Source organism: Vulcanisaeta sp. JCM 16161, from assembly GCF_001316285.1.
Window position 1 is genome coordinate 1 of sequence record NZ_BBDO01000001.1, and the last position, 56,163, is coordinate 56,163.

Annotated in this window: 58 protein-coding genes, 2 tRNA genes and 18 pseudogenes (1 of these 78 only partly in view); 33 read left to right on the plus strand and 45 right to left on the minus strand. The window is 46.3% G+C overall.

The window, feature by feature from the left end; translation table 11 throughout:
* A pseudogene (locus JCM16161_RS00005) lies at positions 1–319 on the plus strand (hypothetical protein); the annotation flags it as partial.
* On the opposite strand, the gene JCM16161_RS00010 reads toward JCM16161_RS00005, so the two are convergent.
* The 6 genes and pseudogenes from JCM16161_RS00010 to JCM16161_RS13395 form a co-directional block, all read right to left on the minus strand.
* Positions 316–672: a hypothetical protein gene (locus JCM16161_RS00010; RefSeq protein ID WP_054854861.1), complete on the minus strand. Its 357-nt coding sequence runs from the start codon at positions 670–672 to the stop codon at positions 316–318. The pseudogene JCM16161_RS00005 and the gene JCM16161_RS00010 sit on opposite strands and share 4 nt — an antisense overlap.
* Before the next feature lie 19 nt (positions 673–691).
* On the minus strand, positions 692–1,639 hold the full coding sequence (porB, locus tag JCM16161_RS00015) for a pyruvate synthase subunit PorB (protein ID WP_054854618.1): 948 nt from the start codon (positions 1,637–1,639) through the stop codon (positions 692–694).
* A pseudogene (locus JCM16161_RS00020) lies at positions 1,636–2,866 on the minus strand (ferredoxin oxidoreductase). Before JCM16161_RS00020 ends, porB begins: the two are co-directional and overlap by 4 nt.
* Positions 2,866–3,186: a 4Fe-4S binding protein gene (locus JCM16161_RS00025; RefSeq protein WP_054854619.1), complete on the minus strand. Its 321-nt coding sequence runs from the start codon at positions 3,184–3,186 to the stop codon at positions 2,866–2,868. The pseudogene JCM16161_RS00020 and the gene JCM16161_RS00025 overlap by 1 nt, the downstream one beginning before the upstream one ends.
* Positions 3,183–3,542, minus strand: coding sequence for a 2-oxoacid:acceptor oxidoreductase family protein (locus JCM16161_RS13390; protein WP_243668668.1), 360 nt, complete (start codon positions 3,540–3,542; stop codon positions 3,183–3,185). The genes JCM16161_RS00025 and JCM16161_RS13390 overlap by 4 nt, the downstream gene beginning before the upstream one ends.
* Positions 3,497–3,742 carry a 2-oxoacid:acceptor oxidoreductase family protein gene (locus tag JCM16161_RS13395; RefSeq protein WP_243668245.1) on the minus strand — a complete coding sequence of 82 codons (246 nt, stop codon included), beginning with the start codon at positions 3,740–3,742 and terminating at the stop codon, positions 3,497–3,499. Before JCM16161_RS13395 ends, JCM16161_RS13390 begins: the two co-directional genes overlap by 46 nt.
* 324 nt (positions 3,743–4,066) lie before the next feature.
* On the opposite strand from JCM16161_RS13395, the gene JCM16161_RS00035 reads away from it, so the two are divergent.
* The 4 genes and pseudogenes from JCM16161_RS00035 (at position 4,067) to JCM16161_RS00050 (ending at position 7,632) form a co-directional block, all read left to right on the plus strand.
* Positions 4,067–4,459 (plus strand): hypothetical protein, encoded by a 393-nt coding sequence (locus JCM16161_RS00035; protein WP_054854862.1) that lies wholly within the window; start codon positions 4,067–4,069, stop codon positions 4,457–4,459.
* Positions 4,460–4,541: 82 nt separating this feature from the next.
* A pseudogene (locus JCM16161_RS00040) lies at positions 4,542–5,351 on the plus strand (arginase family protein).
* A gap of 73 nt (positions 5,352–5,424) precedes the next feature.
* A pseudogene (gene glyS / locus JCM16161_RS00045) lies at positions 5,425–7,159 on the plus strand (glycine--tRNA ligase).
* A gap of 40 nt (positions 7,160–7,199) precedes the next feature.
* Positions 7,200–7,632 (plus strand): annotated as a pseudogene (locus JCM16161_RS00050) (50S ribosomal protein L14).
* A 25-nt stretch (positions 7,633–7,657) separates the two neighbouring features.
* Here the strand turns inward: JCM16161_RS00050 and JCM16161_RS00055 are convergent.
* From JCM16161_RS00055 to JCM16161_RS00070, 5 genes are all read right to left on the minus strand, one after another.
* Positions 7,658–8,104 (minus strand): hypothetical protein, encoded by a 447-nt coding sequence (locus JCM16161_RS00055; RefSeq protein WP_243668246.1) that lies wholly within the window; start codon positions 8,102–8,104, stop codon positions 7,658–7,660.
* A 35-nt stretch (positions 8,105–8,139) separates the two neighbouring features.
* A complete protein-coding gene (locus JCM16161_RS13400) occupies positions 8,140–8,325 on the minus strand; it encodes a hypothetical protein (protein ID WP_243668247.1) in 186 nt (61 codons plus the stop codon).
* Positions 8,326–8,403: 78 nt separating this feature from the next.
* Positions 8,404–10,068 (minus strand): ABC transporter permease subunit, encoded by a 1,665-nt coding sequence (locus JCM16161_RS00060; protein ID WP_054854863.1) that lies wholly within the window; start codon positions 10,066–10,068, stop codon positions 8,404–8,406.
* A gap of 9 nt (positions 10,069–10,077) precedes the next feature.
* On the minus strand, positions 10,078–10,860 hold the full coding sequence (locus JCM16161_RS00065) for an ABC transporter ATP-binding protein (RefSeq protein ID WP_243668670.1): 783 nt from the start codon (positions 10,858–10,860) through the stop codon (positions 10,078–10,080).
* Positions 10,861–10,962: 102 nt separating this feature from the next.
* On the minus strand, positions 10,963–11,634 hold the full coding sequence (locus JCM16161_RS00070; RefSeq protein WP_243668248.1) for a hypothetical protein: 672 nt from the start codon (positions 11,632–11,634) through the stop codon (positions 10,963–10,965).
* Positions 11,635–11,928: 294 nt separating this feature from the next.
* On the opposite strand from JCM16161_RS00070, the pseudogene JCM16161_RS00075 reads away from it, so the two are divergent.
* The 3 genes and pseudogenes from JCM16161_RS00075 (at position 11,929) to JCM16161_RS13410 (ending at position 13,649) form a co-directional block, all read left to right on the plus strand.
* Positions 11,929–12,835 (plus strand): annotated as a pseudogene (locus JCM16161_RS00075) (substrate-binding domain-containing protein).
* 5 nt (positions 12,836–12,840) lie between these two features.
* Entirely contained in the window at positions 12,841–13,113 is a 273-nt protein-coding gene (locus JCM16161_RS13405) for a hypothetical protein (protein WP_243668249.1), read from the plus strand.
* A gap of 29 nt (positions 13,114–13,142) precedes the next feature.
* Positions 13,143–13,649 (plus strand): ABC transporter permease subunit, encoded by a 507-nt coding sequence (locus tag JCM16161_RS13410; RefSeq protein ID WP_243668673.1) that lies wholly within the window; start codon positions 13,143–13,145, stop codon positions 13,647–13,649.
* Here the strand turns inward: JCM16161_RS13410 and JCM16161_RS00085 are convergent.
* Both JCM16161_RS00085 and prpB read right to left on the minus strand, forming a co-directional pair.
* A pseudogene (locus tag JCM16161_RS00085) lies at positions 13,650–15,637 on the minus strand (3-hydroxyacyl-CoA dehydrogenase/enoyl-CoA hydratase family protein).
* Between the two features lie 57 nt (positions 15,638–15,694).
* Positions 15,695–16,639: a methylisocitrate lyase gene (gene prpB, locus JCM16161_RS00090; RefSeq protein ID WP_054854622.1), complete on the minus strand. Its 945-nt coding sequence runs from the start codon at positions 16,637–16,639 to the stop codon at positions 15,695–15,697.
* Between the two features lie 93 nt (positions 16,640–16,732).
* Here prpB and JCM16161_RS00095 point away from each other — a divergent pair, with 93 nt between their 5' ends.
* The 3 genes from JCM16161_RS00095 to JCM16161_RS00105 are packed head-to-tail and all read left to right on the plus strand — an operon-like array spanning position 16,733 to position 19,558.
* Positions 16,733–17,551 (plus strand): hypothetical protein, encoded by an 819-nt coding sequence (locus JCM16161_RS00095; RefSeq protein WP_243668250.1) that lies wholly within the window; start codon positions 16,733–16,735, stop codon positions 17,549–17,551.
* A 10-nt stretch (positions 17,552–17,561) separates the two neighbouring features.
* The gene (locus JCM16161_RS00100; RefSeq protein ID WP_054854623.1) at positions 17,562–18,320 is read left to right on the plus strand and encodes an SDR family oxidoreductase; all 759 of its coding nucleotides are present in this window, start codon (positions 17,562–17,564) and stop codon (positions 18,318–18,320) included.
* A 38-nt stretch (positions 18,321–18,358) separates the two neighbouring features.
* Positions 18,359–19,558, plus strand: a complete 1,200-nt coding sequence (locus JCM16161_RS00105) for an MFS transporter (protein WP_054854624.1) — start codon at positions 18,359–18,361, stop codon at positions 19,556–19,558.
* A gap of 4 nt (positions 19,559–19,562) precedes the next feature.
* Here JCM16161_RS00105 and JCM16161_RS00110 read toward each other — a convergent pair whose 3' ends face one another.
* From JCM16161_RS00110 to JCM16161_RS13420, 3 genes and pseudogenes are all read right to left on the minus strand, one after another.
* Positions 19,563–20,360: an ABC transporter permease gene (locus JCM16161_RS00110; protein WP_054854625.1), complete on the minus strand. Its 798-nt coding sequence runs from the start codon at positions 20,358–20,360 to the stop codon at positions 19,563–19,565.
* The gene (locus JCM16161_RS13415; RefSeq protein WP_243668251.1) at positions 20,360–20,803 is read right to left on the minus strand and encodes a hypothetical protein; all 444 of its coding nucleotides are present in this window, start codon (positions 20,801–20,803) and stop codon (positions 20,360–20,362) included. Before JCM16161_RS13415 ends, JCM16161_RS00110 begins: the two co-directional genes overlap by 1 nt.
* Positions 20,803–21,156 (minus strand): annotated as a pseudogene (locus JCM16161_RS13420) (ABC transporter ATP-binding protein); the annotation flags it as partial. The gene JCM16161_RS13415 and the pseudogene JCM16161_RS13420, both read right to left, overlap by 1 nt.
* Positions 21,157–21,387: 231 nt before the next feature.
* Between JCM16161_RS13420 and JCM16161_RS00120 the strand changes: the two are divergent.
* From JCM16161_RS00120 to JCM16161_RS00135, 4 genes are all read left to right on the plus strand, one after another.
* Positions 21,388–21,591, plus strand: a complete 204-nt coding sequence (locus JCM16161_RS00120) for a hypothetical protein (RefSeq protein ID WP_243668252.1) — start codon at positions 21,388–21,390, stop codon at positions 21,589–21,591.
* Positions 21,569–22,027, plus strand: a complete 459-nt coding sequence (locus JCM16161_RS00125; protein WP_054854627.1) for a hypothetical protein — start codon at positions 21,569–21,571, stop codon at positions 22,025–22,027. The genes JCM16161_RS00120 and JCM16161_RS00125 overlap by 23 nt, the downstream gene beginning before the upstream one ends.
* Entirely contained in the window at positions 22,027–22,911 is an 885-nt protein-coding gene (locus tag JCM16161_RS00130; protein ID WP_054854628.1) for a hypothetical protein, read from the plus strand. The genes JCM16161_RS00125 and JCM16161_RS00130 overlap by 1 nt, the downstream gene beginning before the upstream one ends.
* A gap of 26 nt (positions 22,912–22,937) precedes the next feature.
* Positions 22,938–23,044 (plus strand) — tRNA-Leu (locus JCM16161_RS00135).
* Between the two features lie 51 nt (positions 23,045–23,095).
* On the opposite strand, the gene JCM16161_RS00140 is transcribed toward JCM16161_RS00135, so the two are convergent.
* The 3 genes and pseudogenes from JCM16161_RS00140 to JCM16161_RS00150 all read right to left on the minus strand — a co-directional run bounded on the left by JCM16161_RS00140 (position 23,096) and on the right by JCM16161_RS00150 (position 25,767).
* A complete protein-coding gene (locus JCM16161_RS00140) occupies positions 23,096–23,899 on the minus strand; it encodes a GNAT family N-acetyltransferase (RefSeq protein WP_054854629.1) in 804 nt (267 codons plus the stop codon).
* Between the two features lie 22 nt (positions 23,900–23,921).
* Positions 23,922–24,557 (minus strand): SPASM domain-containing protein, encoded by a 636-nt coding sequence (locus JCM16161_RS00145; protein WP_243668253.1) that lies wholly within the window; start codon positions 24,555–24,557, stop codon positions 23,922–23,924.
* Positions 24,558–24,710: 153 nt separating this feature from the next.
* Positions 24,711–25,767, minus strand: a pseudogene (locus tag JCM16161_RS00150) (RNA-guided pseudouridylation complex pseudouridine synthase subunit Cbf5).
* Between the two features lie 85 nt (positions 25,768–25,852).
* Here JCM16161_RS00150 and JCM16161_RS00155 point away from each other — a divergent pair.
* Genes JCM16161_RS00155 through JCM16161_RS00160 form a run of 3 tightly spaced genes read left to right on the plus strand, consistent with a single transcriptional unit; the run spans position 25,853 to position 26,951 of the window.
* Positions 25,853–26,323 carry a hypothetical protein gene (locus JCM16161_RS00155; protein WP_243668254.1) on the plus strand — a complete coding sequence of 157 codons (471 nt, stop codon included), beginning with the start codon at positions 25,853–25,855 and terminating at the stop codon, positions 26,321–26,323.
* On the plus strand, positions 26,320–26,535 hold the full coding sequence (locus JCM16161_RS13425; RefSeq protein ID WP_243668255.1) for a hypothetical protein: 216 nt from the start codon (positions 26,320–26,322) through the stop codon (positions 26,533–26,535). The genes JCM16161_RS00155 and JCM16161_RS13425 overlap by 4 nt, the downstream gene beginning before the upstream one ends.
* Positions 26,529–26,951, plus strand: a complete 423-nt coding sequence (locus JCM16161_RS00160) for a DUF123 domain-containing protein (RefSeq protein ID WP_054854630.1) — start codon at positions 26,529–26,531, stop codon at positions 26,949–26,951. Before JCM16161_RS13425 ends, JCM16161_RS00160 begins: the two co-directional genes overlap by 7 nt.
* 91 nt (positions 26,952–27,042) lie before the next feature.
* Here the strand turns inward: JCM16161_RS00160 and JCM16161_RS00165 are convergent.
* Positions 27,043–28,661: pseudogene (locus JCM16161_RS00165) on the minus strand (DNA topoisomerase VI subunit B).
* A 150-nt stretch (positions 28,662–28,811) separates the two neighbouring features.
* Positions 28,812–29,966, minus strand: coding sequence for a zinc ribbon domain-containing protein (locus JCM16161_RS00170; protein ID WP_054854631.1), 1,155 nt, complete (start codon positions 29,964–29,966; stop codon positions 28,812–28,814).
* 78 nt (positions 29,967–30,044) lie between these two features.
* Here JCM16161_RS00170 and JCM16161_RS13430 point away from each other — a divergent pair, with 78 nt between their 5' ends.
* Entirely contained in the window at positions 30,045–30,191 is a 147-nt protein-coding gene (locus JCM16161_RS13430; protein ID WP_243668256.1) for a hypothetical protein, read from the plus strand.
* A 146-nt stretch (positions 30,192–30,337) separates the two neighbouring features.
* On the opposite strand, the pseudogene JCM16161_RS00175 reads toward JCM16161_RS13430, so the two are convergent.
* A pseudogene (locus JCM16161_RS00175) lies at positions 30,338–31,717 on the minus strand (MmgE/PrpD family protein).
* 94 nt (positions 31,718–31,811) lie between these two features.
* On the opposite strand from JCM16161_RS00175, the pseudogene JCM16161_RS13435 reads away from it, so the two are divergent.
* Positions 31,812–32,516, plus strand: a pseudogene (locus JCM16161_RS13435) (7-cyano-7-deazaguanine synthase).
* Here the strand turns inward: JCM16161_RS13435 and JCM16161_RS13440 are convergent.
* From JCM16161_RS13440 to JCM16161_RS00220, 9 genes and pseudogenes are all read right to left on the minus strand, one after another.
* Positions 32,506–33,255 (minus strand): aminotransferase class V-fold PLP-dependent enzyme, encoded by a 750-nt coding sequence (locus JCM16161_RS13440; protein ID WP_243668257.1) that lies wholly within the window; start codon positions 33,253–33,255, stop codon positions 32,506–32,508. The pseudogene JCM16161_RS13435 and the gene JCM16161_RS13440 overlap by 11 nt on opposite strands.
* A 14-nt stretch (positions 33,256–33,269) precedes the next feature.
* Positions 33,270–33,686: an aminotransferase class V-fold PLP-dependent enzyme gene (locus JCM16161_RS13445; protein ID WP_243668258.1), complete on the minus strand. Its 417-nt coding sequence runs from the start codon at positions 33,684–33,686 to the stop codon at positions 33,270–33,272.
* A 276-nt stretch (positions 33,687–33,962) separates the two neighbouring features.
* Positions 33,963–35,798: pseudogene (locus JCM16161_RS00195) on the minus strand (phosphoadenosine phosphosulfate reductase family protein).
* Between the two features lie 361 nt (positions 35,799–36,159).
* A complete protein-coding gene (locus JCM16161_RS00200; RefSeq protein ID WP_054854634.1) occupies positions 36,160–36,423 on the minus strand; it encodes a zinc ribbon domain-containing protein in 264 nt (87 codons plus the stop codon).
* 48 nt (positions 36,424–36,471) lie between these two features.
* On the minus strand, positions 36,472–37,128 hold the full coding sequence (locus JCM16161_RS00205) for a hypothetical protein (protein WP_054854635.1): 657 nt from the start codon (positions 37,126–37,128) through the stop codon (positions 36,472–36,474).
* Between the two features lie 144 nt (positions 37,129–37,272).
* A complete protein-coding gene (locus JCM16161_RS13450) occupies positions 37,273–37,428 on the minus strand; it encodes a hypothetical protein (protein WP_243668259.1) in 156 nt (51 codons plus the stop codon).
* 255 nt (positions 37,429–37,683) lie between these two features.
* Positions 37,684–37,887: a hypothetical protein gene (locus JCM16161_RS00210; protein WP_243668260.1), complete on the minus strand. Its 204-nt coding sequence runs from the start codon at positions 37,885–37,887 to the stop codon at positions 37,684–37,686.
* Positions 37,888–38,053: 166 nt separating this feature from the next.
* Positions 38,054–38,359: a hypothetical protein gene (locus tag JCM16161_RS13455; protein WP_243668261.1), complete on the minus strand. Its 306-nt coding sequence runs from the start codon at positions 38,357–38,359 to the stop codon at positions 38,054–38,056.
* A gap of 197 nt (positions 38,360–38,556) precedes the next feature.
* Positions 38,557–39,456, minus strand: a complete 900-nt coding sequence (locus JCM16161_RS00220; protein ID WP_054854636.1) for a molybdopterin-dependent oxidoreductase — start codon at positions 39,454–39,456, stop codon at positions 38,557–38,559.
* A 248-nt stretch (positions 39,457–39,704) separates the two neighbouring features.
* On the opposite strand from JCM16161_RS00220, the gene JCM16161_RS00225 reads away from it, so the two are divergent.
* The 6 genes from JCM16161_RS00225 to JCM16161_RS13465 all read left to right on the plus strand — a co-directional run bounded on the left by JCM16161_RS00225 (position 39,705) and on the right by JCM16161_RS13465 (position 42,178).
* Positions 39,705–39,781 (plus strand) — tRNA-Ala (locus JCM16161_RS00225).
* Positions 39,782–40,044: 263 nt separating this feature from the next.
* Positions 40,045–40,395 carry a pyridoxal-phosphate dependent enzyme gene (locus tag JCM16161_RS00230; protein WP_054854637.1) on the plus strand — a complete coding sequence of 117 codons (351 nt, stop codon included), beginning with the start codon at positions 40,045–40,047 and terminating at the stop codon, positions 40,393–40,395.
* 117 nt (positions 40,396–40,512) lie between these two features.
* Positions 40,513–40,695 carry a hypothetical protein gene (locus tag JCM16161_RS00235; protein WP_054854638.1) on the plus strand — a complete coding sequence of 61 codons (183 nt, stop codon included), beginning with the start codon at positions 40,513–40,515 and terminating at the stop codon, positions 40,693–40,695.
* 34 nt (positions 40,696–40,729) lie between these two features.
* Positions 40,730–40,996, plus strand: coding sequence for a pyridoxal-phosphate dependent enzyme (locus JCM16161_RS00240; protein ID WP_054854639.1), 267 nt, complete (start codon positions 40,730–40,732; stop codon positions 40,994–40,996).
* 4 nt (positions 40,997–41,000) lie between these two features.
* A complete protein-coding gene (locus JCM16161_RS13460) occupies positions 41,001–41,270 on the plus strand; it encodes a hypothetical protein (protein WP_243668262.1) in 270 nt (89 codons plus the stop codon).
* Positions 41,271–41,455: 185 nt separating this feature from the next.
* Positions 41,456–42,178: a hypothetical protein gene (locus JCM16161_RS13465; protein WP_243668263.1), complete on the plus strand. Its 723-nt coding sequence runs from the start codon at positions 41,456–41,458 to the stop codon at positions 42,176–42,178.
* Position 42,179: 1 nt separating this feature from the next.
* Here JCM16161_RS13465 and dcd read toward each other — a convergent pair.
* From dcd to JCM16161_RS00265, 5 genes and pseudogenes are all read right to left on the minus strand, one after another.
* Positions 42,180–42,717 (minus strand): annotated as a pseudogene (dcd, locus tag JCM16161_RS00250) (dCTP deaminase).
* A 65-nt stretch (positions 42,718–42,782) separates the two neighbouring features.
* Positions 42,783–43,235, minus strand: coding sequence for a class I tRNA ligase family protein (locus JCM16161_RS13470; RefSeq protein WP_243668264.1), 453 nt, complete (start codon positions 43,233–43,235; stop codon positions 42,783–42,785).
* A 44-nt stretch (positions 43,236–43,279) separates the two neighbouring features.
* Positions 43,280–44,544, minus strand: a pseudogene (gene metG, locus JCM16161_RS00255) (methionine--tRNA ligase); the annotation flags it as partial.
* 44 nt (positions 44,545–44,588) lie between these two features.
* Positions 44,589–45,126: pseudogene (locus JCM16161_RS00260) on the minus strand (Hsp20/alpha crystallin family protein).
* A 34-nt stretch (positions 45,127–45,160) separates the two neighbouring features.
* Positions 45,161–45,391, minus strand: coding sequence for a 30S ribosomal protein S17e (locus JCM16161_RS00265; protein WP_054854640.1), 231 nt, complete (start codon positions 45,389–45,391; stop codon positions 45,161–45,163).
* 169 nt (positions 45,392–45,560) lie between these two features.
* On the opposite strand from JCM16161_RS00265, the pseudogene JCM16161_RS00270 reads away from it, so the two are divergent.
* A pseudogene (locus JCM16161_RS00270) lies at positions 45,561–46,210 on the plus strand (PAC2 family protein).
* On the opposite strand, the gene JCM16161_RS13475 reads toward JCM16161_RS00270, so the two are convergent.
* The 3 genes from JCM16161_RS13475 to JCM16161_RS00280 form a co-directional block, all read right to left on the minus strand.
* On the minus strand, positions 46,201–46,641 hold the full coding sequence (locus JCM16161_RS13475; protein ID WP_243668265.1) for a hypothetical protein: 441 nt from the start codon (positions 46,639–46,641) through the stop codon (positions 46,201–46,203). The pseudogene JCM16161_RS00270 and the gene JCM16161_RS13475 overlap by 10 nt on opposite strands.
* 89 nt (positions 46,642–46,730) lie before the next feature.
* Positions 46,731–47,846 carry a tRNA guanosine(15) transglycosylase TgtA gene (gene tgtA / locus JCM16161_RS00275; RefSeq protein WP_243668266.1) on the minus strand — a complete coding sequence of 372 codons (1,116 nt, stop codon included), beginning with the start codon at positions 47,844–47,846 and terminating at the stop codon, positions 46,731–46,733.
* Positions 47,847–47,916: 70 nt separating this feature from the next.
* Positions 47,917–48,339: an Lsm family RNA-binding protein gene (locus tag JCM16161_RS00280; protein ID WP_054854641.1), complete on the minus strand. Its 423-nt coding sequence runs from the start codon at positions 48,337–48,339 to the stop codon at positions 47,917–47,919.
* A 58-nt stretch (positions 48,340–48,397) separates the two neighbouring features.
* Between JCM16161_RS00280 and JCM16161_RS00285 the strand changes: the two genes are divergently transcribed.
* The 5 genes from JCM16161_RS00285 to JCM16161_RS00305 all read left to right on the plus strand — a co-directional run bounded on the left by JCM16161_RS00285 (position 48,398) and on the right by JCM16161_RS00305 (position 52,044).
* Positions 48,398–48,748: a hypothetical protein gene (locus JCM16161_RS00285; protein ID WP_054854642.1), complete on the plus strand. Its 351-nt coding sequence runs from the start codon at positions 48,398–48,400 to the stop codon at positions 48,746–48,748.
* A gap of 108 nt (positions 48,749–48,856) precedes the next feature.
* Positions 48,857–49,684: a transcription initiation factor IIB family protein gene (locus JCM16161_RS00290; RefSeq protein WP_054854643.1), complete on the plus strand. Its 828-nt coding sequence runs from the start codon at positions 48,857–48,859 to the stop codon at positions 49,682–49,684.
* 27 nt (positions 49,685–49,711) lie between these two features.
* Entirely contained in the window at positions 49,712–50,314 is a 603-nt protein-coding gene (locus tag JCM16161_RS00295; protein WP_054854644.1) for a hypothetical protein, read from the plus strand.
* Positions 50,315–50,354: 40 nt separating this feature from the next.
* On the plus strand, positions 50,355–51,290 hold the full coding sequence (gene tadA, locus JCM16161_RS00300; RefSeq protein WP_054854645.1) for a type II/IV secretion system ATPase subunit: 936 nt from the start codon (positions 50,355–50,357) through the stop codon (positions 51,288–51,290).
* Positions 51,277–52,044 (plus strand): hypothetical protein, encoded by a 768-nt coding sequence (locus tag JCM16161_RS00305; protein ID WP_054854865.1) that lies wholly within the window; start codon positions 51,277–51,279, stop codon positions 52,042–52,044. Before tadA ends, JCM16161_RS00305 begins: the two co-directional genes overlap by 14 nt.
* On the opposite strand, the pseudogene JCM16161_RS00310 reads toward JCM16161_RS00305, so the two are convergent.
* The 4 genes and pseudogenes from JCM16161_RS00310 to JCM16161_RS00320 all read right to left on the minus strand — a co-directional run bounded on the left by JCM16161_RS00310 (position 52,033) and on the right by JCM16161_RS00320 (position 55,300).
* A pseudogene (locus JCM16161_RS00310) lies at positions 52,033–53,723 on the minus strand (TCP-1/cpn60 chaperonin family protein). The gene JCM16161_RS00305 and the pseudogene JCM16161_RS00310 sit on opposite strands and share 12 nt — an antisense overlap.
* 61 nt (positions 53,724–53,784) lie before the next feature.
* Positions 53,785–54,594, minus strand: coding sequence for a diphthamide synthesis protein (locus tag JCM16161_RS00315; protein WP_243668267.1), 810 nt, complete (start codon positions 54,592–54,594; stop codon positions 53,785–53,787).
* 38 nt (positions 54,595–54,632) lie between these two features.
* Positions 54,633–54,818, minus strand: a complete 186-nt coding sequence (locus JCM16161_RS13480) for a hypothetical protein (protein WP_243668268.1) — start codon at positions 54,816–54,818, stop codon at positions 54,633–54,635.
* A gap of 17 nt (positions 54,819–54,835) precedes the next feature.
* Positions 54,836–55,300, minus strand: a complete 465-nt coding sequence (locus tag JCM16161_RS00320) for a hypothetical protein (RefSeq protein ID WP_054854646.1) — start codon at positions 55,298–55,300, stop codon at positions 54,836–54,838.
* A gap of 69 nt (positions 55,301–55,369) precedes the next feature.
* Between JCM16161_RS00320 and speD the strand changes: the two genes are divergently transcribed.
* Positions 55,370–55,762 carry an adenosylmethionine decarboxylase gene (gene speD, locus JCM16161_RS00325; protein WP_054854647.1) on the plus strand — a complete coding sequence of 131 codons (393 nt, stop codon included), beginning with the start codon at positions 55,370–55,372 and terminating at the stop codon, positions 55,760–55,762.
* 53 nt (positions 55,763–55,815) lie between these two features.
* Here speD and JCM16161_RS00330 read toward each other — a convergent pair whose 3' ends face one another.
* Positions 55,816–56,046 carry a histone family protein gene (locus JCM16161_RS00330; protein ID WP_013336951.1) on the minus strand — a complete coding sequence of 77 codons (231 nt, stop codon included), beginning with the start codon at positions 56,044–56,046 and terminating at the stop codon, positions 55,816–55,818.
* Positions 56,047–56,116: 70 nt separating this feature from the next.
* Positions 56,117–56,163: the 3' end of a hypothetical protein gene (locus JCM16161_RS00335; RefSeq protein WP_054854648.1), read on the minus strand. The gene runs 142 nt beyond the window's last position; the window shows 47 of its 189 coding nt (coding positions 143–189); its start codon lies beyond the right edge, outside the window; it ends in the stop codon at positions 56,117–56,119.

Below are 56,163 nucleotides of genomic sequence, written 5' to 3' on the forward strand. Positions count from 1 at the left end.
GAGGATGAACGTCCACGTGAATAACAACGGCACTGTTGAGCTTAGGACTAAACGTAAGGGGCTTGAGGATGCAGTGGCAATTTTGGAGGGACTCAAGAGGGCCGGCTACGACGCTGGGTTGAGGCCCAGCGGCGGCGACTTCGAGATCTACATGGGCATGCGCGAAATAAAGAAAGACCCCGAGCTAGTGACTAAGGTCTGCGAGGTGTTGAGGAGGATGCATGAGGAGGCAACAAACAAAGGGAGGGAAAGGAGGGTAAAGGCAATAGCGAGGGCGATGGCGAGACTGAGCTGCCCCGCCCAGGGCCCACGGACCTAAAACAAACAACAAAACACAGTCATTATCTCCAACGTTATTGCCCCTGGGAATGTTGTTGGATTTTCTACTTCAAGTATGAGTATCCTTCTCCTTGACCTTAGGTACCTGGTTACTACGTACTCAATGTTGTCCCTGGGCATGCTACCGCACCTATTGTTTAATATATCCATTAACTCGCTTGGCCTTATTATGATTGAATCGCCAGCTATAAAGTATCCCTTAACCGCCTTGACCGGGCTTGAGTAATAAACCAGGACCGTGTCGCCCTTACTAATCGGGCTAATAAAGGTCCTGACCTCGCACTTCTTCCTGCCTGTTAGGATTTCGTCAGCAAATCGTGGTTTTAAGGACATTAAGATGCAATCCATGGTTTTATCCAAAGGCCTTGGCAAGCCTTGCTAGGTAGTCCCAGTACTCATCGATCTCCTTCTCAATCTCCTTAATGTCCTCCTCCGTCAGGTGTGCAAACCTACCCTGCCTCTTCAGGTACTCAATTATTGGCTTTCTCTTTGACTTATCAAAGTGGGCATTGCTTGGTGGGTTGAACCTTATCCTGCCGTGGTCCCACTCGTATAGTGGGAAGTAGCCTGTTTCTGTGGCTAGCCTGGCTATTTCCACGGTCATCTCCTCCGGGTAGCGCCAACCTGGTGGGCATGGTGCTAGTACGTGTATGAAGGCAGGACCTTCATCAAGGTAATCAAGGGCTGTTTTAACCTTGTTCGCCAGGTCTATTGGGTAGGCTATGTTTGCCGTTGCGGCATACGGGATGTGGTGCCCCATCACAATGCTCATTATGTCCTTCTTCCTCTGAACCTTACCCCTCAACTTACTACCCACCGGTGAAGTTGTTGTCCAGGCGAAGTGCGGTGTTCCTCCGCTTCTTTGTATTCCCGTGTTCATGTACGCCTCGTTGTCGTAGAGTACGTAGAGTACGCCGTGACCACGCTCAAGCATACCACTCAAGGACTGCAAACCAATATCATAAGTACCACCATCACCAGCGATAACCATGACCTTAGCCTTAGTATCAAGGATACCCTTCCTCCTAAGCACCTTTAACGCTGACTCCACGCCAGACGCCGCCGCGGCTGAGTTCTCAAAGGCCACGTGCAGGTAGGGCACACTCCACGCGGTGTATGGGTACGAAGTCGTAGTTACCTCAATACAGCCTGTAGCATTAACCACAATCACATCCGACCCAGCCGCCTTAAGCAGCCACCTAACGGCTATTGAAGGACCACAGCCGGCGCAGGTTAACTGACCAGGTCCGTAATACTCATCCACAGGCAAGTCCTTTATTGTCCTAAAGTACACCTTCATGCCTCACCACCCCTTAAACCCATGAATATAGTCTTCCTTGGGTACTCACCAGTCCTCGCATATTCATCAAGCATTTTGTAAAGGTTGTAGAAGTCATCAACAAGCATTGTTCTCTGGGATATGCCGTGAACTACGGAGACCACAGGCTTATCGACACCCCTGCTATATAGTGCTGAGACCACGTCATTAAATACCGGGCCCTCGTAAGTATTGCCTGGTGATAATGCTCTATCAATCACGGCTACCGCCTTTGCATCCTTAATCGCGTTAATAACCTCATCGGTGGGGAATGGCCTAAACAACCTAATTCTTAGGACGCCCGCCTTCAACCCCTTCTCCCTAGCCCTTAATGCTGCCTCCTTAGCATTACCGGTTGATGCCCCTCCGTAGGTTATTAATACGTAGTCCGCATCATCAAGCATGTACTTCTCAACTATGTCATAGTTGGTGCCGAAGGCTTATTGAATTCCTCATGAATCTCCTTAATCGTGCTCTTCGAATCCTTAAGCGCCTTAACTGCTTGGTACTTAATTTCGTAGTACCAATCAGGCTTGCGATAATGCCGATGGTTATTGGCTTCCTCGGATCAAGCCTAGGCCTATTTAGGTTCCTTGGCGTGAACTTCCTAACGTACTCCTCATGATAAATCTCCACCGGCTCTGTGGTGTGGCTCATTAGGAATCCGTCGTAGGCCACCATGACGGGTAGTAGGACCCTGCCGTCCTCGGCAATCCTATAGGCCATGATTATCGAATCATAAACCTCCTGGGCAGACGAGGCAATCATTACGATCCAACCAGCATCCCTAGCGCTCATTATGTCCTGGTAATCACCATGAATGCTTATTGGTGCTGATAATGCCCTGCCAGGAACAGCCATAACCACCGGCAACCTAAGGCCGGAGGTTATGTAGAGAACCTCGTGCATGAACTCAAGCCCCTGGGCCGACGTTGCAGTAAATACCCTGGCTCCAGCAGCCGCCGCACCAACGACAGCCGATAAGGCGCTGTGTTCCGACTCAACCGGTATGTACTCAGCATCTATTTCACCATTAGCCACGAACTCGGCGAGCTTCTCTATTATCGTCGTCTGCGGCGTTATTGGGTATGCAGCAATTACGTCAACATCAACGGCCTTAACCGCATAGGCTGCTGCGTAATTTGACGTTAGGCCAAGCCTCTCCTTAACAACCTCCTCCCTAACACCTATGGCCTTGGCAATCGCCATCACCCGGTCACCTCGGGTACCATCTTTATTGCCTTTACTGGGCATTCGTGGGCGCAGATTCCGCAGCCCTTGCAGTGGTCATAATCAATCTCGTAGGTTAAATCATACTTCTTACCCGACTTTGTGGTGTACGGCTTCTTCAACTCAAGTATTGCGGGCTCAGGGCAGTACATCCAGCAAATCCTGCACCTAATGCAAGCATCCTGATCAATGACCGGCCTCTCAGTCCTCCACGTACCTGTTATATTCTTACGCGCATTGCCTGGCTCAATGATAATGCCTCCGATTGGCAGGTCCTTCCATGTTAATTGCTTCATCATAGCACGACCACCTCAGCCACTTTATAAGCCTCTTCCAGAGCATCCACATTTGACTTACCAAGCTTCTTGCCGAAGGTTTCCAGCACTAATTCCTTAACGGTCTCTATATCTACTAGGTCGAGAATCTTAAGTAGTGCGCCGAGCATTGTTGTGTTGACTATGGGCTTGCCCAGGTGCTTCGTGGATATTTCATACGCGTTTACGTAGACAACCTTACCACTGAACTTGCTTATTGATTGTTTAACATCATCAATACTCATCGCATTAATTACTATGTAGTTCTTCGTTATCTGCGGTATATTAAAGACACTTAATAACCTAGTATCAAAGACCACAGATATGTCTGGCCTTTCGATGGGTTCCCTGGCCAGGACAGGCTCTCTAGACAGCCTAACATAAGCCTGACAGGCGCGCCCCTACGTTCAGCGCCATACTCAGGGAATGAACTTGCGAATAAGCCACGCCTAATCGCTGCCTGGGCAATAATCTGTGCGGCAGTTACGGCGCCCTGCCCACCCCTGCCAAAGAACGTTATTTCAACAGTCGACCCGCTCATCTTTGGTCAATGACTCGTTATAGAGCTCTTTTATAAACCCTTTATTCTATATTTTCATAAATAAAACATGAAAAATAGAAACAAGGGAGGTTTTGCCCCCTGCATGCACCCACACCATTGGTCCCAGCGGCCCGGTTTTGCCGGGTCGTTGGGTGGCCCAATGGTGTGAATGCAAGGCAGGTATGGGCTCTAAGCCTTATTACCTAATTTCCTTAAATAGATTTTCGTAAAGTAATTTATGCGTATTACAGCACATGTGCAGGGATGTTATGGCTTACTCCGAATGCTTTTAAGAGGGTGGTATTAAGGCATTCGGGAATGCCCATGATTAAGGAGAACGATGTTATATGCACTACCGTTAATGATGATTTGGCGTTCGACGTATTCTCAAGAGCCCACTATTTAATCCTGGTTAGGGACGGCGCCATAATACATAGGGAGGTTAATCCAGCCCTGAATTCTATGAACAAGAGACCAACCGTTGCCAGGAGATGCGTTGAACTTGGCGCGACTACCGTGCTTGCTCCTCATGGTTCACTATGCTACCCTTCATACTTAATACTTAGAAGGGCTGGTGTTGAAATTTACGTGGTTAAACCTGGCAGGAGGTTAGGTGACGACCCAAATTATGATAAGGTCAGTGCTTGGGAGGTTATGTACTCAAGTATTTTGGCCGTTAAGGAGAGGATCATGGAGGTGATTTCCCATGAGCAGTAACATTGATTTTTACGTTACCTCACAATACACCCTCTTTGGAATACCCAAGTGTGGCCGTGGTATACCAATACTTGGGATACCCATGGAGGATACGGTTAGTTTTAGGCCGGGGACCAGATTCGCACCTAGCGTTATTAGGTCCTGGAGCCAATACTTCGAATTTACACCCACCGAGGACCTTGGCATAGACCCGCTTGAGAAGGCGTGTGACTGGGTGATTTATCGCTGTTACAGGGTATGTTGATAAGAACCTTGAGAGGATTAGCCTTACGGTTAGGGACGTCATTAATACGTGGGGTAGAGTAATTAATATTGGTGGTGAGCATACGCTGAGCCTCGGCATTGCTAAGGCGGTTAGGGAGTCCCAGGCTCGTACAGTGTTTACATTCATGTAGACGCTCACCTAGATTCAAGGGAGGAGTGGCCGATGGGGCAGGTATTGTCGCATGCCACATTCGTTAGGCACATAATTAATCAGGTCAAGCCTCAGTCACTGGTCTTTCTTGGGTTTAGGTCATACGATAAGGAGGAGGTGAAATTCGTAAGGGGTCTTGAAAATTCGGTGTTATTATCGGCAAGGGATGTGAGGTTGATGAACGATCACGAGCTTAGGCTTCTCATTAGAGGAGTGATTGATAGTTATGCAGGGCCAATACACCTCAGCATTGATGTCGATGTTCTTGACCCATCAATAGCACCCGGCGTTGGTAATCCTGAGGGCTTTGGGCTTGGCTATGGCGAGCTTCTAAGGATTATTAGGGCAATCCTTGATTATGGCGGTTCTAGAGTGAGGGCTGTGGATATTGTTGAGTACTCACCGCCTAATGACCCTGGATTAACGTCGTTACCAACGATTATTAAGCTAATACTGGATGTACTTAATTACCTGTGAAAATTATTTAAATACGCCCAGTAATTATCGCGACGAATGGATCTCGAGAAATTCCTGGAGCTTATGAGCGAGAGTGGATTCTTCTACTAGCTTTGAGATCTATAGGGGTAAGGCGGAGGTCGGTGGTTTCTATGACTATGGACCACTTGGTGTTGAATTGAAGAGGAATATCATTGAGAAGTGGCGTAGGGTCTTCATTTACCCTTATCAGGACTTCATAGTTGAGGTGGAGACGCCAATAATAATGCCGAAGATAGTCTTTGAGGCCAGTGGACACCTCGAGCATTTCACAGACGCCATTGTTGAGTGCACCAAGTGCGGTCGTAAGTACAGGGCTGATCACTTAATAGAGGAGGAGCTTGGTAGGAGGGGTATTTCGATAAAGACCGAGGCTTGAGTCTCGAGGAGCTTGATGGATTAATTAGGAAGTATAATATTAGGTGCCCGGTTTGTGGTGGTGAGTTGGGTAGTGTTAAGCCCTTTAACCTGCTGTTTCAGACCACGATAGGCCCCTACAGCGATAATATTGGCTACCTAAGGCCCGAGACGGCCCAGGGGATGTTCGTGTCATTCCCAAGGGTATTCAATCTAATGGGTAGGAAGCTACCACTTGGTATTGCCCAGATCGGTAAGGTTGGTAGGAATGAGATATCGCCTAGGCAGGGCTTGATAAGGCTTAGGGAGTTCACACAGATGGAGATTGAGTTCTTCTTCGACCCCGAGAACGCCAAGTGCCCATACCTCGATGAGTTGGATGTTAAATTGAGGATAGTACCTGAGAAGGACGTTGCCGCCGGTGTTAAGGAGCCCAGGGAGTTTAAGCCGAGGGAGGCTGTTGAGAGTGGTGTTGTGCCCAATGAGTGGATGGCGTTTTTCATGGGGTTGGCCACGATATACATGAATGAGCTTGGCATACCACCTGATCATCAGTACTTCCTGGCCAAGTTGCCCGAGGAGAGGGCTCATTACGCAGCGGCTAGCTTCGACCAGATGGTTTATAGCGAGAGGTTTGGTTGGGTTGAGGTTAGTGGGCATGCTTATAGAACGGATTACGACCTCAGCAGACATGCTAAATATAGTGGTTATGACCTAACCGTTGAGAGGAGGTTAACCACGCCTAAGGAGGTCGTTGAGGTTAGGGTTTACCCGAACCCACAGAGGATTAGGGAGATCTTTGGTAATGAAATGCCTAAGGTCATGCAGGCCATTGGTAAGGCTGACCCAAGGTGGTTAGCCAATGAGCTGTCCAGTAAGGGTAAGGCTGTCATTGATGGTTATACCATAACGAGCGATGCGGTTTTCATTAGGGAGGAGAGGAGGAAGGTTCATGTTGAGAGGTTTATTCCTCATGATGTCGAGCCATCCTTCGGTGTTGATAGGATAGTTTACGTAACCCTAGAGCATGCGTATACTGAGGTTAATGGAAAGCCCCTACTTAGGTTGCCGCCGGATATTGCGCCAATAAAGCCGTGGTGCTGCCAATAATTAGAAAGCAGGAGTACGTGAGTATTGGTAGGAGGATATTCAGGGAATTATCACTTGCGGGTATTAGGGCTATCTATGACGATGATGGAACCATAGGCAGTAGGTACGCTAAGTATGACTCCATGGGTGTGCCATTCGCAATAACGATAGATGATAAGACACCTATTGACGGCACAGTAACTATTAGGGATAGAGACACTAAGGCGCAGGTTAGGGTTGGGGTGAGCGATATAATTAAGATAATTAATGATGCTATTTCGAGGAGGTTATCGATAACGGAGATCGCGAAGTCAATGGGTCTTCAATTGATCGTTAGGGAATAGGTGGATAAGTTTAATAAGCCAAGCTTAGCCTGCATTACCAATGGCGAAGAGAGGCGGTGCGCGTCAAGTAGGTGTTAGTTGGAGGTTTCATAAGACGCCCGGCATATTCATAAATAGCCTAGTCCCCGTAGCGGATAATAGCGGTGCTAAGCTTGTCAGGGTAATAGGCGTTATTGGGCATACGGCAAAGCCCGTACATAGGGAAATACCTGGAGCTCCGTGGGTGATATGGTGGTTGTCAGTGTTGTTGAGGGAAAGCCCGAGGTTAGGAAGCAGATACTTAGGGCCATAGTTATTAGGCAGAGGAGGCCGTACAGGAGGCCCGATGGTACCTGGATAGCCTTTGAGGATAATGCTGTGGTAATTACTGATGAGAATGGCGCACCTAAGGTAGTGAGATACACGGCCCAGTGGCCATGGAAGCTGCCCTAAGGTGGCCCGGTATCTCAAACCTGGCAACAATAATTATCTAACTGGTATTGTATTTTAAATGGGTAATCAAGCCTTCCTCTGCAGTACGACCCTAAGTACGTTAGCTCTTGCTTCTTCAGAAACGACCTCATAGTCATACTGAGTAACGAAACCCCTTATGAACGCCAAGAGCGCCTTATTACCAATGTCGGTGGTGCCACTGGGCCCTATTGCCATTAACTCAATGGTGTTGGGACCCAGCTTCTTAACCTCAACATGCCTAACAGCCAATAATCGACTAATCCTCGAGACTGCTTCGAGTAGTTCCTCAAGGCTTTCAAATTCCATTCTAACTAGCGCACCGACCTGGTGACCATACTTCTCGTAGATGCCCCATAACTCATTAACGGCCTTTCCTGCCTCATCCCTAAGATCGGCAGATACCTTATCATTATTGGAGATGTTGATCAATGTCGATGTTATGTGAGAGCACACCTCCTCAATTAATTTCATGGGCATCGGTATTATATCCATTGAACTAAGTATTTTGTATAACCGCCAGAAGTAGATTAGGTCTGATGCTCAAAGCCATCCTTAATAAGCTCAGTTGTTAATCTTAAGCCCTCACCAGCCACGTGAAATAGCGTCCTACCCCTAGCCTTAGCCACGCGTGAAAGCTCTGCTGCGATGTTCTTTGGAACCATAATGGTTGTTCTAGAGTAGGTCTCCTCAGTCCCCTGTCCCTCCTTAGACATAGCACTTCTATTTACATGTATGCATTAGAATACTTATAAGCCTTATTGCACGCGATTTAGGTAATTGACGTGGAATACCTAAAGCGTTATCGCACCCTCTAGCCTATACCTCTCCCTAGCCAACCTAAACAACTTCCTCCAGAGGAAGATGCTGAGTAGGATAACGTTTATTCCGAGTATGAGACTCATTGCCTCAAGACCAACCACATTACCTATTGCCGTGTAATAATCCATCAATGCGGCGTACCCATGAACCATGTACACCTGCCCATTAAGTCCCTGGATATACTCAGCAACCTCAAGCCCTCCCCACGTCGAACCAACAGTACTGGCTAGCCCAGTTATTGTCGCGGGCATGGCACCAGGTATCGCTAACTTCCTAAGCCTTTGCCATGTGCTCAGCCTAAGGTTCTCGGCCACATCCCAAAGGCTCCTGGGTATGGTCTTCATACCAACGTACATGTTGTAAATCACGTACCAAGCAGTACTTAGGTAAGCCACGAGAAATACTAATAATTCTAGGGATGCATGAAGTCCAAGAGTAATGGCTAAGTACGTCGTGAATGGTATTGCAATTAATGGTAGGTAAGCCGACACAGGTATTGAGGCTAAATCCTCAAGTATTGGTAATAATACCATCTCAACCCTCCTATGCGTGACCATTAGGTAATTAATTGGGATCGCGGTTAATATTGAGACAACCGTTACCAGGAAAACCCTTAACCAATCAAGTCCAAGGTAATAGAGGTAAAGTAGGCCATAGTTATATAGGTTATTTATTATTGGGACCCAGGTCGTTTGCCAGGAACTATAGATTGAGTATGCCAGGAGAGAGATTATCGCCGTAACAATGCCCATGCCCATGTACTTCTCGGTCCTGGTTATTATGTTTCTAGGTCTAGGCCTCACCAATAATCTATGCCTAACGGCATAACTCGATGCCCTAACGAATATGGGCATTATCGCATCCTCAACAGCCACAACCCTCCTTAAGTATTTCATATTCCTGGCCGCCAGGGTCCTCACACGGCTCGTAATCACGGGCCTCCTAATCCTAGTCCTGGTGACCTCCATGAGCGGGTCATAACTATACTTAACAGCCCAATTAACAAACGGCCTAAGTACGCCGAAGAGCACTGCGGTCACCATTATTATCAGTATGCTGAGACCAATGAATGCCGCCGCCCACTCACCCTTACTCGTCCATGACGCTATTAATGCCCCTATGCCGAAGACGGAGTACTGCGTTGTGCCCAATGTAATTACCTCACTAACCACTATGTAGAATAACGCATCGGCGAAACTAACGAGGACATTACCGGCTACCCTGGGCATCGTGACCGGTATGTATAGGTACTTAAACCTGCCCCAAAAGCCTAGGTTAAGCATCTCAGCCGCATCCTCAAGTGACTGGGGCGCGGTCTTTATGGCTTCATACTCACCCACCCATATGTTCCACACAACGGCTGTAAAGACTAGGAAGTCCACGGCTAATTCCGTGCCTATGTAACCGCCTATTGACTTAACGAAGAATACCAGGACTATTGGGAAGAACGTAATCACGGGTACGGCCTCGAGCGTTTGAGTAATTGATAGGAACACCCTCTCAAAAAGCCCATTTTTGGCTGCTGCGTAACCAAGGAACCAACCAAGCACTATACTTAGTATTATCGTTAATGCAACCCTACCAAAGGTGGCGAGGGTTGCCAAAAACGCTATAAGGACTATGGACCAAATGTCCATATCCACCACCTAAACCTTAAGGCTTATCGAAAGCAATGAATACAGCCTATCCAGGTAATCCTGGAACTCTATGTCCCTTGTATTTCTCGGTCTAGGCAACTTAATCTCCACCTCCGCAATAATGCTCGCAGGTCTCCCACCAAGTATTATTACCTTATCGCTCAATTCCACGACCTCCTCAAGGTTATGACTAACCATGACTATAGCCTTAACCGTGGACTCCTCATTAAACACCATGTTGTAAATCTCGGCCCTAAGACCCTCGGCCGTTATGGCGTCAAGGTTCGCAAACGGCTCATCCATCAGTAAAACCACTGGCTGAGCGGCCAATGCCCTCGCAATGGCAACCCTCTGCTTCATACCACCACTTAACTCCCTTGGGTAATAATCCTCAAAACCACCAAGACCAACAAGCTCGAGGTACTTCCTGGCAATCTCCCTCCTAACCTCCTTACTAAGGTCCTTCCTATGGAGCAGTGCCAATTCCACATTCTCGAGTGCCGTGAGCCAAGGGTATAGGGCGAAGTCCTGGAATATCATGGCGAGCTTAGGCGTTGGTCCTCGAACCTCCTCACCCATGAGAAGAACCTTACCACTGTCTGGTCTTCTTAGGCCAGCTATTATCCTAAGCAACGTGGTCTTTCCAGTGCCCGTTGGCGCGACTATGGATACGAATTCGTGGGAATGAACCTTAAAACTTACGTTCTTGAGAACAGGTATGGGGCCCTTCTCAGTCTTGTAGCTATAGCTAACATCAATAACCTCGAGGATTGGTTCCTTTACCGTTGCAATTGTCCCACCATGACTGCGAATGAGGATTCACTTAAAAATCTTATTCTGCGGAAATACACCTAACGATTGCCTAACTACGTAGTTATACGGAATTCTCAATACTTATATTTTCAGTATTAAACTCTCTATAAGACTCCTTGAAATAAGTTCTAGCATATCGCCCAGCTCAGTCCTACCAAGCAACTTAACCTCTATTAATCGTATCAGGTGTGCTAATCTAAACTTACCAAACATCAACGTTTCATTGGCCACATCAACAATACGCCTCAAGCTGTCCATGGGTACTACCAACCTGCCATTAATTATCAATGGAATCTCAAAACGATCCTCACCCTGAACCTCAACCACGACACCATCATGGGTCACTGAGTAAATACCACTATGCTTAAAGCCCGCCTCCCTCGCAATTCTCAGCATCTTCAATGCACCATTTAAATCCCTGGCCACGAAGTGCATTATCGGCGCCCTAACGAGCAACCACACATCGCCGTCATCGATACCATTGATGACATTGATAACCTCATTATACGTAACCGGTCTATGCCACTTAACAAGGAATTTAAAGAGCCCGGAACCCTTTGAGTAACTAAGCCGTGGCGCCTTGGCCAGGGCAATACGGCCACTACAACTGCTTGTTGTGTAATAATCATTTAAGGACTTGTTAAAGGCTAGTAAGAAGTCGTAAATGTCAAAATCAACTCTATGCTGACTTCCCTCCTCAATCAATCTCTTAACGAATACCGACTTACGCGCATCAAAGTTTGTTCTCACCATTTCGCGTAATACCTCGCATTAATTAATTTAAAATACTTTACATGATTAAATGGCTTGCTATCTTAAAATAGGCGCATAGGAGTCCATAACGTGATGAAAACGGGTATATTAATGTCGGTAATAGTATCGTTAGCAATAGGGTTGTTAATAGGGTATTCAATACCGTCAATTCAACATGCCCACCAGGTAACTAAATCAACTCCGCAAACCCTAAGTATTATAACCGCCTCACTATATGCGCAATTATTTAGGGAGGCAGGTAAGGAGTTGGGTATTAACGTTGTCGTGACTGGCATGGGCTCCGTACAGGCAGCCAGGCAAGTCATTCTAAACCCCAGTGGCTACTCTATCTACGCGAGTATAGACCCGTACATACTAACGTCACTTTTATACCCAAGTAACATAACGAGTTGGTACATAGCCGTTGCCAGCGATCAAATGGTCATTGCCTACTCACCAAATATGCCCAAGCCCCTATTAAACGTAGGTTAATAATTTAACGGAGACCGAGGAGGAGGCATTAAGTGAAGGTAATTATACCAAGGCCATGGTAATAACTAGGGAGTTCCTTAACCTCATATTCTCCAACGCGACGTTCAACCTAGCCCATGAGTATGGCGCCTACGCGGTGGGCACGTCAAATCCAAATACGGACCCCGAGGGTTATAGGGCGTTAATGGTACTTCAATTAGCAGGTATTTACTGGGGTTTGGGGAGGAATTACTACATCGACCTATTTAACTACGCAAATAGTACGGGTAACGTATATGAGGTACTCGCCGGAAGCGAGTTATTAGGCCCCTTGGAGACGGGTAAGGTCTGGTTCGACATTGCGATTTACAAATCCTCAGCCGAAAGCGCTGGGCTACCCTACTTCCCACTGCCGCCTCAGGTTAACCTGGGTGATCCTGCATATTCGAATTACTATAGTGAGGCTTACGTAACCATAGTGGTTAACGGGCAGAGCCTAGTGATCAGAGGCGCGCCAATTCAGTTAGCCCTGACAATACCTGACCAGGCACCCAATAAGGTGCTGGCTGAGGAATTAATAATATACTTAATCACACCGAGCGGTCAGGAATTAATGAGGAGTCTTGGAATTACGCCGTTAACGCCGGCGATATTTTATGGAAATGTTAGTGGGGCTCCGCAACTCATCAGGATACTCGTCAACTCACCACTACTTAAGTACGGCGGTTAGTGGTGGTGGACTTGGATAATTCAAGGCATGCATTTACACCGTTTATAGTACTTATTTCATTAATGCTGTTGCTGCCGATAGCCGTATTACTATATGAAGGTTTCAACCATTTATTAAGCGCGTTCACGAGTACGTTATTCATCTATGGCACCCTGGTAACATTACTTGGTGCTTCGATTGCGGCGGCGTTGACGTTAATCCTCGGGCTGCCAACGGCCTACGCCATATCCCGTGGATTAATACCTAAGCCCTTGATAGTGTTATTGGTGGTCTCCTAACAAGCCCATTAACCATACCCCATACCATAATTGGTTTATCGCTCCTAATACTTGTTTCGCCAATATCGCCAATACCCATAATACGTAAGTTACCGCTTGTGGACACGATATGGGGTTTGGTCGCTGCCTATTTCGTAGTCTCAGCGCCAATCACCATTGGGGCCATTAGGCAGGTATTTGATAATCTTGACCCTGTCTATGAATATGTGGGCCTAACCCTAGGGCTTAGCCAGTGGGGTGTCTTTATGAGGGTTGTTATTCCAATGACACGTAGGGAGTTGGTGTCCTCATTCCTACTCGCGTGGGGCAGGTCAATCAGTGAGTTTGGTTCAATAGTCATCCTAACCTATTATGTAGTTAACCCACCACTGTTTAACTACGTGTACCCACTGCCAACACTTATCTGGTACTCATACGAGGTCTACGGCCTACCCCTAGCCCTTGGCTATGCATCTGCATCATTAATCATTTCCATAATAATTATAGTACTTATTGAATTAATAAGTGGTGGAACCACCCGGTTTAGACTTTGGTGATCACTCACCTGTAAACCTTGGTTTCCTCTTCTCTAGGAAGGCCCTGACACCCTCCTGCGCATCCCTGGTCGATATGGCTACGCCAAACAACGAAGCCTCATTGCTTAACGCACTCCATATTGGGGCCTCATAGCCATAGTTAATTGCGTACTTGGCAAGCATGAGTGTTAATGGGGGCTTTGATGCCAGTTCCTTGACCCACCTCATCACCTCGTAATCAAGCGCATGTTTAGGCACAACCCTATTAACAATGCCATACTCAAGCGCAGCCTTAGCACTTACCTGCCTACCCGTGAGGATTAACTCCTTACTAATGCCCAGGTTCGTCAACCTGGTCAATCTCTGGGTACCTCCTGCACCTGGTATTATGCCCAGGTTAATCTCGGGCTGACCAAGCAATGCATTCTCACTCGCAATCCTGATGTCACAGGCCATTGCAATCTCTAAACCACCACCAAGGGCATAGCCATTTATGGCGGCTATCACGGGCTTCGTATAGTACTCAATTTCAAGAGTCATTGAGTGGTAATGCCTCATCGCCTTAAACATCTGCATTGGTGTTGCATTCTGGAACTGATTAATGTCAGCACCTGCGCAGAACGCCCTACCACTACCCGTGATAACCACAACCTTGACCCTAGGGTCATCCTCAACACTCCTCAATGCATTAACTATTTCATCAGCCATCCTTGGGGTTAGCACGTTCAACTTATCGGGCTTGTTCAGTACTATCCAGGCACTTGGTGGTCAATCCTGAGCATCACCTCCTCATACTTCCTGAACTCAACCTCGGGGTATTCCCTGAAACCCCTACCACTCTTCCTGCCCAACCTACCCTCCTTAACGTAGCTAATCAGTAATGGGTCAGGCTCATACTCCTCCCAACCACTGACACCCTTAAGTTGTGTTAAGGCATCAACGATATTGTCAATACCAGCCTCGTCCGCGAAATCGGATAATCCCCACGGGTAATTAAGGCCAAGCTTCACGCTCTTATCAATGTCATCCACGGTAGCCACGCCCTCCCTAACGAGCCACGCCAACTCATTGATGGCGGGCGCCATTAACCTAACCGGGTCGAGCTCAAGTCCCTGCTCAGGCAATATCCTCGGCTTCACGTACTGCCCAGGCCCTGGATACTTATAGAAGCCCTCGCCGGATTTAACGCCAAGCTTACCCTTACCCACCAACTCCTCGAGTAACGGGCAGGAATGAGCCTTAAATCCTCTCTCGGTCATTGCCTTAACAATGAAGAGGCTTGTGTCGAGGCCTATGTAGTCAAGCAATTCAAATGGCCCCATTGGTAGGCCGAGGACGTTCCTCGCCATGGCGTCCAGGTCAATTATTCTAACGCCCTCCTGTGTTACCTCACGACAAGCCTCAAGCATAACCCTAAACAAGACCCTATTAACTATGAATCCCGGTACGTCCTTATTAACGACGACGGGCTCCTTATTTAATACCCTGGTTAACTGGACGGTTATATTAACCGTTTCATCACTCGTGTATCTACCCCTCGTTATCTCCACGAGCTTCATGAGCGGTGGTGGATTCATGAAGTGCATGCCTATGAATCTCTCCTTACGTGACGTGGCCTCGGAGAGCTCCGTTATTGGTATGGTACTCGTATTAGACGCGAATATGGCATGGGGCGGTGCGTGTTGATCGGCCTCCCTGAATATGTTCTTCTTTAAATCGGCGTTTTCGGGCACGGCCTCGACCAGGAAGTCGATGTCCTTAACGGCCTCGGAAATCTTCGTGGTCGTGCGTATCCTAGACATTATTAAATCAACACTCTCCCTCAACTCACCCCTCCTGCTGAGTCTCTCGAGACTATCCCGAATCCTATTGAGGGCATTCCTTAGTATATCATCGGATATGTCCATGAGGTTCACCTCAAAGCCGGCCATTGCAAAGACCTCGGCTATGCCATGACCCATTGTGCCGGCACCTAGCACGGCAACCCGTTTAATGCCCAAGCTTGACATATTAAGTGTGTGATTTTAACTAAGGGTTTATTTAATATTACCATGCCTCACGTGGCTTTACTGCTCCTTAAGCCTTAGCTTGCCTGCGAATTCCCTACTTACTCTTTCGTTCAGGTCCTTATCCCAATTCTCATAATCCCAGTAATGAATTACCTCATACTGCTCCTGCCTAGTAATCATCTTATTAAGAAGGCCCTTCTGGGTACCCTTCTCCTTAAGCTCAATCAACGCATCCCTAACGGCCTTCATGGCAACCCTAAATGTCGTTACTGGAAATATCACGATTTTATAACCCATCTCCTCAAACTCCTTAGCCGTTATGTAGGGCGTCTTACCGAACTCCGTCATGTTGGCAAGCAATGGAGCCTTAACCTCCCTGGCAAACCTTGCAAATTCCTCCTTACTCTCAAGAGCCTCGGGAAATATTACGTCCGCCCCAGCCTCAACGTACGCCTGAGCCCTCCAAATAGCCTCATCAAGGCCATAAACGCCGCGGGCATCCGTCCTAGCAATAATTAGGAAATTCTCATCCCTCCTAGCCTCAACAGCGGCCTTAATCTTCTTAACCATCTCATCCGCGGAAACCACATGCTTGCCACTAAGGTGACCGCACTTCTTTGGTAGTTCCTGATCCTCTATTTGAATTGCTGAGGCCCCTATCGACTCGAATTCCCTCACTGTCCTAACGACGTTCAGCGTCTCACCAAAGCCCGTATCTGTATCGACAATGACGGGTATGTCCACGGCATCCGTAATATACTTGGTAAACCTGACCAATTCATCGAGGGTGAATACGCCGAGGTCAGGCAGACCCAGGGAGCTGCTGAAGGCCGCGCCAGAGACGTAAAGCGCTTCAAAGCCCAATTGCTGAATCATTAAAGCAACGAATGCGTCAAAAGCCCCTGGCGCAATTACAATGCCCGGTTTCGACAACCTCTCCCTAAACCAGGCCCTAACCTCCCTGGGATCCCTCTTATTCCTTCTTAATAATACGGCATCCATCATAACGCTTAATCAATAATCCCTTAATAAGTAATTCCATGATTAATTAAGACTCAGCTTTATTACCGCCTAACCATTATAATTGATGTCGTAATGCGTAGTATTAGGTCGATATTTAATAGTAGGGGTATACGTAGATTACCGCGGGATCGAGCTAAGGAGAGACTTGAATTAATTATAGATCTATCACATGCCGTAATGAGTAGGGGGTATGTACGTATCAACAGGGAGTACCTGATCATCAATGACTGGTCATTATTCACCCGCTACCTTATTAATTGCGTTAATGATGATTGCGCATTAATGGCCATTAAGGTTGATGGTGGGCAGGGAGACTCATTACTGAGTTTCCTGGCGAGGGTTAATGGCAGGCTTGAGTCTGAGGGCGTGGGTAGGGTCGTAATTGTCGGCGGCTTTGCCGCAGAGCTATATAGTGGCGGTGTTTATAGGACCGGGGATATTGATGTAATTATTGACTCTAGGAATTCGGAGAGAGCCATGGATATACTTTATGAGGAGCTAAGCCATATAAATGCGAGGAGGGAGGGCAGGGTATGGGTTAGCGATCACTTCGGCGTTTTGGCCTTGGACGTGGTTGGGGTGACCTATGTGGGCAGGGTTAAGATGTTGAGGGTGGGCGATGGGCATATTTATGTCGAGTCACCTGAGGATAATGTAGTTACGAGCTTAAACGCCTGTGTTTACTGGTCTTCAGACGCAGATTGTGAGAGGGCTGCGGCGGTTCTGGCTGCTCAATGGGGTAATGTGGATTGGAATTACTTAATTGATAGGGCTCGGCGTGAGGGCGTTCTTGATAAATTGAATGAGTTAAAAAGAGCAATAGGGGAGAGGCTCGGGATGAATCAAAAAAAGGTGAGAAAAGGAGCAATGCCTTTTACCGCGGACATTTAATAAGTCGGTAATGGGTAAACTTGGGGATAGGGTGATACTGGTTACTGGGGCTTCCAGGGGAATTGGTAGGGCTATAGCCAGGGCAGTCGCTGAGGAGGGAGCCAGGGTAATAATAAATTACAGGTCCTCGTCCAAGGAGGCCGAGGAATTAATGCTTGAGCTGAGGAGGAGCGGCTTTGACGCATCCATAGTTAGGGCTGACGTATCAAGGGAGGATGAGGTTAGGTCAATGTTTGAATTAATTAGGAGGGATTACGGGGTATTGCACGGAATAGTTAATAACGCCGGACATGGCTCCGCAATTATATGGAATAAGAAATTCCATGAATTGTCTTGGAATGATTTTGAGGAGGTCATTAATGTTGATTTGAAGGGCACATTCCTATGCAGTAAGTTTGGCATTGAGTTGATGCGGGATGGTGGTTCCATAGTTAATGTAGCCTCAATAACCGCAAGGACCGGCGATACCACCGGCATACCCTACCTAGTTGCTAAATCCGGGATAATAGCCCTCACGAAGTCCATGGCCCTCTCATTGGCGCCAAGGATTAGGGTGAATGCCGTAGTTCTTGGTAGTATCGAGACCGGCTGGATTAATTGGTTGAGCGATGATGAGGTTAAGAGATTAATTAGTTACATACCTATGGGCAGGCTCGGCAGGCCCGAGGAGGTGGCTAAGGCCGTAGTCTTCCTACTTAGTGATGACTCATCATTCATAACGGGACACGCAATAGTAATCGATGGCGGTGAGTGTACGGCCTGTGATTAGGCACTCCCTTAATAAGCATCCTTGCGGTGTAATGCCGAATGCGTAGGGATATCGCGTTATTAATCGCGTCCAGAGCCATTAGGAGCCTAGCCTTTGGGTACTTAACGTTCATAATACCGCTATACCTAAAGTCCATTGGGTTCTCGGCAACCCTCGTGGGGCTTTACTTCTTCGTAGCCTCAATATCCTCAGCAACCCTAGTGCTTATTTCTGGGTTCCTTGGAGACCTGATGGGGAGGAGGGATGCCCTTATCATAATGTCTAGCCTATTCGTGATTTCCATGGCGATATTCAGCGTGACGAATAATAAAGCCCTGCTCTTCATAACGTCGATATTCGGAACAACAACAGGTAGTGCCAGTGGAGGAGGAGCTGGTGGCGGGCCAGTGGCTCCCCTACAAACATCATTACTGGCTGACAATACAGGGCCTATGGAGAGGACGAGGATCTTCAGCTTCACCACGTCAATATCGTTACTCTCATCATTAGCGGGCTCTTTAATATCCTACGTAGTGCTGAGCATCGGCCTTGGTGACCTAGCACTCTTTAGGTTATCCCTGGTGCTAAGCGCTGTATCACTAGCCCTACTCGCCCCTGTCAGGAGAGATAGGCCTCGCGTTAGGTCCCTTAGTATTAATGAAGTTCTTCCTAGGAAGTCGTCAAGGCCAATAACGAGAATAGCCATTGCGGGGTCGCTGGGAAGCCTGGGCCTTGGCATGGTTACGCCACTGCTGCCATTATGGTTTAGGTTATTCCTGCACGCCAGTGAGATCGAGATTAATGAGGTGTATACCGCCTCTTACGTTGTTTCAATAATCCTAACATTAATGGCCAGGAGGGTCGAGGGTCTCATGGGCCGTGTAAGGGCCATATCACTCCTCAGGTTTCTTTCGGTGTCCTTATTTATCGTGATGGCCCTCGTGCCAATATTCATAGTTGATGCGGCGCTCTACGTAATTAGGGTTGCGCTTTACATGATAACGATACCACTACGTCAATCATTATCTATGGAGTTAATTAATGAGGATGAGAGGGCGCGGGGGTTGTCAATAACCGGGCTTGCGCGTAGGGTTCCATATGGCCTGGGCAGTACCATAGCTGGTTTGTTAATGGACTATGCCGAGTTCTCGCTGTCAATGATTCTGGGAGGAATCATTGCGCTGCTTGATCCAGTTCTTTACTACGTATTCTTTAGGAATTATGACAGTAGGACTTACCAAGCAGGGGAACGGGTATGAGAACTCAGTACATGTGTACTGAGCCCTCCCTGAGTATCCTCGCGAAGGCGTAGTTGGACAGGGCAACTCCAATCACAATGTATGCCAGGGCTAGGGTGGCCAGCGGCCATAGGTAATTAAGGAGTTGCTGTATACCGTAGCCACTGAGCATTGCGCCCCTAAGCCCCGACAATGCCCAGGTTAGGGATAGCGAGTAGCTTATGTACCTGAGCCATGTTGGCAGTACCGAGATTGGGAACACAACACCACCCAGTAGGTTCGAGGCCACTGAGGTGAATAGGGCTATGGGATTACCCTGCTTAACTATCAGGACAACAGCGCCCGCAATTAAGTTTAGCCCAATTATTGATGCCAGGTAAAGTATTAGGAATGTGATTGTGGCGAGCGCATTTACTTTATATGATATTCCGAGACCGAGACCAATCAATAGGACCGTGACCGCGCTTATCGAGTTTATTACTAATCCCCACACGGTGCTATACATCATCAGCGTCATGGGCCTCAGTGGCGCCGCTATTAGGTATTCCAGGGTTCCGATCAACTCCTCATTCCTAATACGACCGGCCAGCGTCGTCACTGATGCAGAGAAGTATCCCTGGAATGCCGTGCCGATTACCATGAATGCTGTGTAATCCCTAATGGTACTTAACCTCCCAAACCCCAGGGTAACACCAATAAAGAAGTATACAAACACTGGAATAACCCAATTAATCATTGTTAATACCACCTGCGTCTTATACGAAACCCACATCTTCCAACCCCTAATCACAACAAAGCTGTATAGCCTATCGATAATACCCATCACAACCACCCCTCCCTCCTCCTCATAACTCTCTCCATCCTCCTGGCATTACCCTCAGCCACCGCAACCTCAACATCGATATCCATTACCCTGATCCTACCATCATACGTAGCCAACCTACTCATCAACTCATTAAACCTATCTATGGTGGCGATAATCACGTATTCATCACTCCCAACCCTCTCCACGCTAAAGCCGTTAAGCCCGTCCATGGAGCCCTTAACGAGTACCTTAACAATCTTAAGGGCCGGTGACTCATTCAAAATCCTCCTGTTTATGTACACAACCATATCGGCTAGTTCGATTTCCTGAGGATCGTGGGAGGCAAGCACTATGGTCTTCCTACCCCTGAGGCTTCTAATGAAATTGAGAATATTATGCTTAGCGTCAATGTCTATACCGCTTGTTGGCTCATCGAGCAGTAATATGTCTGGGTCATGCATTAATGCCCTGCAATCTCAAGCCTCCTCATCATGCCCGTACTATACGTGGCAACCCAATCATGAGCCCTCCCACTAAGCCCCAACTCCTCCAGTAACTCTCTAGCCCTCTCCCTAGCCTCCCTGAGCGATAAGCCGTAAAGCGTGCCGAAGAAGACCAGGTTGTCCATGGCTGTCAACCTCCAGTAAACCCCACGATCCATGGGTGTCATAAACCCAACCCTCCTCTTAGCCCTAACACTAGTTGCATCATAACCATAAATGAGAACCCTACCACTGTCAGGGGTAAGTATGCCAGCCGCAAGCCTAAGCATTGTCGTCTTACCAGCGCCATTAGGACCCACGAGCGCCACAATCCTACCCTCGGGAACCTCAAGGTAAACATCCTCAACAGCCACAATACGCCCAAACCCCTTAGTAACGTGATCATAGAGAACAGCGGACACGAAGCCGTTATCGAAAACAACATTAATAACACTTTCTCCCCATGCATTTAAGAATAAACATTAACGTTAGATATCTCATTAATTAATTAGGTAATTAATGCGCTTAATGACTTTAGTACTTTATTAATTATTTTGAGGCTTATGATTAGTATGCACCTTATCCAAGATCAAAAAGCGTCCAGCAATGAAGCCAGTAAGGAATACCTTAGAGATAATGGTAGAATTATTTGTTGGGGTGTTGGTGGTAAAAGAGGTAAGAAATACAGGTGCGGCACTGAAGTAGATGACCCAGAAATAATTGGTAAAGTTAAGGAGTTAATAAGTGAAGCTGAAAAAAAGAATTAAGGATCATGTTTTAAATGGTTCATGGATTATGAGATGCGAAAGCGAGCTTGAGAATATCGAGAAAAATATTGAAATGCTAAGAGGTAAATATAATGACTCTATTATTTATGTAATTAAAGGAGTAATTGAAAGAATTAAAAATTACGTAGATAAGAATTTGATAAGGTTTTGGAGTAAGGCGCATGATGAGATAATCAAGACAATAAAATACAGTGATGTAATGGTTAGGAAAACGAGAACAGGAATTACCGTAATTATCAAGGGCGATCATGTAAGGTTAACGGTACAGGAGATAAATTCATCAATCATAGTTCGAATTAGCTTCCACGGGATAAAAAGTGCGAAGATCCATGTTCAGGATATATGGGGCATTGACATGACGCCAGAGCAGTTAGGTTTTGAGACATCAGATATGGGTATGCTAGTAATAAGCTGATGATGAGCACAACGCACCTATGGCAACTTATTTTAGGGCTTCTGCTATTTCATGGGGACTCCTCGATTAAGGTGTCGGCATTAAGCGTGAAGCCTAACAAAACCGAAATTGTTTGGAAAATGAGGACTTTATCCTATCATTGGAGGGAAGCGCTTCAAATAGCCAAAGACCTGGCGAAGGAGGAAATTGTGCGTTACTTATTATCATTCATTCTTGGAGACGGTTATGTATCTTCAAAGCATAGAGAAATAAGGCTAATCATCGCCGCATCAGACATTAAGCCATGGGAGGAAATACTTGAGAAACTGAACTATAATTCACCAGAGAAGATAATGTGGTCAATAGATGACAAGACCTCATCAAGCAATGTAATAAGAATTCGATTTAATTCCACAAACGCCATTTTATTATCAAAAATTATAGTAAGCAAGACACCATCAATAATGGCAGATATGCTAACCATACTTAATACAGAGAAGTGGAATAACATAATAAAGATGGCAAATATGAATATAAATCGTAAAATAAGGCAAGTGAGACTTTATGGAATCAACTTTTCGATATTTATTAAAAAGGGAAAAATACTATTAGTTAAAAGATTCAAAGAACTCCAAAAGGCTAAGAATACAATTAACATTTTGAGAAGTATTCTCAATGAAAAAGTAATGCACATACAGAAATGGGGCAATACTTATGCGCTGGTAATACCAATCTCAGAAATAATAGGTAATGATATATTTCAAGAACTTAAACCGCAAATATTGAATATAATTTGTAAAAGATATGAGAAATCCAGAAATAAAAAGGAATTAGTCAAGGCTATTCTAAGCTTAGCACCCATGGAGATTAATTCTTGCGGACAGAACAATAGTGGAAAACTTTAAATCGCAGTTAATGAACTATTGAGCCGGCGGGGGTGCCCGAGCTAGGTCAAAGGGGGCGGGTAGGATAACAATCCCCGCAATGAGGTCCCGTTGGCGAAGGCCTGCGTGGGTTCAAATCCCACCCCCCGCACCAAAAACTGGGTGATTTTCGGTGCCGTGTTGTTTTCATGCTTTGATTATTATTTTACATAGTTAATTTAATTATTATGATGTGCTGAACTGTTAAGTAACCGAGTCTTTTGTAGACCTTGATTGCTGGTGTGTTGTCTTCATCTACGTGTAGCATTGCCGTTGCGCCGGCGTTAATTGCGTCTCTGGTGACTGCTGATACTACGGCCTTTGCGAAGCCCCTATTTCTATGATTAGGTGCTGTGAATACGTCACCTATTACCCAAATCTCTGGCAGCTTTAGGTATGTGCCTGCAATAGCCACTAATTCATTGTTTATGGATAGACCGTAGTAATGCCAATGGGGTGATGATAACCTGGTCAGCGCCTCAGCCTTACTTATCCGTGTTCCCTGGATGCTTTTAATCCTTAGGAACTCGCCAATATCATTAATTGATAATTTATGAATTACAGCGTTACCGTGAATTACGAACTCCCTGAACGTGCTTCCCTGGCAAATCATTGTTAGACCTCTGGATAGTGATACCATGCCCCTACTGGATAGTTTATTGGCTAGGCTGTTTACGTACTTAGGCTCGGTCTCCGCATAGATCATTAGGCGATTATTTAATGAAGTCTCGTCAAGCATGTTAATGGGTGCATTGCCGATTACGTGAATTGCCATGTACGGTAATCCCCTGAATATTAGTAGGTAGCCGGTTATTTCGTTACCTACTAAATTTAGGTAAACCTCCGTGAATTCTGGGTAGTAGGTAATGTCGTAGTAGAGGTAGGCGTACCTAACAGGATCCATTAAATAGGCCCTTTTAATCAGGCTAAGTACGTCCCTATTTAACTCCTTGAATACGTCGATAATCATTTCCTTGGTTAGGGAGTAGTCATTACCTGGATTTATTAATCAGTTCCTTAATGACTGGGCAATAAGGGTCAGGTGAATTCACGGAGCCGAATACCGCAAATGCCCTGACGGGGCAACCTGCCCTGCATAAATCAGCCATTGGGCAGGTGTTGCACGGCTTTATAACTTCATAATTCCTACCTCTAAATGACCTAAAGCCATCCCTCCAAATTCCCTTTAAGTCATCCCTAAGCGCATTACCTTCATAGAATTCCCTACTCATGGTTAATTCACACCCATAGATACTACCGTCTGAGTCTATTACGAATCTACTCCTGCCCGCAGGGCATGTTGAGTAATTAATGATTTTAAGGGCATTAAGTCTCTCCTTAGACTTTCTATACGCATTATATAAATCACTAAGGCTGAACCTAAAGCCATTCAGGACAAGCTTAACACTAGTCCTAATCCGCAGTAGCTCATTGATTACCATCCTCGCCAACTCGTTATTAAGCGATAGACCGTTTTCACGAGCCCCACCAAACTCCTGAACGCGTATGAAGGTGAGCACAGGGATTCCCAGTTTCTCAGCTAACCTAACCATGTCCACGACATAATAAGCATTGTCAGGCATCACCGTGTATGACAACGATACGGCAATACCGATCTCCTTAAGCACGTTAATAGCCCTAATAGCCCTCTCGAAATTACGCGTTCCAGTTTAAATTACAGATATCGAAAGGAGGATCAGGTGATCCGCTGTTCCTCACCGGGTCAGTTGACCCTCAATTCTCATCAATCAGTGAGTTAACTATGAGTAGAAATAATAAAGCTATTGCTGTGACACGCCCTCAGAGCCTTGCGACTTTTCTTCAGTCTTTCCCTCAGCCTTCTTTCGCTTCCACATTGGGGGATACGTACCCTTCTTCATTATCACCCTCGTCGTCTTAACAGCGATCCCCCGCTGCGCCTTCATTATCTCATCACTAGCCATCTCCGCATAACCAAGAGCAACTAATTCATTCTTTAACGTCATTATTGCCACGAGCGACCCCTTACTAATGTTGTTCGTTAGCTTAACAATGCCGGGCACTGCCAGCGCTGCGCCGTGGCATATCGCATCGACCGCCGAGTCCCTAATCCAGACCTTGGTAGGTGCCTAACCATGTACTCAACGGGCTTCACGTAGGTTCTCAGTAAATCCTCAACACCGTAATCCCTATAGAGTGTGTACGCATCCTTAAGGTCCTGGAGTGTAACCGCCTCCTTCTCTGTGAAGCACCCAACCCTGGTTCTCCTTAGCTCCCTCATGTTAGCGCCGACTCCCAGTACTTCGCCGATGTCGTAGGCGAGTTTCCTAGCGTAGGTCCCGGACTCCACGTTCATCCTAATCAATGCGTATTTACCATCCTCTCGAGAAGCTCAAGTTCATAAACGTGCTTAATCCTCAACTGTCTCTTAACAGCACTCCTTAATGGCGGTCTCTGATAAATGGCGCCGGTGAATTCCCTGAGCACGGCCTTCAACTTCTCGTCATCAACATCACCGTGAAGCTTCATGACCATTATGTACTCCTTATCCAGTGTGTTTATTGCGGGCATTGCCTTTGTTGACTCACCAAGCGCTATGGGCAATACGCCCGAGACCCTTGGGTCGAGAGTCCCTGAGTGACCAGCCTTATCGAGATTAAGCATTTTCTTAACCCAGGCAGCCACCTCGTGACTCGTCGGCCCCCTTGGCTTATCGATCACCACAAAGCCGTACTTAAGGTATAGATCCATGGGCCTCTTCTCCGGTGGCATACCCCACTCTGGGTTTGTCTGCTCGTTGGGTATCCTAACGAGGATCTCCGGCTCATTGCAGTAATTGGGTAACGACACGCCAATCATAATTGCAGGTCCTATGAAATTATAAAAGCCTATCTCCGCGACACGGCAAATTAACTTTTATTTTACCCCACAGTAAAGACTACGAGTGCCAAGTATAAAGGCGTTAAGCGTGGCAATCCTAACGCTGGTACTCGCAATAGCGCTTGTGTACTCAATACACTCGCTATACATTGTCAGAAGTAATACCGCAGTGGGCGGTTCTTACGTTAACTCGGCTGAGTATGAGGAGTTGATGAGTAATTACACGAACCTACTCATTAAGTATACCGCACTCCTTCAGAAGCTGAATGAGTGCATGGCAAATGAAAGCTCGATTCAGTACCAGGGCTCACTAGGCCATAGGGAGATTATTGCGAGTAACCTGGCCATGAACGCCACATTATCAACAACAGGCTGTAATGGCTACACTCTACAATCAACTAAGGAACTTTATTTCGAAACTAAGGGACCTGGTTACCTAATAATAACGTATAGGTTGTCGAATCCCCAGGTCATTGAGGGTTCGGTATCGTATTACGTGTATGTCATGGCCCAGGCAATGCCTCAATACCCATGACCGCGGTGTATACGTACGAGAGCTCAACATATGCCTATGAGGCTGGTCAGTACGGACAATTAATTATCCCAATACTACCAAACTCAACGTATGTGCTCACCCTTGGCTTTACATGCTATGTTGCCGAGTATTACCCACCGGCAAGTGCGGGTACGATGATTAATGGCAAGATACCGGAGAACGCCGTTGTTAATGTGACCTATGTATGGTGAAGGAGCACAGCTATGTGGCCCTATTTAAGTGCAGGAGCGGTGATGTAATAACCAGGGGTAGGAGGTTCGTAATAAGTAATGGGTTTTATGCCTATGTCGGTTCATGCGGTAACGCATGCGCAGCACGCATAGTCAGGCATCTTGGTAGGGTCATTAATAGGAGGTTTTGGCACGTTGATTACCTGCATGGAGTATGTGATGAGGTAGCCGTCATGATACTGCCCTATGCGGAGGAGGATGTGGCCAGGGCATTGCTTAGTAAATTTCCTGGAATCCCTGGTTTTGGAAATAGCGATAAAAGGAGAGATATGACGCATTTATTCAGGGTTGGCTCGGGTGATAAAGCCATTATTAAGGTACTCCATGAATTAAGCCGGGCTATTCATGAGGGATTACGTGAGGTACATGCTTATTGAACTTAGCATTATTACTGAGCCATTATGGAGATAATCATATAAACTCACTGGCGCTGTGTTTATTAATGATGTTGCTGGTGCGTCTGAGACCTCATGATGATGGCTCGTGTTCCTGACCAACCTCGTTCTCATTACCCCCATTCTCGGCGTTATTCGCCGTATTCGTGAGTAATTCCTCAAGACTCCTTATCCTCAGCTTCTCCCTTATCAATGCATTAATGCTACTCCTCAGTTCATCTAGGTCTGCCTTACTCACGTAGGAGAGGGCGTTGGCTACTTCCTCGGCGTACATGCTAAATATTGCGTACTTCATTAGTAGTTCCTGCTCCTTCTCCTTCCTAGTTATGTATAGCCTAAGCTTCCTAGCCACCTCCCTAACAGCATTCCTTACCTCAGACTCTATCTCAGGAACCTCCGCAATCGCCTCCTTACCCGCACTTGCGTATGGTATCTTCGTCGAGCATATATGGACCACGATGGCTAGGGGGGCAGGGAACTTGACCTTGTACTGGGTCCAGTCAATCTCATCAACTATCTTCCTAACAACGTCATTGCCTCATCGTATATTAACGGGACCTTATTCGCAAACCTATAGATGATGGGCTTATCACTAGGCTCGATAGCCCCACCCCAGGCAAGCGCAGCCTCTACAATGAATGGGTTGCCCATGTATGAACTCGGCTTTCTAGTAACTGTAAATACAACCTCAGGTCTAAGCACGAACTTGACGCCCTCGGCAAGTATGTCCTCGCCAATTGGCGAGAGCCAATCAGCCCTGGGCCTCCTCCACCCATTGAACTCCCTCATCTTTGTCACGAAATTTACCAATTCATCATTCACGAGCTTGCCCACGGGCATGTCTGGCGGCAGTCCAACGAAGTCAAGGAATGTCTTAGCAATGGTCTCGCCAACACCGTCGAAGTTCTCGACTAGGAATTCAAGCAAGGGCATGTTTGGGTCCCTCTGTATGAGTTGCTTTATCAGTTCCACATCAACACTCTTGGGATGAGGAAGACCCTCCTCCGGTGGGTCGGGCATCTTCGTGGTTACCCTGGGTATTTTAATTGTGTCATCATCGTCGGGCCCCCTGAGCACGAACTCGGCATACGGCGCAACCATGGCAGTCCTTCTTAGGTACTCCTCAATCCTCCGCTTAGCCTTCGGCCAATCACCCTCGAGAACCACCTTTATCGCCGTGCCGTGCCACCCATACCTATTCTCTAACGTCCTCTGTGAGACGATCACGGGCTCATTCTTCGTAATGTCAATCATTAATTGATACTCATAAATAACGTCACTCTTCAATGGCGCGCTCCTAACGAGGATTGGCGTGTTCGTGGTTGATTGGGCGTATAGGACAACCATCTTGGCACCGAGCCCGAAGATACCCCTGTGCTGCTTAATCCTATACTTACTACTGTAGAATACCCTGCCAAAGACATTGGGTATTTCATCCCCAGGTATGCCAATGCCATTATCCTCAACGTAGATGCTGACCCAATTTCTCGATTGATCAGCATAGTCAATGTATATTTTTATACTCGGCAATATCTTAAACGTCTCGGTGGCGTCAAGGCTATTCTCAACGAGTTCCCTAATCGTCTGATAAACAGCCCTAGTCGGATTGCTAAACCCTGCTATCTCTCGATTACGCCTAAAGAACTCAGCCGGCGATAAGGCCTCAAACTTAACAATATCGTTAGTACCCATGATCTAAAGCCTAGGAGACGAGAGCCAATTTAAACTTTTTGCATTTTATAATATGCAAAAGTTATCAATAACCAGTAAAAACACGACCCATAAACCCACCACACCACGGCAGAATTACTGACGTTCACGAAGCTGACCTCCTCCCCGCCCTTATTGGGCGGTTCGGTTCCCGCCCTCGCTCGTGGTGTCATTGGTCATTGGGCGGGCGGTCGGGGTGGGCAGCGCACCCCCCATTTTGCTTAGGTTCATGACTGCAATAACGTCCCTATCACCCTCAAAACCGCAGGCTGGGCATTTAAGCCTCCTGTAACCAGCCTTAATGAGCTTGCCTCCGCAAATGGGGCATGTGGTTGATGAACCCCTTGGATTAACAGCCTTAACTGGAACTCCATGTTTCATGGCTTCCCAATCAATCCAGTAAGCCAGCCTCCTATAGCCAAGCATTATCAGGTTCCTCCTGTGGGACTTCGGTAGTCTCCTCAGGGCGTTGATTAAGCCGTTCAAATCCTCCCTAACGATTAACACATTGCTTACCAATGCGTGCTTGACAACCCTCACGGCAGTCCTCCTGGCCCAATCCTCAATAATACTCCTCGCCCTCCTGTGGAAATGCCTAACCCTATTGAGGATTCGCCCATTCCTAAGCCACTGCAAGTAATTGGACTTTGAATACTTCCTTTGCAGTTCCTCGGCTAACCTCCTGTAATGTAAAGCCCTCCTAATAGGCGTGGGTACCTCGATATGGCTTTTGAAATTCCCAAACACTATCTTATGCTCGTTAAAGTCAACGGCAAGTACGCCCTTGGGCTCGTACTTAGCTGGCTTGGGAACTTGCCTGGTTATGAATAGGTACATTTCACCATCCCTATACACTAGCCTAGCCTCCCTATTTGGTGCATCCGCATACCTTGGGTCTCTGCCAATTATCCTGAGCCTATAACCGCCAATTAACTCAACGTAATCGCCATTAACTCGATAGCCTTGATTTGGCGTTAGCCACATCCTAAGCGTTTTAACGGTTGGTATCTTGCCCTTGTTTGGATTCCTCAACCAGGACTTGACAATGCTCAATGCCTCACGGTAGCAATCCATGGCGATTCTAGATGGCAGGTTAAACGTACTCTTCAACCAATCATAGAGTAAAGCATGAGCCTTACTAATACTTGTGGCATTGTTGGCAATGAGGACGCGTATAGCCATGTTGAGGGCAGTCCTATACCTCTTGAGCAGGTCAATGACCGCCGGCTCCGGGCTGACCCTAATCCTAACGGTAAAGGTCAGGACTCCCTCACCACCAGCGGCCATTAAGGAGCTTCCTAACCTAACTCTAATAAACCTTTCTCTTGAGTTAGATTTAAATAAAGCAGTTTAGTTAGGGTTCTCATGCCAATACTGGCAACAGGGACGATAACAGTCAAGAAAATACCCGGTGGGGAATACGTGTACATCTACGTGGGGAACGTGGAGGCGTTGAAAAAGTTGAAGGGAAAGAAGGTATGCATGATAGTATTCGAAGACTGCACAACCTAAAAGGCGAGACTTTCAGATGTAAATCTTAGGAAACGTAAATGAATTAATACGATGTATTCATAGTACGAAATTGGGAATTCATAAATTTTTAATTAACAAGGTTATAATTCGATTTAACGTAGTAAAATGAGCATTACCATAAATGCCTATATGACTATGGCCTTAAGAATTTGTTTCACATCCCTTAGATTTTCGAGATTCTTTACAAGGCTTATTACGGTGTTGACTTGACTTGGTGTTAATAAACCATCAGTTAACCTCCTGAACTTATCCTCAACCTCCTCATCGGTCATTGGGTTCTTTGGGTGACCCCTTGGGTGGTCAACGCGGGCTGTTAATTCCTTACCATCCTAACTTAACAGTTATTCTATTGGGTATTGCGGATGGGTATAGCTTATCAAGCTCTGGATCCACATTGACCTTCATCTTCCTTATTAATGAGAGGACCTTGGGATCACGTATGTTTTCGGGTTTGTAGTGATGAAGCTCCACAGTGCCGTAGAGCAGCGCCACCGCAGTCACCCACATTAGGCTGTGGTCCGCAGTCTCCTTAGTCCTTGGGTCCCATTTCTCCGGTCCTTAACTATTATGTCGTAGGCAGCCTTGAATGTGTCTATCGTTATTGACTCAACATCGTCAGGTTCAACAGCCTTTCCATACTCCTGCCTAATCATCTTAGCAGCATCAACAGCCGACTGCGCATGGTACTCCACCGGGTACGGCTTTATGTACGTGTCGAGGATCCTCTTAGGGCTCGGCATTGAGCCCAAGTCAAGAATTAACTTATCATTGAAGTCCCCAGCCAGTAACTGCCTTATGAACCCCATCTCGCCCTTCAGCGGTGCATCCGGCCCCGTAAACCCCTCCCTAGCCAGTAATACCGCGAACACGGCATTCCTCGAGGAGTTGGCAGTCGCCGCGGCCTTCCAGTGACTTAGTTCACCAACTGGACTGCCTCATGGCTGCATGGGGTACCGTGGCAATTGATAATGCGTTTAAAGCCTCATCCTCGCTGAGGCCCATGAGTTTAGCGAGACCTGCCGTAACGGCAATGCCTATGTAATTAACGTGATCCCAGCCATGAAGCCTAAGACTACCCGCATCACAAAGCCTAACCCCAATCTCGTATGACGTGGCTATGGCTGTTATTAAATCCCTACCGCTCAACCTCTATACTCGGCAGCTGCGAACAATGCGGGAATCATATCGCTTGGATGAAGCGGTTCCTTACTTAAGTACGTATCGTTATAGTCGAGGTACCTAACCATGAGGGCATTAGTAAACACTGCCCACTCAATCGATGACGTGTCAAGCGTGCCCCACAGCGTTGCCTCAGCGCTTGACCGATGGCCCTTAGCGACGTTCCTCGCTATCTTGACAGGCTCGGCCATGAAGGCGGCCAGGGCAACACCAAGGCTATCGAGAACCCTACGCTTAACCTCATTAATAACCTGCTGATCTAGGTCCTCAAACTTAACATTAAGTGCATAATGAATTATGGCCTCACCAATACTATCCTTGACCATAGTTACCTAGTTAGGCGATACCCTGATTTTAATGCATAACCTCAATGAGCAATCACAAACTGCTTATTAATAATAATGATGCGACCATTAATGAATGAGGAAGAGGGCACTTGTACTACTCTCCGGCGGCATTGACTCAACCGTGGCGCTCTACCTACTCAAGTCGCGGGGTTACGACGTGATTGCCATATCAATAAATTACCCAGGCAGGGTGAACGTGAGAGGGAATCTGCTAAGGAACTCGCCAGGTTAACGAATATTAAGTTAATCGAGGTTGATTTGCCATTCATGAGGGAGGTTGATGAACTGTGGAGTAGTGAGGAGGAGAGACCAAGTCATCTTAAAAACGCTCACCCAAGCACAATACCCGCGAGGAACGCAATAATATATGCCGTCGCCGCGTATTACGCCGAGATACTTGGTATAGACACAATAGTGGCAGGCCACAACGCTGATGACACCAAGTACTTCCCAGACACTTCTAGGGAGTTCAGGAGGCTGTTCTCGAGAGCGTTAACAATAGGGACCTACATAGGCAGGGCTAGGAGCTCAGGGTCATTGCGCCGCTATCAAGCTAAATAAGACCGAGGTCGTTAGGCTGGGCCTCAGGTTGGGTGTACCCTTTGAGTACACGTGGTCATGCCATAACAATTACGATACACCATGTGGCCGATGCAGTGGTTGCCTGGCCAGGAAAAGGGCATTCGATGAGTTAGGCGTTAAGGACCCGCTTGAGGAGGCAATAAGCAGTGGGAGGGATTGGTGGTTATTAAGGAGGAAATCATTAACTAAGTCCTAGACTTGATATAAATCCTTAATGCATCAATCAACTTCTCAATATCCTCAATGGTATTATAACCGTGCGGAGACACCCTGATAATTCCAGGTCTTGGAGAAACAACAATACCGTTCCTACTAAGGAACTCTGCAAGATCGTAAGGTTCCGAGTACTCAAATGTTAGTATTGCCGCGTGGCTATCAAGCGGTGTAGTTATCCTCAAACCCAAATCCCCAAGTGAATTGGCTAAGCGCTCAACCAACCTCTTCGTATGCTCCTCAAACCTATGAGGCACCTCATACCTGAGCAATAACTTCATTGATGCTAATGTTCCCTCAAACGCTATTATCGGCCACGTACCCCACTCAAGCCTCGCTGCGTCCTTAGCTGGCACATACGTACCTATGTCTATTGGTCTCTCAAATAACTTCTCATTCCTTAACCTCCTACTTACCTGGTTATCATCAATACCCATCCAACCCAACAAGGAAGGCTTAAGCTTATCCATTAACTCATCGTTTACGTAAACGAAGCCGGCACCATGTGGACCTAATAACCATTTATACGAACCAGTGATAAGGGCATCTATGCCATCCTTAACAACGTCTATTGGTAAAACACCAACTGCGTGGAACGCGTCGCTTATTAATACGGCACCCCTCGCATGGGCAATCTCGGCAATCTCCCTAATCCTCTCCCTATATCCTGTTATCCAGGAAACATAGTCAACAAAGACCACCGCGGTGTTATCATCGATCAACCTCTCATACTCCTCTAAGGCACGTAACCATTAATGGACCTCGCAACCCTGACCTCCCTAATCAGGCCGCGGGATTTAAGGGCATGGAATGAGAAAATGCCTGTTGGGAAGTTAAGTGGACTAACGACAACATTACTACCAGCCTTAAATTCCATCGCCGATAACAACGCATTTAACCCATAGGTCGCACTTGGCACGGCAGCGATATTCCGCCAAGACGGAGCATTAATTAGCTGCGCAAAGACCCTCTTAGCCTCCACGATGTGGTCAAGGGCTAACTCCCATGGTTCGCCCTCCTCCTGCCATAGATTTATGAAGTTGGTAATTGCCTCAGCCGCGTCCTTCGTTAATGGGCCGGCCCCAGCATTATCGAGATAGGTCTTTCTTCGTGTTATTTCTATTCTGTCCCTAAGTTCCTCAAGCCAACCCATTAATTAAGTGAGCAATAATTGGAATTAATTCTTATCGCATCTGCTCAATAACTCCATTATTATCTCAATTATTGCCTTCATGACGGAGACCCTGGTCGGCTCATCAACCTTAACGCAGGCGCCAAATTCAATGCATAGTTCATTTAGGTATTGAAGTACTGTACTAAACTCCTCACTTGGGTTAACTAACCAATCAATTAAATGGTAAATGGCCTTAACAGCTCCTCCCTATCCATCAATAAAAACACTCACTAAATAATTAATAAGGCAATAAACTCAGGCGCCGTGAATCTCAGGGCGGCGATAAACCAGGTACTGGGCCGATGGGCATGCCTTAGAGCAAAGCAGGCAATTTATGCACCTACTCTCATCAACTATGAATGATGGGCCTGGACCAACACGCCTCAACGCCTTCGTTGGGCACCAATTAATGCACAGGTTGCACTCACCGCATATTGACGCCCTGGCGGCAAAACCCGCTATGTGCACCCTCAATTCCTTATTGCCCGAGGAGACCACTACCCTGTTACTACCCTGCTCAACCCTAACCTCAGCCTCCCCGAACTTTCCCCTTACTACGTATGAACCATTAACGCCCTCCACAGAACCAAGCATCTTCAGGAACTCCGTGAAGGTAACCAGGTTAATGGGCTTATCAACATTGATAATCAACGAATTGCCATCACCATTAAACTTGACAGGGTACTCAACCCTGAAACTCACCTTAACCCGACCACGAATATCGCCAGGCAAGCCCCTCCTCCAACGCCAAAGACCGTAATCAGCAAACTCCCTTGGTAGTCCCTGACTCTTCGAGAACTCCCTAAGCACCTCATGAAGTCTCGTGTAAATTCCTGGATACCTCTCACGCACAACCTCAAGTTCCGCCAACTCATTGGCTGGGCATATAACGCAGCCGAGCCTATCAAATCCATACTCATAAGCCTTGTTATAGGGCAGGTTCCTCATTAATATATAGCCCCAAACCTCAAGCGCCGTCCAATCCTGTATTGGAGCAACAACAATATCCTTAGTAACCCACTTACTAACCGAGACCCTAGGCAACCTAGCCCTTTGGAACGACTCAAAGGCCCTCTGACCAACAACGCTGATAAAGCCCCCTGGAAACCTACGCAGCATCTCATCGGTTATCGGCCCAAGCTTAATGACCTTACAGCACCAGCGGTAGTCCCTGGCCGGCGGCCCAAACTCCATAATTGCCTTCCAATACCTATCCCCTGCTGAGGCTATGATTAACTCGGCATTATAGAGCTTCGCAACCTCCCTAACATTGTCATAGGACTCCGATGCTCGAGACCCGTGTCATTAAATAATACGTAGAATTTAACCCCGGTCCTAGCCACCAGGTCGAGGGTTACTAGGGAGTCTTTCCCGCCTGAGTACGAGACCACGATTGGCTTCTTATACTCGCTGAAGACCCTCCTTAGGAATTCCACGGCTTTCTCGGCCTTACGCTCTATGTAATCCCTGTTCAATTCGATGAAATCCTTCAACGTGCTAGGCTTGGGACTTGGCAGTGGCCCCTTTGCCAACCAGCTCTTGATTATCCTGAGCCTACCACCCCTCATCGACTTAGCGATGCCGTGGTATTTACCGTCCTCTGTAGATACCGCGACGTGCACGTACCTCTCGCTGGGTAAATTACCCTAATGATCGACTCCCTATGAACATCGTATCTCTCGGGAAGCTTGTCTAATTTAATTACGGCCCAGTAACCAAGGCCCCTATTGATCATCTCGGTGACGCCTTCGTACAAGGGCCTAAACCTCCACATTCTCCTCTCTATATCATAAAACCTATGACCAATCACTCTACCCTCACGATGACCTCATCAGCTTGGTCTGCGTAGCCAGGTATTTTATTGAGGAGGATGACCTCATCATCTGGTATTAATAACTTAGCCAACTCCTCACTCCCAAACTCATTAATCACAGCCCTCCTAGTAATCTCAACATCGGCAGGAAAGGCAGGTCTAACATCGCCGGGCTTCGTAATCCTGGCTATACCTAATGACGAGCATCGTTTAGCCCCCAAGTCCTTACTAAGCACTGGCACGTTTAAGTCATCGCACCAATAAATCACTGAGGGCATTTTACCGCGGGCTTAAGAATAATGAAGATAAATTTAATTCTTTTGACGAAGCCGGAAGCACTCACTTCATGTTTCTCATTAACTTCTGCCGTGACCCCTCATCAAGCAGCTGCGGGCTCTACTTATTAAATCTACTTATTAAACTCCTATAATAAAAGCAAAGCAATGTTGTTCGATCTAGCGAAGAGTCCTTAAAATGAGACTTACCTCCTGTACGTGAATGAGTTACACGGGATTAAGCTTAATACTGCTGACGTGAGAAACGAAGTACGATAAAACAAGCATTAATCGAGAAGGCGAAGAAACTAATGGCTTAAAGCCCTGATATAAACAAAGCCTAATGAGTATACGGTCACTGGAATTAGGGTGCGTGTATTATCTTCATGGCCCATTGTATAGGCACTAAATCCCTATCAGCTCTGAAGCCGCAGATTGGACAAATCATTACCCTACCAAGTGACCGCTCAAGCTCATGACCGCATTGCGGACATGCAGTGCTTGGTAGTCTCTTGAACTCGTATGGAATGCCGTACCAAGTAAGCTGGTTAGTTAGCAATTTTACGAACCTCCTTAGGCCGGTAAGGTAAAGCTTCGCAAAGCCGTTGCTAAGGCTCTCCTCAAGCAATTCACGCCTACCCTCCTCAATTAAGTCATCAATAATGACGAGAGCCCTTTAATTAAGGGCCTTCTTAACGAGTCTATGCGCAAGCTTCTGCGCATAATCCCTAATATAGGCGTATAACTTACGTTTCAAAATTCTGACCTCACGCCACACCTTCTTACCCTTAATGGACTTATGAGCGCCAAGTCTCCTTAACTTACCGTATTCTTTCTCAAGCTCCAAAACCCTATTGTAAAGCTTATCAATGCGCCTAAGCCAAGGTCTCTCACGGCCGAGGGATGAAATTGAGTTATCCTTAATCAATCCCCAAACAACGCCATTACGCCAGGAATTAACGTCAATAGCAAGTACATAATTATTAGGCCTTATCAACTCAACATCTCGCTCAAAGGTTATTGCGACGTACAGGAAGTCATCCTTAACCCAGGCCCTCGCCAGCTTGGGCCTGCCACCCTCATCGAGTCTCTCACGCACATATTTTGTCTCACCCCCGGTGAGGTTTATGGTTATTGCTTTGCCCTTAATGATCCACCTAAACCTAAGCGCATTACTTGCTAAGTCAAGGAATATTCCTTGACTATGATCACGCTCATTATTGATTCTAATTCCAACATTAAGAATTGCATGGACCCTCGTAAACCATACCTTTGGTGGTTTAACGCCATTACTGAAGCTAATCTCGCTCCTAAAGTAATTGAACTTATCCACAAACCTGGAGTCCAAGTCAGGTGGGTATACGGTGTAGCCTTAGCCCATAGATTACCAAGGGCGTCAGTCCTAGTCAATACCCTAATCAATGTCTCACGTTCCTCCTGCGTGAAGAGCTTTAACGGTCTCCTGATGAGTAATGTCCTATATGCCTTCATTACTCTCCACCAGTATTATGAGCCTAACTTCCCTACCAATAAGGGGTCTGAGTCTGTTTCTGAACTTACCCTTGATATAAATCCTGATTTCCTTCTCGCCACCAGCAATCACCGTACCCTCTGCGTAAATAACTGTACTCATCACAGCAAAAATACTGTTGTAATTAATAAATTTTTCTGTAGAAAAGCTTAAATAAAGCGTTACTAAGGCTAGTCATGAAAAGCCCAGCGGTGGGAGCGGTGGCGATGAACCCGTTGGTGCCCAGCCCCGTGGGCAGGAACAATGACGCCCCAAGAATGGGGCGAAGGCCGACGAAGATGATCAGGTGATTAGAAACGCAGGGATGCGGGGAACGGGGCATAGTAAAAATAACAAAATCCCAAGTTAATCCTAATTTCACGGAGGTAATAAGAGACGTAGTGGGTTACCCACATCCCTTAGGAAGTCACGTAGTTCACGCCTAACACTCTCGTCGCGTAAAATCTCAATTATTAAGGCCTTGAGTGACGATCTGAACTCCCTGTCATTTATGACGGAGAGCATTGATGAAATCACTATCTTCCTTAGGTTCGGATCGTTAACCAGGTCCGCCAATACCACCTGTATTAAGCTTAATCGACGTTAATATACCCGTCACCAGCATTTCCTGGTTAATAACCTGCCCTTGCCCTGCCTGCACCGACTGCTTATCACTACTCATTAACTACGCATTAAATTAATGAGTTAAAAACCTATGTACCACCCTAAAGTGGGTGCGGGGATTTACCTAAATAACCACTAATAGGCTGTAAAGGTACATGGCTATTACGAAAAGCGCTATGAGCATTGAGGGTATTACGTAGGTATAAAGTGGCCTCCAGTTAATCCTCCTCCTTACTAATGCGAGACCAATTCCACTGGCTATGTGCAGTATGAAGAAGAGGGATAATGGCGCAATTAATAGTATGTGTAGTTGAAGAGCTAAACCCCTCGTTAAGGCGCCGAAAGTTAGCGAATATATTATGGATGACGTCGTGGGCCCAGCGCCAAACCCCGTGAAGGCTCGGCAATGGATAGCGCAAGTAGTATCCATGCAGTCTTCCTTTGAAAATCCGGCGAATATATCGAGTCTGCAATATTGATGCAAGGGCTGGGTAAACCGCCATCGCAATACCAGGCGCTACAATAAGCCATGACTTGAGGTACATCGCTAGTATCATCGTTGCAATACCTGGATATATCAATGCGGTTTTATTGATGCGTAATTCATCAATATGCAAAGACTGCATGTTAATCACCATTCTTCCTGGCGACATCTGGGTAGCCCCTCGACTCCCAATAGCCTAGGTAATTCTCGTCAGTCACCGTTATTTTAACCAACCACTTAACGTACTTGTAACCCCACCATCGAGGCACGACTAACCTAACAGGGTAGCCATGAGTCGTTAATAACGGCTGTCCATCAGCCATGAATGCAATTAGTGTGTCGTCCTCCATGGCTTTCCATAGCGGTAAATCGCTTGTGTAGCCGTCTGCTCCATAGAGTATGACCTTTGTCGCGCTTGATTGAACACTAGCCATATTTAGTACGTACTTTAAGGGCACGCCTGTCCACTTAACCACGGCTTTTAGGAAATACGGATCTGAGACACACTGTAGAGTATCTATGATGGTTGTGGTTGGCATGTTTATTAACTCGGCATAGGATAGGCTTAGTGGGTTATTTACGAGACCATCAATGACCAAGGTATAATTACCGGAATTTACCTGTGGTGTTGGTCCTATCTGCACGACATACCAATCATCTAATGGTGTTAGATTCACATTAACTGAACCGGCGGTACTGTTGATGCTGTTCGTGGTATTATTCACGGCATTCGCGATAATACGTTGTGTATTGTTCGTGGGATACGACTTAATGGCTGATATATGTGATGATGCCGGTACAGTTACATTAACCACGGATTCATTAGTAATCGCTTGGTTCGTCCTATTGACCGTGGTAGATGCCGTGGAATTACTGAAAATGGCACCTTCAGTATTACTTTCACTCATTTTATTAATCAATGCGTTGGGCAGCATGCTAGCCAACACTGTGGCTGCGCCAGCAGTCAATAGTATGCTTAGAAACCTCCTCCTACTACTAATTCCCATGTCTTTCAACCTTCTATCCTCGGCGCCCCTTGACATTAGTGTTCATGCGCCTGATTAATTAAATAATGCTTATTCAGAATCCCTTACAAACTTATTACTAATTCCACGACATTACCAATTCTTAAATTTGTGATAGCCCAATACCTATTGCTAATTTATGAATTACTGGCCCTAGCAATTTAAGTTAAAAACACGTGCAAGAAATCAGGAAGGCCATTAAATCCGTAAAAATCACTGCATGACCCAGCTAAAAGCTTAAATTTCTTGGTTCTCGGCTTTTCCTTGGGCCGGTAGTCTAGCCTGGAAGGATGCCCGCCTCGCACGCGGGAGATCCCGGGTTCAAATCCCGGCCGGTCCACCACGTTCTTAATAGGTATGTTTCCTATAAGGCCCGTGAGCTTTAGGTAAGGCAGTTTAGCTCGCCATGCCTTGGTTAACTTAACGGTTCTTAATGATGGGTTGCGTAAGCCGTACTCATAATCCTCCCTTAATCCTAAGCCTTCCATCCTTTTGATAACGTCGTTTCATGCTTACATGTTAAATAATTCATGCATAGCCCAAACCCCTCCTTAACATTAATAGCCGAGGAAAAAATTAAGCCTTTTAGTGCTTGAGTAATTACTGATGTTTACATTAGCCGACGTTTATAGGGCCAGGCAGGTAATCAGTAAATACTTGGTGAGAACCCCACTTGTTTACTCACGTCAATTATCCAGGTTACTTGGTTTTGATGTTTATCTAAAGCTTGAAAATCTTCAACCAACTAGGGCGTTTAAGGTTAGGGGTGGCGTGTACTTTGCGATGATTAGGAAGGATGAGGCACAAAGAAAGGGGTTAATTGCTGCGTCCACGGGCAATCACGCACAATCCATTGCATATGCTGGTAAGTTAATTGGTGCTAGGGTCGTGATAGTGATGCCCGAGGGCGTGTCTAGGGTTAAGGTTGAGGCATTAAAGGACTTGGGTGCGAGATAGTATTTCATGGTAAGGTATTTGATGAGGCCCTGGACTACGCGATGAAGATGGCAGATAGGGAAGGCCTATTATTCGTGCATAGCACCAACGAGCCGCTGCTCTACCCAGGTTGGTACGATGCACCTGGAGGTTATTGAGGACTTACCCGATGTTGATGTGGTGATAAACCCAATAGGTGGTGGCTCAGGGGCTTCGAGCGCCGTCGTTGTATATAAATCCATCAATCCATCAATTAAGGTCGTAGCGTTCAGGCCGAGGGCGCGCCGAGTGTTTACTTATCGCTTAAGGAGGGTAGGTTAGTTTCCACGGGCTATGCTAGGACAATCGCCGAGGCTTGGCCACGGCTAGGGCTTATGAACTGCCCTTTAGTATATTGAGGGGTAGGATTGATGACGTTATTCTCGTTAGTGATGATGAGATGCTTAGGGCTATTAAGGAATTAGCCCTTAATGCTGGGCAGGTCGCCGAACCTGCGGGTGCGGCTGCCCTGGCCGCTGCAATGAAATTAAGGAGTCAGTTAATGGGTAAGAAGGTCGTGGTAATGGTGACTGGCGGCAATATTGACCCAGAACTGTTTATGAAGGCTCTTGAGAATTACTAGGTATATGAGGAGGATAGTTGTCCTGGGCTTTGTCTCACCACTGCATAGGGATAGAATTCCCGTAATTAAGGGCATTGATAAAACCATATCTAACACTGACGAGTTAAGGGGATTAAGCATTGGCGATGCGTTCGTCGTTGCCTTGATATTATCTGGCGGTGTTAGTCGCCTGGTTAGGGAGTTCGCGGAGGATTATGGCTTACGTAGGTTACTTCTTATTTCCCATCCAGGCCTTAATAGCCTTGCCTCAGCCTTGATGCAAAAGCCTACTTAGTGAGGTTGGGGTTGACTCAGGGATACTTCACCTTGAGGATCTGAGCCACATCGACCATGCGCTTAGGATCGCCAGGCTATAGCCTCCATACTAAGTATTAGGGTTGCCCTGCTCGGTGTTAGGGCTAAGGATAGTGTGGCCAGGACCTTTGAGGATAGGTTTGAGGCAAAGGTTGATGCTATACCATGGAGAGCCTTGAGGATATGATTAATAATGCTGATGAGAAATTGACCGCAGAGTTCATCAATTACATTAAAGGTAGGGTTAAGTTTGAGGTTGGTGATGAGAGGCTTAGGGACGTTGGTAGGATATACGCTGCCATGCGTGGTCTTTATGGTAAGTATGACGCCCTCGCCATTAACTGCTTCCCATACCTAATTAAGCATAGGGTCACACCATGTTTAGCGTTGGCTAGGCTTAATGAGGAGGGATTGATAGCAGCATGCGAGGCTGACCTAAGGGCTTTGTTCTCTATGGTCATTGCTAGGGAGTTAACTGGTTATAGTGGTTGGATCGCAAATACTAACCATATTGAGGGCAGTAAGGTCACAATGGCTCATTGCACAATAGCCCTTAACATGGTCGGAGATGCCAGGGTTGTAACCCACTTTGAGTCTGGATTTAACTATGGCTTAACTGGCAGGTTGCTGTTTAATGAGGTGACTGGGGTCTCGGTATCGAGCGATTTTAGGAGGATGGGTATCTTTAACGCCAGGGTTATTGAGTCAGGGTTACTGAGTGATAAAATGTGTAGGACGCAGGCCATACTTGACCTGGGTATTAACTCCTCGGTCATCCTTAGGCTGGCGCCGTATAATCACCACGTCATAATACCTGGCAATGCGGTTAAAGAGTTGGAGACCATAGCCGGCGTTCTCGGCATGGAAGTCGTTAAGTATACGCAATGAATCAGCATTCGCCCTTCATACCCTTTGGTGGCGTGACCCCCCTCTGACCCAGGTACCTGCCAGGTACTTCGCCTCACCAATTGTTTTCACTAAGACCACGTGTAGGAACCTCATGCCGGGCCTAAGGACCATGTAATTACCACTATTGTTTATTACCTCTATTGTCACGTTACCCTCAAAGCCCGCGTCGATTATTGTTGGTGGTACGCTTAAGCCATACCTGGCGAGGGTTGAACGTAGGTTGCAAAAGCCAACCACGTCCCTTGGAACTTCACGTACTCCATCGTCGTTAATAGGGCGAAGCTCCTTGGTGGTATGACTATCCTGCCATCCTTAGCCTCCACAATGCTGAATAGGTGCCTAGCGCTCTCTAGCTCGCACGGGTCTATTACCTGCCCATCGAAAGCGTATATCGCGTACTCAGTACCGACCCTAAGGTCAAGCCCGTTCTCCCTAACAACATCCTCACTGAAGGGCTCGATTGATAGGGCCCCGCCCCTAACAAGCCTTAGTATTTCGTCTCTCGTTAGTACGGCCATCAATTACTAACGAGTCTCGCGATTTATTTTTATTACCATGAAACACCACAGGTATTCCCCACGTATTACTCATCACTACTGGCTGGCAGGTACACCTGCTCCCACGGATACCTATTCCTATCCTTAACATCCCTTATCTCATCCAACTTCCTCATCATTGCCTTAAACTCGTCATAACTAATCTTCCTAAAGAGAGGTCTCACGTTACTAACCCTTGTACCTGGCCTTGGTGGTTCGTAGGCATCTGCCCAGGTTAATTTACCGAAGCCCGCCATTGACCATAGGTCCTCCATTGACTTAGGCATCACAGGCCATAGGCCTATTGACAAGGCCTTAACCATGTGCAGGGCGTTAAGCATGACCGCGCCAGCCTCGTCCTTATTACCCCTTATTAACTCCCATGGCTGCCTCTCATTTAAGTACCTATTACCGACTCTCGCGATCTCCACAATCTCCATCAACGCATCCCTAAGCTCAATCCTCTCATAATGCTCCTCAGCACTCCTGAAATGACCCAAGGCTCATCCCTATACCTAACATCGACATCCCTAAGCGACCCACTGGGAACTTCACCATTAAACCTTGTGCTTATGAACGTGAGTACTGTGTATGAAGTTACCAATTACATCATTTAGTATTGAGTTTATTACCTCAAGGGCCTGATGCCATGCAAAGCTCGTGTCCTTTCCCTCAGGTCTCTGGTAAATCAGTACGAACCTCCAGTAGTCAACGGGCATTAGAGCTAATGCCTCGTCGATCCAAATGCCAATCCTCTGGCTCTTGGAGAATTTCTTACCCTCGAATAATAGGTACTCCGTGGATGCTGTGGTGTAGGGCATCACGTATGGGTCCCCGGAGGCTATGAGCATCGCGGGTAGTAGTATCACGTGGAATGGAATGTTGTCCTTGCCCACGAAGAACACGACCCGTGTACTTGGGTCGAACCAATACTTCTTCCATTCATCCTCATTACCCTTATTCCTGAAGTACTCGATAGTCGCTGATATGTAACCGAGCACTGCCTCGAACCATACATATATTGTCTTATTATCGGCGCCGGGAAATGGGGCCTCAATGCCCCATTTATTATCCCTGGTGATTGCCCTTGGTCTTAATCCTTCCTTAAGCATTCCAAGGCTCATCTGCTTAGCATTCTCGGGAAGCGCCGTGTTCCCCTCAACGTATTCCTTAACCTTGTCCTCAAGCTTCGTTAAGTCTAGATACCAATGCCTGGTCTTAACCCAGATTGGCTTAGAACCGCATATCGCACACCTTGGGTTTATCAGTAGTTTCGGCTCAAGGAGTCTACCGCAGTTCTCGCATTGGTCTCCACGTGCCTTATCATACCCACAGTATGGGCATGTACCTATTATGAACCTGTCCGGTAGGTAAATCCTGTCCTTTGGGCAGTAAGGCACTTCATCCTCCTTGGTGATTATGTACCCGTTGTTGTAGAGCTTCATGAAGAATTCCCTAACGAACTCCTTATGCACTGGAGACTCTGTCCTCGTGTAATTATCGAAACTAATCTCCCATAGCTCAAACAACCTCTTCACAATTTCGTGCATCCTATCCGTTAAATCCCTAGGCTTAACACCCAACTGCAGCGCCTCAACCTCTATCGGCGTTCCGTGCTCATCAGAGCCAGACACAAAAAACAACGTCATCCCCCCTAAGCCTAAGGTACCTGGTAAAGACGTCGGCAGATAATACAGAACCAATTAGATTACCCAGGTGAGGCACTGCGTAGATGTACGGCCATGCAGAGCCTATGACCCACCTTCTCTTAGCATTTCCAGGTTGGTCACCTTCACCACCAAATGGCACAACGTAGACCAGAAATTTAAGTTTTAAGGATTTACTAAGAGAAATTACTCAACCTTAATCTCAAATCCCTTCTTGCCCGAACTCTTCTTCTTCAGTTCCACTGTTAATACGCCATTCCTATACGTAGCCTTTGACTGGTTTGGATCAACCTCGGCCGGCAGGTCAACCTCCTTATAGTACTTCCTATCGCTATCCCTAGCACTTATGATCAACTTCTTGCCATCCTCAGTAACCCTAATGCTTATTTTATCCTTATCAACGCCAGGCATGTCCATTATAACCTTTATCGAATCCTCCTCCTCAATAACGTCGGTTAGCGGCTCAATATCCTCCTCGATGATTGGCCTCTCGCCCTTCGGCCTGACATTACCGAATTCCTTAATCCTAGGCTTCCCGTCAGCCTATGGATATCTCAAAGCCATAGTAATAATACTTAGGTCTTGCCCTGCCTCCACGCCTTTCTTCCTCTGGCGTAACTCCTCTCATCATTCTCTCCATCTCCTCCTCCATCTCTCGCTCAAGCTCCTCAAAGTACTTCTGAATTCTCTTGAACCAGTTGTCAATGTCCTCGAACCACGACATACAAGAACAAAAACAATATAGTCTTAATAAACCTTTATTGCCCTTCCAACTCAACCTCAGGCTTCTCCTCGGCGCTTACCCTCATTCTCTTAATCATTCTCGTTATCTCACCAGCCACCTTATTGCGGACAGACTTACTCGGAATATCTGCTAACTCAGCAACTGCCTTTTTATTCGCCTCAAAATCATCGCTAAATCTATCCGGGTAAACCTCAAGCAACCTCCTCGCAAGGCTCTTTATATACCTTGGTCTTACACGCCCCATTGACCAGTCGTACTCTTAACCCCCTTTAAAATCTTATGTTATGTACGTAATGTTAATGCTTTTAATAACTGGTTTAGGCGTTATTATTGCCGTGAGTAACGTAAGGATTAATATTATGGAACCAATACTAAGGCCCATCTACTTCTTAACTGGATTTGCGGGCATAGGCATGGTTGGTTACTTGGTCGTCCAGCACCTGTCCAATGCCCTTAACTGCCGTAGGGTTGGGTTCATAGAGATGCCCAGGGAGCCTCCATTGAGTGCGTACATCATTAGTACGAATATGCTCTCAACACCTGGCGAGATTTATTACTGCCCAGGGACTGATTTTACGATCTCCGTAATACACTGGATGGCGACTTCATGACGAAGTATGCGCATGATGTTGTTAAGGCGCTCGCCCGCTGGGTGTACATTAATGGTTTTAAGGAGGCAATACTCTTTGGTGGGCTTGATAATAGGCTGAGGGGTGAGGACCTGGATTTGTTGAGGGTTGCCGTAACCACAGAGTATAGGAGCAGGCATTCGCTGGGTAAGGTTAAGCTCATGGAACTTAACTACGCAATGGTTGGGCCACTGGCACTATTAATGAATGAGTTCGAGAGGTTGGGCGTGCCCGCCATCTCAATACTACCGTATGCCGAGCCATTCCGTGCAGACCCAAATGCGGCTATCGTTGCCATTCAATTCCTAAAGGAACTAACCGGCGTTGAGGTTGACGTTAGTAGATTAAGGGAGTTGGCCGACATGATTGATAAGGAAATTAAAGAGTTACAGGAGAGCATGAAACGTAGAGAGGGACCTCCGCACTACATTTGATTACTGCATTGGATACCGCCCACCTCCTTTACGATCCAGGGTATTAATGAATATAGTTCCTGCCTCGTCCTAGCTTCAAGCACCGTCATACCTCTAAAGCCCAGGTTGGTAAATTCATTAATCAATTTCTCATGGCTCTCCTTCACGACTATTATGGCGTCCGTGAACCCCCTATCCCGTAATTTCGCTAGGTATTTACGTAGCAAGTGGCGGGATAGTGAACGTAGGTAGTTCGGGACTGGCTCCGGGTACTCATGCTGTGATAGTGGGTATATTTCACTTATTTCGTAGGGTATTGGTCCTAGGACAGGGTTATTTATCACCACATGAACCCTACTAAGTAAGTTATTAGTTGATAATTGTTCTATTAACCAGTAGACTAATGAATCCCTTATGTATGGTCTATCAAGGAGCTCACCTGGCAATACCAAGACTATGCATCCCTGTGGCGGCTCATAGTTATTGAAGAGTCTCTCAATATGCCTAATAATTTCGGGCCTATGCAGGGACTCTACGGATGTTATGTGAAGAGCCTCACACGCCCCGACTCATCTGGTACCACCTTCAATAAAGCCCTCAGGCCCCTCCTCAGGGCCATTAATGCTGATTTAACCCTTGCATCGCCACCAGCCTTCTCCTCTAGGTATTCCCAAAGCGTTCCCTCCCTAATCCTGGTCTTGATCTCCTGAATCTCCTCCCATAGTACGTATAGGTTATGAATCGCTAATAATCTCTCACGCTCAGCCTTATTCATGCTCATCAACTCCTTAACACTATACTTCCTACACACAGGGCAGTTGCAGGGTATCCTATCAACCTTAACCTCACTAAGTCTCATCGTCCTGTCCCTAAGGATGACCCTGTCATCACGAGCATAGAGCACGTAACTCGCTGAATCAAATAGGTCAATGCCCATGGCAACAGCGAAGGGCAGTATTAATGGATGACCAGCCCCAAAGAGGTGTACCGGCTTACCCGGCGGTAGCCTCTCCTTCACTACGGCTATCATCCTCATTATCGTCAAGAAATCGTACTCCTCAAGCAATGTTGTTGGGCTACCGATGGCGTAGATATCGAAGTTCAACTCGCTCATCTTCATGGCTGAGTAACTAAGTACGTCAAGCTTATCACCCCCCTGCACCGGGCCCACAATAAGCATCTTATGTTCGGGGTCCCAGACCCTAGCCTTAACAAGGGCTGCCCTGGCCCTCCTCAGGGTCTCCTCAACCTCAAGCATTACAATGTTCCTGGGCCTGCCCCACTGGGTCGGTATATCGAGTATCACGCCTATGTCCGTACCTATGTCGATCTCGTACTTAAGAATCTCGTCTGGGGATACCTCGACCTTACCATACATAAGCAGTTGATATGCGCCTGAGTCGGTCATGATTGGTTTATCCCAATTAAGCAGTTTATGCACGCCAACCTCTCTGACTAGGTCGCCATAATGTCTCTTGAGCAGGTAGGCATTAGTTATTACTTGGTTAAAGCCCACATCAGCAATGTCACTCAGCGGCACCACCTGCTTCACGGGATTTATCACCGGGAATAAGGCTGGGGTTTCTATGATTCCGGACTTAGTCCTTAACCTACCAATCCTCCCAGCTAAGTCCTTCTCTAGTATTTCAAAGGACATTGAGGGAACTACTGCATGGGTGGAATTGCTCTAAAAAAAATGTATTCATCACGTGGTTTTAGTTCGTTAATCAAGCCCTCCGTTTAGACATAAACTCATCAAACAACTCCTTAACGCGCTTGGCTAGTGGCCCTGAACCCTCAACGCCCGCCGTCGTAACCTTAACATTACCCACCTGCACCACGTTTGCCTCCTCGACATACTTAACCATGCCAGGGAAGTACTTGTCTATGTACCTGGCGAACTCCCTGAGATCCACAAACTCCTGAACAAGGACTATGTCCACTATGGCGTGGCTCATTACCAGCACTCGGGAAAACCTCTCATTCTTATTATTGACGGCGTCCACAAGCATTATGTTTAACGAGCTGTCTATGCCCACGAGCATTCCCTGGTATGTAGTGCCTGTGCTTGTGGTTACCCTAACCTCCTTATTAACCATGTTAAGCAATTCCGCATTAAACCTTCTGGTTGCGTCGGCGAGTAACGACATAGTTAATCATGATTACATAAGATAAGCTTTTTTTAGTATTTTTCCTTACCGCAGACCAATGCAGTTAAGTGGTGATTTCAGGGTAATGGATGTTAAGGGCACGGATTACAGGGGTGTTGTAAGGCTTGAAATGAGTAGTGGGTCCGGGATATCCCTAGCCCTTGAATACCCAAGGGATGCCGTCGGTGTCGATATTAGGCAGGGGGATAATGTCAGGGTCAGTATTAGTAATGAGAAGGACCCGAATTACGCGTCAAATTGGGATGTTTACATGAATGGTGTTGTGTATTACGTGGGTGAAAGTGTCGTTAAGATATCGATAGGGGGCTTGATAATGGACGTTAATAATTTTAAAAATGACGTTAAGGTTGGCGAGAGGGTTTACATTGGTTTGAAGGTGTTGAGGTAAGCTGAAAGTTTCAGTAAACCCCCACACTCCACTGGAGTTTAGTAATCCTGAGCTCTTTAGCATATAAACACTGGACTTATTAATAACGAGAATGAACATCATTACGCCATGCAATGCCCCTACTGCGGAAGTTTAAGAATAATTGAGAGGGATGGGCAATACGTATGTGCGGATTGCGGTACAGTTATTGGTTCTGTATACGTTTACGATACGTATACACAATCATCACCATTAATAGATGGGGAAGAGATTGACCTATCGCCAATTTGGAAGTCCGTGGAGAAAAGCGTAAGGAGAAGTGGTGAGGTGAGGTTAAGTATCTATAAAAGGTTGAGGGCAATAAATGAGTTATTCAGGGTAAGGCGTGAGAGCTACTCAATGTATAGGGCGTATGACTGCATGTTATTCATTGCGAGATCCTTCGGTATTGGTAATGAGTATGTTGAGGAGGCTAAACTTATTTTTAGGAAAATGCTGGTAAATAGGAGTTCGTCATCGGCTACGTATTATGAGGCGGCCATTGCAGCGATGCTGTACGTGATACTGTCGCATAATTTACCCGTGAGTACCAAGCAGGTAATAAATACGTGTAGGTCGAGGGGTCATAAACTAACCTTTGAGGCGATAAGGAATTCCCTGGCCATTACCGGGGTTAGGTATAACCTGAGGGATAGGATACTATCGCATATAAAGTCGGGACTTGTTAAGTTACTCGGTGATTCCTGGGTCACGGTTTATCTTGAGGCTGAGAAATTACTTGATTCATTAAGGAAGTCCGTAATTCAGTCAAGAAGTCCACCAATACTGGCCGCAGCCATCATTTACTGCGCGAGTAAGAGACTTGGTTATAAGTTTAGGGTTGAGGATGTGGCTAAGGTTCTTCAAGTCAGTCAATTCACCCTGAGGGATTACGCGCGTAAGCTATGCCCTGATTAATGTGTAGCCAATACCGGTGAATTGGTCATGAGAATTCCTGAGCCATTATTAAACATACCCAGCGGCAGGGAAGCACTGCTGATTAAGTTAGTGACTGCTCATCAAATCCTGAATTGCATTAAATGCCCATTAGTTAGTGGGTGTGCTTTCACGAGGAATCTTTCGAACATGGCTATGGAGGGTAAGATTGACATAGACGCTGTTGAAACACTAAGCGCCTGTGAATTATCGAATTTAAAGGCCATACTTAATACCGTACGTAAATCAAGCAATGATAAGGAGTTCATAAATAGGCTCCTCAATTCATTGGTTAAGGAGGGTGCCAAGTCTCATTTAAGAATAGAATTGTTTAAGGAGGGTTCCATCATCGCAATGGATGGGTTCTCATTAGTAATTGATAATGTCAGGTCAGTATATGGGCAATCCATGGCCCTCTCTTTCAACCCGATAATTAATGATAGCGAATGTGCAATTGAGGTTCATAGGACTAATAATGGTTATTTAAGTTACTTAATCGAATTGGTGAGTAGGGTTGTTCCTAATAATGAGTATTCTCTATCATCGTTATTATTATCAAGGAGAAATTTCTATCCCTATTTATTGAGGACCAGACCCTCAGGTCATCGATAATGCTCGCCAGCCTAGCTTAGGTGATTTAGCGCCAATTATCTTGGATCAGGAGGTTGAGGATATATTCATAACCCAGGACTCGATATACATTAATCATAGTAGGTATGGAGTTTGCAGGGTCATCAATATTGATGCTCAAGCCATTGCCAGGCAATTCCTTAAGATTGCAAATATAAGCGGTGTTAGGGTTTCTGTAGACAACCCAAGCGGTAAATTCTCAATCACGATAAGCAATAAGAAGCTTAGGGTCTCCGTCGATAGGTGGCCCCTTGTCGAGGGCTTGTCCGTACACGTGAGGCTCCACAAGAAGCCCTTTACAATTAATGAGTTAATTAACCTGGGTTCAATAAGTGTTGAGGAGGCGGGTAAATTAATCATGGCGCTGCGTGATGGGCTTAACATACTAATAATGGGTCCTCCATCAAGTGGCAAAACGACATTGTTAAATGCCCTGGATATGGCGCTACCCCTGAACCTAAGGAGGATATACATTGATGAGGCTGATGAATCTCTGGAATTACCAACACCAAGCGTTAAGGTTAAGTCAATAATCGGTAAGACTGAGGAGGTACTTAAGTCATTGCATAGGGGTTATGGAGTACTAATAATTGGTGAGTTGAGGGAGAGGGATCACTTTGAGGCTTTGGTTCATGGCATTAATGCAGGTCTCCAGGTATTGGGCACCACACATGCAGATGGTGTTGAATCACTAATGAATAGGTTGAGGACCTTCTCGCTGAATGAATTGATTGACCTGGGCAGATTTGTACTGGTGACGATGGAGAGGGTTGATTCTAAACGTCGGGTTAAGTCCATTACCTATCCGAAGGGCTTTAACCCAGGGAGACGGGAAATAAGTGCGGTAATTAATGTACTAATGAGTTTGGGTAATACCGTTAATAATGACTATGTTGAGTATTCAATTCAGTTAAACAAGCTATTGAATAGTGTTGGTGATGGTAATGAGCCTAAATGAATACCTACTGGGCAATGCCAGGGCTAGGGCTCAGGAAGTAATTGATTCACTTGATAAGTCATTAACGATCATCGTAGGCATAACATCAATAGGCCCCATAGCCCTATTCATATTCTCCACGTTGGTAAACCCATACCTCTCCCTCTTAATACCCCTCTTTGTGACTCTTATGACAATTGTAATTAGGAGAATATTCCTCAGGTTTAAGAGCAGGCTTAATAGCGAGTTATTAAGTTCTATGAATGCCCAGGATAACTTTGCGAGTGAGTTATTAAGTGGTAATGGTTCGTTAATAATGAGCATCCTCGGGATTAATGATTCGCGTAAGTGGGTTCACCTACTGAGGTCTCTATACGATGTTCATGATGACGTTCTCGACTCCATATTATCCAGGGAATTGCAGGGTGATCTCTCAATGAGCGAGCTAAGCCTTGCTAGGCATGTGTTGGCGCTAAGGTATGCGAGTGATAAGATGTCAATTAGTGCGTTGAGGAGGGGCTTGAGAACGGTAATGCTCAGCTATTACATACTACTTTTCGCAATACCGGCGGTGGCGAAGTCTCTTCAATTCCTTGGAATTCACTGGAACGTTCTTTTTATAATTTCAATTCAGGTAATAATATCGATAATGATAATCATCTTCATGAGAATCATGAGGAGGGAATTTAACGTTGATGTTAGTATATACATGCCCCTTACAGCAATCGTTTTAAGTATAGTATTGAGCTTAATACTTTTGACCTTAGTCAAGTGATGAGCTTGAACCTCCACTTTCGCTTTTACCCTCCTCGCCCTCCTTCTTCTCCTCCTTCTTCTCACTCTCAATCTTACTGGCAGCAATTATCTCATCAATCCTCAAAACCATCGTTGCAGCCTCAACGGCGGCCTTCAAAGCTGCAACTTAACTGTTAATGGCTCAATGACGTCCAACGACCACATGTCAGCAACCTTGCCTGTGAAGGCGTTAATACCGTACTTCCACCCATCCTCCTTACTCTCATGTATGTGCCTGAGCTCGGTTAGTACATCAACAGCGTCAAGACCTGCGTTCTCGGCGAGAGTCTTTGGTATTACCTCAACGGCATTTGCAAAGGCCTCGACCGCGTACTGCTCCCTACCGCCAACCTTAGCCGCGAACTGTCTAACGACCTTAGCAACCTCCATCTCCGGCGCACCGCCACCAGGTAATACGTAGGGCTCCTCAATGACGTCAGAAACCACACTAAGGGCATCCGTTAGGTTCCTCTCAGCCTCATCAACGAGTCTCTCAAAGCCACCCCTAATTAGTATACTGACGGCCTTCGGGTTCTTGCACTGCTCGACGAATACCATCTTCTCATCTCCAACCCTCCTCTCCTCAACAAGGCCCGCGAAGCCTAGGTCCGCCTCCGTCATGTCCTCAATGTTTGTCACCAACCTACCGCCCGTTGCCCTAACGAGCTTCTCAATGTCGCTCCTCTTAACCCTCCTAACAGCCAGGATACCGGCCTTGGCCAGGTAGTACTGGGCCATGTCATCGATGCCCTTTGTCGTGAAGACGGCGTTAACTCCAAGCGCCTTGAATTTGTCAACATATGACTTTAATATATTCTCCTCCTCATCGAGGAATGCCCTTATCTGGTTGGGGTCATTAATCCTAATCTCAGCGTCAATCTCGGGCTTCTCAACCTCAAGTGGTGCATCGAGTAATGCAATCTTGGCATTAACAACCCTCTTGGGCATTGCAGCATGGACGACCTCCTTATCAATCACGATGCCATAAACCAACTGCGTATCCTCAAGGGCACCACCGTGCTTCTTAACAATCTGCACATTGTCCAGGTCCGCAACCCACTCTCCATTCCTCTCCTCAGCAACCTGTAGCATCGCCTTAACGGCTAACTCCGCGAAGTAGTCCTTTACTGTCTCGCTTATCTTACCATGCATTGCTGTGGACGCCACCTTCTTAAGCGTTGCAACGTCATCCCTCTTCACAGGTACTGCAATCTTCCTTAGGTGCTCGGTGGCTACGTCAAGTGCCTTCTTAAACCCTGAAACCACGACTGTTGGGTGTATGTTCTTATCAAGCAGCTTCTCAGCCTCCTCAAGTAATGCACCGGCCAGTATTACTGCCGTTGTTGTTCCATCACCAACCTCGTCATCCTGCGTCTTAGAAATTTCAACGAGTAATTTACCAATTGGGTGCTGTACATCCATCTCATCGAGTATCGTTGCTCCATCATTTGTAATGGTTATGTCGCCAAGGCTGTCAATGAGCATCTTATCCATGCCCTTAGGACCAAGTGTTGACTTCATAACCTCAGCAACAGCCTTGGCGACCATTATGTTTATCCTCATTGCCTCCTTACCAAAGGCCCTTTGAGTTCCCTCCTTCAATACCAGTACTGGCACACCACCGATCTGTGCTAGATATGCCTGTGTACCGCTGCTCATCGGCGACTCCGTAAAGCACTTCTATAAAAACCTTTCTTTACCATGAAGGTTAACCCATGCATCACCACACCAATAAGTTGCTTAAATCAAGGGCATTCGACTTAAGGACATCCCCTGCATTAACAACGGGTTTCATGAACCTATCAAGATCGTCAATACCAATCCTCGGGCATGCGGTATTCACCACGGCATCCACGGGCAGGTTATTAACGTAATCAGGCGAAACCTCATTTAAGTCAATAATCACGAACTCTTTACCCAACCTCCTTAACCTATTAACCAACGCTTCAATTAAGTCAGGCCTATATTGGCCGGGTTTCCTCGAAATAACAATACCCACAGACCTTGCACTATTAAAATCCTGAATAGCCTTAACCTTCATTGCTAGGTACCTGCGGTATACATTATCCACGTTCTCAACCACGCCCCTAAACACGTCGAATAGGTAAACGGTTGTCTGCGGTTTTAATAACTTAAATGTCAGTGGATAGAAATACCCAGAGCCTATGAATAGGACCGTACTCGGTATTGGAAAGTTTATGAAGCAGCCGGTTATGGGGCCAGGCGCTATTGGTGCATTAAGCGTTTCAGCGATCTCCTGGGCATAAAACTTATACGGTAATGAGTATGCTATGAAGGGATTAATACCTAACTTAATGAAATTACTAAGGGCATCCCTAGCCCTGCTTAATAGTTCAGGCCTTGGTTCGTAATAAATGGCTGAGAATAATACCGTAGGTCCATTCTCAACCTCAATAATAATAACGTCACTAAAATCTCTTCTTCTCACCCTGAAATTACCACTTATTATACGAATAATATTAGGTGGCAATGCATGACCTAAATGAATTACATATTGATAATCACCCACCACCGAGAAATCACAAGCCCCCCAAACATTCTGGCCGCTCAGGTATGCCCTATAGCCTTATCATTTAGGTACCGTACTACCTCCAACCCAACGTTCTTAAACCCAAGGGGAGTCTCGACAAGAACTTTTACATTAACCTTATCCCTGCTCAAAACTCCCTCAATGTCTCTAAGTGGTAGTAAGTACGCACCCAACACCTCCGTTAAATTATTGCTATGATTCACGGAATACCATCACCTTATTAAATAATATATAAATAAATTTTGTGCGTTCTAAATGGTCCATCGACGACGATGGAATTTACAGGTCTCCAACCAGGCACCTCAAAGTCGTGACTAACCACCCGGGAACCACGCCTAAGCTCCCTACTTAATTTCGGCCTTAGTTTCTCATTAATGTCACTGCCCAAGTATAATGTCACTACATCAGCTATTGAATAATCAAAGTCGAAAAGATCACCCCACACAACGTACGCCCTACCCCTCAGTCCTAACCTCTCAAAGGATTCAATGCAGGATCTAACGAGTGCTGGGTTAATCTCAATGCCTATACCAATGGCGTTAAACATCGTGACCGCCAATGTAATGATACCGCACTCACCAGCGCCTGGATCAACAACAACCTCCCCAGGTCTCACATTGGCTAATTTGAGCATTTCAATTGCAACATCACGTGGCGTGGGTACATAAGGTACGGTCATACCCATATTCCCTCTTTTATTTAAAGGAAAAGAATTTAAAGGCGTGCTCATATCGAGGTCTTAGAACCCAAAGCCATGTCCACAACAACCCAGTTGGAATATGAAAGGTTAAATGGGGTGATCGGTAAGCACGTGTATGGTAATTTATACGGGGTTGACCCGAATATTCTAAGTGATGAGAAATTCCTACGGTCATTAGTAATAAAGGCCGCCGAAGTGGCTAATGTCCATTTAGTCGAGGTAAAGTCGTGGAAGTTCATTAACGGTGATAAGGAGGGAGTGAGTGTACTGGCATTGGTGGTGGAGAGTCACATAGCAATACATACATGGCCTGTCTATAGATTCGCCACGGTTGACGTTTACACATGCGGTGATCATAGCATGCCTGACAAAGCATTTAATTATATCGTTAGTGTTCTTAAGCCGAGGAGATACGTTGTTAATTATGCAGATAGATCAAGCGAATAATAATTAATTCAAAAATATAAATTAATAAATTTTTTAATATTTAGATAATGGCATTATGATGTTGGCGCAGGTATACATCTAAGAATTCTAATTGCAGTCTTAACATCATCGGCTGTTACCGTTTTTCTTCCAGCATGTCTCGCCAATTCTATGCTCTTTGAGGCTATATCAAACGCAATATATTCAAGGATATCTCTCAATGCTTGTATTGCATCTTCACCCACTCTTTCAGCACCTGCCTTATGGAAAATTCTATCTATTGGTGCCAGTGGTAATTCTGGCATTAATGATATTCTTTAGGGATTAATATTTAAGGATTTTTCCTCTTTCTACACACAAGAAATTACGTGCGTATTAAAGGCCAATATCTTCTAATTTATATGTTAATGTTGCGAATTTCG

Excerpts from the sequence above, each read along its gene's own strand:
- JCM16161_RS00010 (WP_054854861.1), bottom strand. The coding sequence starts at position 672 with ATGTCCTTAAAACCACGATTTGCTGACGAAATCCTAACAGGCAGGAAG.
- porB (WP_054854618.1), bottom strand. The coding sequence starts at position 1,639 with ATGAAGGTGTACTTTAGGACAATAAAGGACTTGCCTGTGGATGAGTAT.
- JCM16161_RS00025 (WP_054854619.1), bottom strand. The coding sequence starts at position 3,186 with ATGATGAAGCAATTAACATGGAAGGACCTGCCAATCGGAGGCATTATC.
- JCM16161_RS13395 (WP_243668245.1), bottom strand. The coding sequence starts at position 3,742 with ATGAGCGGGTCGACTGTTGAAATAACGTTCTTTGGCAGGGGTGGGCAG.
- JCM16161_RS00035 (WP_054854862.1), top strand. The coding sequence starts at position 4,067 with ATGATTAAGGAGAACGATGTTATATGCACTACCGTTAATGATGATTTG.
- JCM16161_RS00055 (WP_243668246.1), bottom strand. The coding sequence starts at position 8,104 with ATGGATATAATACCGATGCCCATGAAATTAATTGAGGAGGTGTGCTCT.
- JCM16161_RS13400 (WP_243668247.1), bottom strand. The coding sequence starts at position 8,325 with ATGTCTAAGGAGGGACAGGGGACTGAGGAGACCTACTCTAGAACAACC.
- JCM16161_RS00060 (WP_054854863.1), bottom strand. The coding sequence starts at position 10,068 with ATGGACATTTGGTCCATAGTCCTTATAGCGTTTTTGGCAACCCTCGCC.
- JCM16161_RS00070 (WP_243668248.1), bottom strand. The coding sequence starts at position 11,634 with ATGGTGAGAACAAACTTTGATGCGCGTAAGTCGGTATTCGTTAAGAGA.
- prpB (WP_054854622.1), bottom strand. The coding sequence starts at position 16,639 with ATGGATGCCGTATTATTAAGAAGGAATAAGAGGGATCCCAGGGAGGTT.
- JCM16161_RS00095 (WP_243668250.1), top strand. The coding sequence starts at position 16,733 with ATGCGTAGTATTAGGTCGATATTTAATAGTAGGGGTATACGTAGATTA.
- JCM16161_RS00100 (WP_054854623.1), top strand. The coding sequence starts at position 17,562 with ATGGGTAAACTTGGGGATAGGGTGATACTGGTTACTGGGGCTTCCAGG.
- JCM16161_RS00105 (WP_054854624.1), top strand. The coding sequence starts at position 18,359 with ATGCGTAGGGATATCGCGTTATTAATCGCGTCCAGAGCCATTAGGAGC.
- JCM16161_RS00110 (WP_054854625.1), bottom strand. The coding sequence starts at position 20,360 with ATGGGTATTATCGATAGGCTATACAGCTTTGTTGTGATTAGGGGTTGG.
- JCM16161_RS13415 (WP_243668251.1), bottom strand. The coding sequence starts at position 20,803 with ATGCATGACCCAGACATATTACTGCTCGATGAGCCAACAAGCGGTATA.
- JCM16161_RS00120 (WP_243668252.1), top strand. The coding sequence starts at position 21,388 with ATGATTAGTATGCACCTTATCCAAGATCAAAAAGCGTCCAGCAATGAA.
- JCM16161_RS00130 (WP_054854628.1), top strand. The coding sequence starts at position 22,027 with ATGATGAGCACAACGCACCTATGGCAACTTATTTTAGGGCTTCTGCTA.
- JCM16161_RS00140 (WP_054854629.1), bottom strand. The coding sequence starts at position 23,899 with ATGATTATCGACGTATTCAAGGAGTTAAATAGGGACGTACTTAGCCTG.
- JCM16161_RS13425 (WP_243668255.1), top strand. The coding sequence starts at position 26,320 with ATGACCGCGGTGTATACGTACGAGAGCTCAACATATGCCTATGAGGCT.
- JCM16161_RS00160 (WP_054854630.1), top strand. The coding sequence starts at position 26,529 with ATGGTGAAGGAGCACAGCTATGTGGCCCTATTTAAGTGCAGGAGCGGT.
- JCM16161_RS00170 (WP_054854631.1), bottom strand. The coding sequence starts at position 29,966 with ATGGCCGCTGGTGGTGAGGGAGTCCTGACCTTTACCGTTAGGATTAGG.
- JCM16161_RS13430 (WP_243668256.1), top strand. The coding sequence starts at position 30,045 with ATGCCAATACTGGCAACAGGGACGATAACAGTCAAGAAAATACCCGGT.
- JCM16161_RS13445 (WP_243668258.1), bottom strand. The coding sequence starts at position 33,686 with ATGGGTTGGCTTGAGGAACTTAGGGACAGAATAGAAATAACACGAAGA.
- JCM16161_RS13450 (WP_243668259.1), bottom strand. The coding sequence starts at position 37,428 with ATGAGTACAGTTATTTACGCAGAGGGTACGGTGATTGCTGGTGGCGAG.
- JCM16161_RS13455 (WP_243668261.1), bottom strand. The coding sequence starts at position 38,359 with ATGGATACTACTTGCGCTATCCATTGCCGAGCCTTCACGGGGTTTGGC.
- JCM16161_RS00220 (WP_054854636.1), bottom strand. The coding sequence starts at position 39,456 with ATGTCAAGGGGCGCCGAGGATAGAAGGTTGAAAGACATGGGAATTAGT.
- JCM16161_RS00230 (WP_054854637.1), top strand. The coding sequence starts at position 40,045 with ATGTTTACATTAGCCGACGTTTATAGGGCCAGGCAGGTAATCAGTAAA.
- JCM16161_RS00235 (WP_054854638.1), top strand. The coding sequence starts at position 40,513 with ATGCACCTGGAGGTTATTGAGGACTTACCCGATGTTGATGTGGTGATA.
- JCM16161_RS13460 (WP_243668262.1), top strand. The coding sequence starts at position 41,001 with ATGAGGAGGATAGTTGTCCTGGGCTTTGTCTCACCACTGCATAGGGAT.
- JCM16161_RS13465 (WP_243668263.1), top strand. The coding sequence starts at position 41,456 with ATGGAGAGCCTTGAGGATATGATTAATAATGCTGATGAGAAATTGACC.
- JCM16161_RS00265 (WP_054854640.1), bottom strand. The coding sequence starts at position 45,391 with ATGGGGCGTGTAAGACCAAGGTATATAAAGAGCCTTGCGAGGAGGTTG.
- tgtA (WP_243668266.1), bottom strand. The coding sequence starts at position 47,846 with ATGTCCTTTGAAATACTAGAGAAGGACTTAGCTGGGAGGATTGGTAGG.
- JCM16161_RS00280 (WP_054854641.1), bottom strand. The coding sequence starts at position 48,339 with ATGTCGTTACTCGCCGACGCAACCAGAAGGTTTAATGCGGAATTGCTT.
- JCM16161_RS00285 (WP_054854642.1), top strand. The coding sequence starts at position 48,398 with ATGCAGTTAAGTGGTGATTTCAGGGTAATGGATGTTAAGGGCACGGAT.
- JCM16161_RS00290 (WP_054854643.1), top strand. The coding sequence starts at position 48,857 with ATGCAATGCCCCTACTGCGGAAGTTTAAGAATAATTGAGAGGGATGGG.
- JCM16161_RS00295 (WP_054854644.1), top strand. The coding sequence starts at position 49,712 with ATGAGAATTCCTGAGCCATTATTAAACATACCCAGCGGCAGGGAAGCA.
- JCM16161_RS00305 (WP_054854865.1), top strand. The coding sequence starts at position 51,277 with ATGAGCCTAAATGAATACCTACTGGGCAATGCCAGGGCTAGGGCTCAG.
- JCM16161_RS00320 (WP_054854646.1), bottom strand. The coding sequence starts at position 55,300 with ATGGGTATGACCGTACCTTATGTACCCACGCCACGTGATGTTGCAATT.
- speD (WP_054854647.1), top strand. The coding sequence starts at position 55,370 with ATGTCCACAACAACCCAGTTGGAATATGAAAGGTTAAATGGGGTGATC.
- JCM16161_RS00330 (WP_013336951.1), bottom strand. The coding sequence starts at position 56,046 with ATGCCAGAATTACCACTGGCACCAATAGATAGAATTTTCCATAAGGCA.